This is a genomic window from Mesorhizobium sp. M7D.F.Ca.US.004.03.1.1 (genome assembly GCF_003998635.1).
GTDB lineage: Bacteria > Pseudomonadota > Alphaproteobacteria > Rhizobiales > Rhizobiaceae > Mesorhizobium > Mesorhizobium loti.
Genome location: NZ_RZQG01000001.1, coordinates 1 through 55,706, shown reverse-complemented (window position 1 = coordinate 55,706; position 55,706 = coordinate 1). Strand labels below are relative to the sequence as shown.

The 55,706-nt window shown below is 58.5% G+C and carries 59 protein-coding genes and 4 pseudogenes; 35 read left to right on the top strand and 28 right to left on the bottom strand.

The features are described from left to right. Nucleotides 1-164 precede the first annotated feature (164 nt). Both EN935_RS00370 and EN935_RS42870 read left to right on the top strand, forming a co-directional pair. The gene (locus EN935_RS00370) at nt 165-692 is read left to right on the top strand and encodes a ferritin-like domain-containing protein (RefSeq protein WP_109670938.1); all 528 of its coding nucleotides are present in this window, start codon (nt 165-167) and stop codon (nt 690-692) included. Between the two features lie 809 nt (nt 693-1,501). Beyond that, a complete protein-coding gene (locus EN935_RS42870; protein WP_348629867.1) occupies nt 1,502-1,876 on the top strand; it encodes a KTSC domain-containing protein in 375 nt (124 codons plus the stop codon). 249 nt (nt 1,877-2,125) lie between these two features. On the opposite strand, the gene EN935_RS00355 is transcribed toward EN935_RS42870, so the two are convergent. After that, nucleotides 2,126-2,437 carry a hypothetical protein gene (locus EN935_RS00355; RefSeq protein WP_109670944.1) on the bottom strand — a complete coding sequence of 104 codons (312 nt, stop codon included), beginning with the start codon at nt 2,435-2,437 and terminating at the stop codon, nt 2,126-2,128. A 171-nt stretch (nt 2,438-2,608) separates the two neighbouring features. On the opposite strand from EN935_RS00355, the gene EN935_RS00350 reads away from it, so the two are divergent. Then, nucleotides 2,609-2,851, top strand: coding sequence for a DUF982 domain-containing protein (locus EN935_RS00350; RefSeq protein ID WP_127262184.1), 243 nt, complete (start codon nt 2,609-2,611; stop codon nt 2,849-2,851). 835 nt (nt 2,852-3,686) lie between these two features. Here the strand turns inward: EN935_RS00350 and EN935_RS00345 are convergent. From EN935_RS00345 to EN935_RS00330, 4 genes are all read right to left on the bottom strand, one after another. Next, nucleotides 3,687-4,118, bottom strand: coding sequence for a hypothetical protein (locus tag EN935_RS00345; protein WP_127262185.1), 432 nt, complete (start codon nt 4,116-4,118; stop codon nt 3,687-3,689). A 161-nt stretch (nt 4,119-4,279) separates the two neighbouring features. Then, entirely contained in the window at nt 4,280-4,489 is a 210-nt protein-coding gene (locus EN935_RS00340) for a hypothetical protein (RefSeq protein ID WP_127262186.1), read from the bottom strand. A gap of 629 nt (nt 4,490-5,118) precedes the next feature. Beyond that, nucleotides 5,119-5,631, bottom strand: a complete 513-nt coding sequence (locus EN935_RS00335) for an Hsp20/alpha crystallin family protein (RefSeq protein ID WP_127373121.1) — start codon at nt 5,629-5,631, stop codon at nt 5,119-5,121. A 97-nt stretch (nt 5,632-5,728) separates the two neighbouring features. Next, entirely contained in the window at nt 5,729-6,211 is a 483-nt protein-coding gene (locus EN935_RS00330) for an Hsp20 family protein (RefSeq protein ID WP_127262187.1), read from the bottom strand. 249 nt (nt 6,212-6,460) lie between these two features. Between EN935_RS00330 and EN935_RS00325 the strand changes: the two genes are divergently transcribed. Further along, nucleotides 6,461-6,676 carry a hypothetical protein gene (locus EN935_RS00325; protein ID WP_127262188.1) on the top strand — a complete coding sequence of 72 codons (216 nt, stop codon included), beginning with the start codon at nt 6,461-6,463 and terminating at the stop codon, nt 6,674-6,676. A gap of 423 nt (nt 6,677-7,099) precedes the next feature. Here EN935_RS00325 and EN935_RS00320 read toward each other — a convergent pair whose 3' ends face one another. After that, nucleotides 7,100-7,378, bottom strand: a complete 279-nt coding sequence (locus EN935_RS00320) for an usg protein (RefSeq protein WP_127262200.1) — start codon at nt 7,376-7,378, stop codon at nt 7,100-7,102. A gap of 675 nt (nt 7,379-8,053) precedes the next feature. Between EN935_RS00320 and EN935_RS00310 the strand changes: the two genes are divergently transcribed. The 23 genes and pseudogenes from EN935_RS00310 to EN935_RS00195 all read left to right on the top strand — a co-directional run bounded on the left by EN935_RS00310 (nt 8,054) and on the right by EN935_RS00195 (nt 27,387). After that, nucleotides 8,054-8,368: a co-chaperone GroES gene (locus EN935_RS00310; protein WP_127262189.1), complete on the top strand. Its 315-nt coding sequence runs from the start codon at nt 8,054-8,056 to the stop codon at nt 8,366-8,368. Nucleotides 8,369-8,426: 58 nt separating this feature from the next. Next, a complete protein-coding gene (gene groL, locus EN935_RS00305; protein ID WP_127262190.1) occupies nt 8,427-10,058 on the top strand; it encodes a chaperonin GroEL in 1,632 nt (543 codons plus the stop codon). 86 nt (nt 10,059-10,144) lie between these two features. Next, nucleotides 10,145-10,357, top strand: coding sequence for a hypothetical protein (locus EN935_RS00300; protein WP_348629866.1), 213 nt, complete (start codon nt 10,145-10,147; stop codon nt 10,355-10,357). A gap of 487 nt (nt 10,358-10,844) precedes the next feature. Continuing rightward, a complete protein-coding gene (locus EN935_RS00295; RefSeq protein WP_127265826.1) occupies nt 10,845-11,141 on the top strand; it encodes a DUF982 domain-containing protein in 297 nt (98 codons plus the stop codon). Between the two features lie 150 nt (nt 11,142-11,291). After that, complete coding sequence (gene htpG, locus EN935_RS00290; protein ID WP_127265824.1) at nt 11,292-13,184, top strand: molecular chaperone HtpG; 1,893 nt, start codon at nt 11,292-11,294, stop codon at nt 13,182-13,184. Nucleotides 13,185-13,925: 741 nt separating this feature from the next. After that, nucleotides 13,926-14,225 (top strand): DUF1236 domain-containing protein, encoded by a 300-nt coding sequence (locus tag EN935_RS00285; RefSeq protein WP_109670956.1) that lies wholly within the window; start codon nt 13,926-13,928, stop codon nt 14,223-14,225. Nucleotides 14,226-14,300: 75 nt separating this feature from the next. Next, nucleotides 14,301-14,510: a hypothetical protein gene (locus EN935_RS00280; RefSeq protein WP_164548593.1), complete on the top strand. Its 210-nt coding sequence runs from the start codon at nt 14,301-14,303 to the stop codon at nt 14,508-14,510. 300 nt (nt 14,511-14,810) lie between these two features. Beyond that, entirely contained in the window at nt 14,811-15,167 is a 357-nt protein-coding gene (locus EN935_RS00275; protein WP_245488793.1) for a helix-turn-helix transcriptional regulator, read from the top strand. A 73-nt stretch (nt 15,168-15,240) separates the two neighbouring features. Beyond that, nucleotides 15,241-15,543, top strand: coding sequence for a hypothetical protein (locus tag EN935_RS00270; protein WP_127263709.1), 303 nt, complete (start codon nt 15,241-15,243; stop codon nt 15,541-15,543). Nucleotides 15,544-16,796: 1,253 nt separating this feature from the next. Next, nucleotides 16,797-16,967: pseudogene (locus EN935_RS41740) on the top strand (ATP-dependent DNA ligase); the annotation flags it as partial. A gap of 59 nt (nt 16,968-17,026) precedes the next feature. Then, a complete protein-coding gene (locus tag EN935_RS00255) occupies nt 17,027-17,164 on the top strand; it encodes a hypothetical protein (protein ID WP_245462994.1) in 138 nt (45 codons plus the stop codon). Between the two features lie 65 nt (nt 17,165-17,229). Beyond that, nucleotides 17,230-17,426, top strand: a pseudogene (locus EN935_RS41735) (hypothetical protein). 120 nt (nt 17,427-17,546) lie between these two features. Beyond that, on the top strand, nt 17,547-17,732 hold the full coding sequence (locus EN935_RS00245) for a hypothetical protein (RefSeq protein WP_127263707.1): 186 nt from the start codon (nt 17,547-17,549) through the stop codon (nt 17,730-17,732). 243 nt (nt 17,733-17,975) lie between these two features. After that, nucleotides 17,976-18,173 carry a DUF3606 domain-containing protein gene (locus EN935_RS00240; RefSeq protein WP_109670969.1) on the top strand — a complete coding sequence of 66 codons (198 nt, stop codon included), beginning with the start codon at nt 17,976-17,978 and terminating at the stop codon, nt 18,171-18,173. 324 nt (nt 18,174-18,497) lie between these two features. After that, a complete protein-coding gene (locus tag EN935_RS00235) occupies nt 18,498-18,779 on the top strand; it encodes a hypothetical protein (protein WP_127263706.1) in 282 nt (93 codons plus the stop codon). 526 nt (nt 18,780-19,305) lie between these two features. After that, the gene (locus EN935_RS00230; protein ID WP_127263704.1) at nt 19,306-21,696 is read left to right on the top strand and encodes an FdhF/YdeP family oxidoreductase; all 2,391 of its coding nucleotides are present in this window, start codon (nt 19,306-19,308) and stop codon (nt 21,694-21,696) included. Nucleotides 21,697-21,700: 4 nt separating this feature from the next. After that, nucleotides 21,701-22,321 carry a cytochrome c gene (locus tag EN935_RS00225; RefSeq protein ID WP_127263702.1) on the top strand — a complete coding sequence of 207 codons (621 nt, stop codon included), beginning with the start codon at nt 21,701-21,703 and terminating at the stop codon, nt 22,319-22,321. 92 nt (nt 22,322-22,413) lie between these two features. Beyond that, nucleotides 22,414-23,304, top strand: a complete 891-nt coding sequence (coxB, locus tag EN935_RS00220; RefSeq protein WP_127263713.1) for a cytochrome c oxidase subunit II — start codon at nt 22,414-22,416, stop codon at nt 23,302-23,304. After that, entirely contained in the window at nt 23,301-25,211 is a 1,911-nt protein-coding gene (ctaD, locus tag EN935_RS00215; protein WP_127263700.1) for a cytochrome c oxidase subunit I, read from the top strand. Before coxB ends, ctaD begins: the two co-directional genes overlap by 4 nt. Continuing rightward, nucleotides 25,208-25,810 carry a cytochrome c oxidase subunit 3 gene (locus tag EN935_RS00210; protein WP_127263698.1) on the top strand — a complete coding sequence of 201 codons (603 nt, stop codon included), beginning with the start codon at nt 25,208-25,210 and terminating at the stop codon, nt 25,808-25,810. The genes ctaD and EN935_RS00210 overlap by 4 nt, the downstream gene beginning before the upstream one ends. Further along, a complete protein-coding gene (locus tag EN935_RS00205; RefSeq protein WP_109670984.1) occupies nt 25,807-26,115 on the top strand; it encodes a hypothetical protein in 309 nt (102 codons plus the stop codon). Before EN935_RS00210 ends, EN935_RS00205 begins: the two co-directional genes overlap by 4 nt. Then, entirely contained in the window at nt 26,103-26,981 is an 879-nt protein-coding gene (locus EN935_RS00200; RefSeq protein ID WP_127263696.1) for a cytochrome c oxidase assembly protein, read from the top strand. Before EN935_RS00205 ends, EN935_RS00200 begins: the two co-directional genes overlap by 13 nt. Beyond that, entirely contained in the window at nt 26,974-27,387 is a 414-nt protein-coding gene (locus EN935_RS00195) for a c-type cytochrome (RefSeq protein WP_127263694.1), read from the top strand. The genes EN935_RS00200 and EN935_RS00195 overlap by 8 nt, the downstream gene beginning before the upstream one ends. Before the next feature lie 42 nt (nt 27,388-27,429). Here EN935_RS00195 and EN935_RS00190 read toward each other — a convergent pair whose 3' ends face one another. The 7 genes from EN935_RS00190 to EN935_RS00155 all read right to left on the bottom strand — a co-directional run bounded on the left by EN935_RS00190 (nt 27,430) and on the right by EN935_RS00155 (nt 34,232). Next, complete coding sequence (locus tag EN935_RS00190) at nt 27,430-28,275, bottom strand: cytochrome c (RefSeq protein WP_245468793.1); 846 nt, start codon at nt 28,273-28,275, stop codon at nt 27,430-27,432. Nucleotides 28,276-28,714: 439 nt separating this feature from the next. Then, a complete protein-coding gene (locus EN935_RS00180; protein WP_109670993.1) occupies nt 28,715-29,074 on the bottom strand; it encodes a hypothetical protein in 360 nt (119 codons plus the stop codon). Then, on the bottom strand, nt 29,074-30,294 hold the full coding sequence (locus tag EN935_RS00175; protein ID WP_127263693.1) for an Nramp family divalent metal transporter: 1,221 nt from the start codon (nt 30,292-30,294) through the stop codon (nt 29,074-29,076). The genes EN935_RS00180 and EN935_RS00175 overlap by 1 nt, the downstream gene beginning before the upstream one ends. Next, the gene (locus tag EN935_RS00170; protein WP_126067734.1) at nt 30,291-30,686 is read right to left on the bottom strand and encodes a hypothetical protein; all 396 of its coding nucleotides are present in this window, start codon (nt 30,684-30,686) and stop codon (nt 30,291-30,293) included. The genes EN935_RS00175 and EN935_RS00170 overlap by 4 nt, the downstream gene beginning before the upstream one ends. A gap of 644 nt (nt 30,687-31,330) precedes the next feature. Further along, complete coding sequence (locus EN935_RS00165; protein ID WP_127263691.1) at nt 31,331-31,501, bottom strand: DUF3606 domain-containing protein; 171 nt, start codon at nt 31,499-31,501, stop codon at nt 31,331-31,333. A gap of 64 nt (nt 31,502-31,565) precedes the next feature. After that, complete coding sequence (locus EN935_RS00160) at nt 31,566-33,674, bottom strand: catalase (protein WP_127263689.1); 2,109 nt, start codon at nt 33,672-33,674, stop codon at nt 31,566-31,568. A gap of 249 nt (nt 33,675-33,923) precedes the next feature. Next, on the bottom strand, nt 33,924-34,232 hold the full coding sequence (locus tag EN935_RS00155) for a hypothetical protein (protein ID WP_127263687.1): 309 nt from the start codon (nt 34,230-34,232) through the stop codon (nt 33,924-33,926). Nucleotides 34,233-34,904: 672 nt separating this feature from the next. Between EN935_RS00155 and EN935_RS00150 the strand changes: the two genes are divergently transcribed. Further along, nucleotides 34,905-36,176 (top strand): phospholipase D-like domain-containing protein, encoded by a 1,272-nt coding sequence (locus tag EN935_RS00150; protein ID WP_245488791.1) that lies wholly within the window; start codon nt 34,905-34,907, stop codon nt 36,174-36,176. A 25-nt stretch (nt 36,177-36,201) separates the two neighbouring features. Here the strand turns inward: EN935_RS00150 and EN935_RS00145 are convergent, their stop codons facing one another. The 4 genes from EN935_RS00145 to EN935_RS41730 form a co-directional block, all read right to left on the bottom strand. After that, complete coding sequence (locus tag EN935_RS00145; protein ID WP_109671012.1) at nt 36,202-36,504, bottom strand: hypothetical protein; 303 nt, start codon at nt 36,502-36,504, stop codon at nt 36,202-36,204. Nucleotides 36,505-37,490: 986 nt separating this feature from the next. Beyond that, on the bottom strand, nt 37,491-37,682 hold the full coding sequence (locus EN935_RS00135; RefSeq protein WP_109671016.1) for a hypothetical protein: 192 nt from the start codon (nt 37,680-37,682) through the stop codon (nt 37,491-37,493). Nucleotides 37,683-38,079: 397 nt separating this feature from the next. Further along, complete coding sequence (locus tag EN935_RS00125; protein WP_127263795.1) at nt 38,080-38,268, bottom strand: DUF3606 domain-containing protein; 189 nt, start codon at nt 38,266-38,268, stop codon at nt 38,080-38,082. 115 nt (nt 38,269-38,383) lie between these two features. Then, complete coding sequence (locus EN935_RS41730) at nt 38,384-38,542, bottom strand: hypothetical protein (protein ID WP_245468811.1); 159 nt, start codon at nt 38,540-38,542, stop codon at nt 38,384-38,386. Between the two features lie 168 nt (nt 38,543-38,710). On the opposite strand from EN935_RS41730, the gene EN935_RS00115 reads away from it, so the two are divergent. The 3 genes from EN935_RS00115 to EN935_RS00105 all read left to right on the top strand — a co-directional run bounded on the left by EN935_RS00115 (nt 38,711) and on the right by EN935_RS00105 (nt 39,994). Next, a complete protein-coding gene (locus EN935_RS00115) occupies nt 38,711-38,974 on the top strand; it encodes a hypothetical protein (RefSeq protein WP_245468809.1) in 264 nt (87 codons plus the stop codon). 116 nt (nt 38,975-39,090) lie between these two features. Next, nucleotides 39,091-39,528 (top strand): hypothetical protein, encoded by a 438-nt coding sequence (locus EN935_RS00110; protein ID WP_109671018.1) that lies wholly within the window; start codon nt 39,091-39,093, stop codon nt 39,526-39,528. Between the two features lie 214 nt (nt 39,529-39,742). Continuing rightward, nucleotides 39,743-39,994, top strand: coding sequence for a hypothetical protein (locus EN935_RS00105; RefSeq protein ID WP_127263793.1), 252 nt, complete (start codon nt 39,743-39,745; stop codon nt 39,992-39,994). A gap of 958 nt (nt 39,995-40,952) precedes the next feature. Here the strand turns inward: EN935_RS00105 and EN935_RS00095 are convergent. The 3 genes from EN935_RS00095 to EN935_RS00085 all read right to left on the bottom strand — a co-directional run bounded on the left by EN935_RS00095 (nt 40,953) and on the right by EN935_RS00085 (nt 42,483). Next, a complete protein-coding gene (locus tag EN935_RS00095) occupies nt 40,953-41,243 on the bottom strand; it encodes a hypothetical protein (protein WP_127263791.1) in 291 nt (96 codons plus the stop codon). Between the two features lie 505 nt (nt 41,244-41,748). Continuing rightward, a complete protein-coding gene (locus tag EN935_RS00090; protein ID WP_109671187.1) occupies nt 41,749-42,012 on the bottom strand; it encodes a hypothetical protein in 264 nt (87 codons plus the stop codon). A 153-nt stretch (nt 42,013-42,165) separates the two neighbouring features. Then, on the bottom strand, nt 42,166-42,483 hold the full coding sequence (locus tag EN935_RS00085) for a hypothetical protein (RefSeq protein WP_245468808.1): 318 nt from the start codon (nt 42,481-42,483) through the stop codon (nt 42,166-42,168). A 683-nt stretch (nt 42,484-43,166) separates the two neighbouring features. Between EN935_RS00085 and EN935_RS00080 the strand changes: the two genes are divergently transcribed. Continuing rightward, complete coding sequence (locus EN935_RS00080; RefSeq protein ID WP_127263789.1) at nt 43,167-43,472, top strand: hypothetical protein; 306 nt, start codon at nt 43,167-43,169, stop codon at nt 43,470-43,472. A 1,471-nt stretch (nt 43,473-44,943) separates the two neighbouring features. On the opposite strand, the gene EN935_RS00060 is transcribed toward EN935_RS00080, so the two are convergent. Both EN935_RS00060 and xth read right to left on the bottom strand, forming a co-directional pair. Further along, complete coding sequence (locus EN935_RS00060) at nt 44,944-45,138, bottom strand: hypothetical protein (RefSeq protein ID WP_109671030.1); 195 nt, start codon at nt 45,136-45,138, stop codon at nt 44,944-44,946. 637 nt (nt 45,139-45,775) lie between these two features. After that, on the bottom strand, nt 45,776-46,627 hold the full coding sequence (gene xth, locus EN935_RS00055) for an exodeoxyribonuclease III (RefSeq protein ID WP_127263785.1): 852 nt from the start codon (nt 46,625-46,627) through the stop codon (nt 45,776-45,778). A gap of 248 nt (nt 46,628-46,875) precedes the next feature. Here xth and EN935_RS41355 point away from each other — a divergent pair, with 248 nt between their 5' ends. Beyond that, the gene (locus EN935_RS41355; protein ID WP_127263783.1) at nt 46,876-47,760 is read left to right on the top strand and encodes a hypothetical protein; all 885 of its coding nucleotides are present in this window, start codon (nt 46,876-46,878) and stop codon (nt 47,758-47,760) included. 460 nt (nt 47,761-48,220) lie between these two features. Here EN935_RS41355 and EN935_RS00045 read toward each other — a convergent pair whose 3' ends face one another. The 5 genes and pseudogenes from EN935_RS00045 to EN935_RS00020 form a co-directional block, all read right to left on the bottom strand. Further along, nucleotides 48,221-48,424 carry a CsbD family protein gene (locus tag EN935_RS00045; protein ID WP_127263781.1) on the bottom strand — a complete coding sequence of 68 codons (204 nt, stop codon included), beginning with the start codon at nt 48,422-48,424 and terminating at the stop codon, nt 48,221-48,223. An 826-nt stretch (nt 48,425-49,250) separates the two neighbouring features. Then, nucleotides 49,251-49,606: pseudogene (locus EN935_RS00040) on the bottom strand (ABC transporter permease subunit); the annotation flags it as partial. Between the two features lie 518 nt (nt 49,607-50,124). Beyond that, nucleotides 50,125-50,592, bottom strand: coding sequence for a hypothetical protein (locus tag EN935_RS00030; protein ID WP_127263777.1), 468 nt, complete (start codon nt 50,590-50,592; stop codon nt 50,125-50,127). A 616-nt stretch (nt 50,593-51,208) separates the two neighbouring features. After that, the gene (locus EN935_RS00025; protein ID WP_109671044.1) at nt 51,209-51,397 is read right to left on the bottom strand and encodes a hypothetical protein; all 189 of its coding nucleotides are present in this window, start codon (nt 51,395-51,397) and stop codon (nt 51,209-51,211) included. Between the two features lie 110 nt (nt 51,398-51,507). Further along, nucleotides 51,508-53,721, bottom strand: a complete 2,214-nt coding sequence (locus EN935_RS00020; RefSeq protein ID WP_127263775.1) for an EAL domain-containing protein — start codon at nt 53,719-53,721, stop codon at nt 51,508-51,510. A 484-nt stretch (nt 53,722-54,205) separates the two neighbouring features. Here EN935_RS00020 and EN935_RS00015 point away from each other — a divergent pair, with 484 nt between their 5' ends. Further along, the gene (locus tag EN935_RS00015; protein WP_127263773.1) at nt 54,206-54,490 is read left to right on the top strand and encodes a hypothetical protein; all 285 of its coding nucleotides are present in this window, start codon (nt 54,206-54,208) and stop codon (nt 54,488-54,490) included. 112 nt (nt 54,491-54,602) lie between these two features. Here EN935_RS00015 and EN935_RS41725 read toward each other — a convergent pair whose 3' ends face one another. Then, nucleotides 54,603-54,992, bottom strand: a complete 390-nt coding sequence (locus EN935_RS41725; protein WP_245468807.1) for a hypothetical protein — start codon at nt 54,990-54,992, stop codon at nt 54,603-54,605. Between the two features lie 492 nt (nt 54,993-55,484). On the opposite strand from EN935_RS41725, the pseudogene EN935_RS00005 reads away from it, so the two are divergent. Next, a pseudogene (locus tag EN935_RS00005) lies at nt 55,485-55,706 on the top strand (methyltransferase type 11); the annotation flags it as partial.

The window sequence follows — 55,706 nt, the reverse complement described above, 5'->3', positions numbered from 1 at the left end:
ACACCAATAGCCGGCGGTGCCTAATGCCCAGCTTGTCGTCGTATTCGTCTTCTCGTCTCAGCCCGGGGGACGAGTCTCAAATATTATGCGGATAGGGAACTCCCGGCTTCTCTCCGGGTTAGAAAATGCCCCAACGGGTCATTTCAAACAAGGAGGACACAACGATGGCAACCACCAAGAAGGCAAGTGCCAAGACCAAGGGCCTTGAGGATCTGTTCCTCGATGGGCTCAAGGATATCTACTATGCTGAGAAGAAAATTCTGAAGGCCTTGCCGAAGATGGCCAAGAACGCGGATGACGAGCAGGTCACCGCGGCCTTCGAAAAGCACCTTGCGGAAACCGAAGGCCAGGTAGAACGGCTCGAGGAGGTTTTCGAAATCCTCGGCGCGCCTGCGCGCGGCAAGACCTGCCCCGCCATCGACGGCATTCTGGAGGAAGGATCGGAAATACTCGATGAGTATAAAGGATCGACGTCCCTGGATGCCGGGCTCGTCGGCGCGGCGCAGGCTGTCGAGCATTACGAGATCGCTCGCTACGGCACGTTGATTGCTTGGGCCACCACCCTTGGCAAGGATAACGTGGTTGAATTGCTAAACGCGACCCTCGAGGAAGAGAAAGCTACCGACGAGGCCCTGACGTCACTGGGTGAAGGCGGGGTGAACGACCGGGCGGCCGAACTGCAAGCAGCTTGAATTGCGGCCGGTTTTTCCATGGCTCCGGCGTGGCCGCCGGAGCCATTTTTCTTCTATGGCCGGATCGCTACGCGGAGAGAATCCCTACTATCGAATGACCTTCAACACATTAGTGGCCAGGCTAACAAGCGTTGAACCTCTTGGGCTATGAAGTCCCTGATTGAATCGGTCGCGATATCTGCAGCTTCACACTGATCCGATGGGAAGGATCAGGTACGCGCGGCGCTGCAAACATACGCTGGCTGGAAATCTCTCATCTTTCTAAAATCTGTTCGAACCTGCACTGCCTGGGGGCCTTGTCGGGGCGCCATCGCTTTCGAAGTCATGCGGCGAGCTTTGCTGAATCCATCCCATTGTAGTCGGCCCAGGTCACGGTCTTTTTCATGACTTGAAGGCACCATCAAGCTTGAAGCGAAGATCGTAATGCAGCCGCATGGCCGCATGTTTCTGAATCCGAAGTCGGCTAGATTTGGCGATCGAGCGTTCGCCGCAGGAGGGGTCCATGGCTGGAAAGTCATCAGAGATCCAATAATTACTCGCCTGCGCTAAGCCGTCCAGTTGAGGAGCGAAGTAGCTTCGCCGCAGCAATTAGCTTCGTGCGGCTGCCGCCATACCTGTTGATTAGCTCGTGGACTTGGGTTGTGGTAATGCCGTTCTGCCGTGCAAGTTGCCTAACCACATAAGCTTCACTGCCCGAAATTCGGTCCCGGTCGCGAGGATAAAGGTTTGCCGCATCGGCCGTCATGCGTAGTCTCCCGTGCTCACGCTATATCTTCGCCAACGCAAGAGTTGCTATTTAGTTGCCGCTCATGTGCACGCTGACGGTACGTCTGGTGCGCGCAAGCTGGGAGCATCTGCGGTTGCATTTTTTCCCGCCGATGGAACTTTCGGCCGGCGCAAATCTTCGTTTGCCGAAGGTGTCCTCGACCCTCGAGGTGGCCGGCGAGGGTTATGTAAAGAGGTGTTCCCCGATGCCCTCAACCTCAATACGCAAAACCGAATATGATCCTGACAAGCGAGTCCTGTCTGTGTGGTTTGTGGCCAGCGGCAAACGGTATGAGTTTGAGGGCGTGCCGCCTGAAATCTTTGCCGAGTTCCGTTCCGCTTTTGCCAAGGGCCGCTATTTCAACGAACATATTCGCAATCGCTTCCGATATCGTCTGGCCGATAACAATTCTGGATGATCTGCTCGGAGCACCAGTTCGCCGGTTTGCGGCTTGGTTTTCGGCCATTTAAGGTGAGCGCAACCGACAGGCAGTAAGTTTTTCAGTCGTCATGATTGGCTTTCGCAAGGGCTTCGGCCTCATGGACTAGACTCGGCCAGGAACCATGGCCTCCTCGCTTGGACGACTCCAGCCGGGCGGGTCTGTTCTAAGTCATGCGAACCAATTTGGCCTGGCTCGGGCTTCCATGTTTCTCTTTAATCGGAGTCGCTAGCGCACCTCATCTCGAAGAGCCGTCGTCGTGCGCGCAACGGGCGTCCAGTCAGTAATCGCATCGGCATCGACGGTGATCAAACCGCCAGCCTTCAAGGTGACCTTTTGGGATTCTGCATCGATTCGACTGACCTTCCCTCTGAGCTCAAGTTCGTCGCCCGGTTCGGTCCTCTTTGGTGCTGGCATCGAATGGGGAAAGGCATAGGACGGAATGCTGACACTTGCTCGCGCACCATCTAGCATTCTAAGCACGGTCACGGTTATCGCAACTTCGTCGCCTATGCTGATGTCCGTAACTTTCCAAGCCATAAAGAGACTCTGGGGCGGAAATCCTAGTCGTCAAGGGACTGCTAATATTCCGTCGGTGAACTGCAACAAAAAGCTTATCCGCCCGTTTTCACACGCCAGGTCACACTGGCTACTCCAGACCTACTCCCGCCGGCTGAAGGTCGGCGGGTCTTTTGATAGCGCGGAGAAGCGATGCACGCGTTCCTTTCTCCAGTCCATGTGAGGTCCGATTTGCCAGGCTCGCGCCAACGGATCGAACACGTTGAAGGAGCCGCCGACGAACTCCTCAAATGGGCAAAACGTGGCCCCAGATGGCACAAGGCGATGACCCTTTGCAGTTCTGCTTTGGAGGGCGATCCCATTGATCCGCAGATAATACGAAAGGCCTTCGCGGCTGCAGCTAAGGAAGCACAGATGTTGCTCCCTTCCGATTAGGTCGCTTTGCCTGATATCGGCAGCTGCGTTTTGCACCTGCGGCGCGACGTCCCGCAAACCTGGCGGATCGTGCCTGCTGATCAGCCCGAATGCCGGTCAGCCCGCGTTGCGGGTCTCAACGTTTGGCCGGTTCACTTGCCGCAACGGCGGCGTGCGGTTGCGGAGTGTTTGGAACGTTTGAGCCGGCTGAAGCTTTCTTTCCCGAAGCAGCCTCTCCTCTTAGAGACGGTGGGCAAAAATGTCAGCAGCAGGATTCGTGTTGGTCTATTTTTTGGGCTTTTCGGTCGAGATTTTTTCGCAGGTATTGTCCCGCTGCTCACATGCCTTTTGATTTTCAATGTTGTGTTCAGGCACAACCCAAACCGCTAGCAGCGGATTGCTGCTGGCCGTCGCTTGTGTCGCTGAGTCAAACCGGATGCGCGGGGATCAGGACTGCGCCACCTTCGCTGCAGGACTTCCGGAGCGGCAGTAGGTTCCTCTACCCATGATATCGGATCGTTAATCCGACGATGCGACCATCGCCCCAGTCCTGCTGGTGACGACGCGAAACAGGGCGCCGGGAAATCAAGCCATACCGGCCAAGAGATCGATGAATAAATCGGCAAAGCCCTCGAAGCCTTCATGCACGGCGTCGCATTGTGGGTGTCTCGCCTCCTCTGATGGACAAGGCGATGCGGCTTGCTCCTGCTACCCCCTCGGCTCTACAGCTCACGCATTCACAGGAGCGACCGCATCGCGGGAAGAACGGGACCAAGGAGCGCCATTTGGTCCCGCGAAATCGTGGAACCACCGCGCTTCGAACAAGCTTCAATCGTTGTCGCCGTTCTAGGCAACCTCAGTGCCACATTCTCTCCCTGAGCCATTTGAGAAATCTGTTTTCAGCGATTGTCCGGCGGACTCTAGCGGCAGCCCATTGCCCTCTTATCGTGGTCCCGACATGGCAACTGCAGACGATGTCGTGCAATTCCCAGTCAGACAGTTCGAAGAAGCGCTTTGCTTCGCCATAGGTGTCATCCTTCAGGCCGACCGCACGCAGTACCGGATCCTCGAAGGCCACTGTGATTGGTGAGCCCTCACTGCGTGCTGCGTCGCGGGCTTGCCCCTTCAGATGCTCAGTGCCAGTCAGCGCTCCCAAGCGTCGCTCGGGATGTTCGTCTAGCAACTTTGCCCAGCGCTCGATGCGCTGTTGCCGGGTCATGATCGGGTATGTCGACAAGGGTTCCACTTCTGCGATTATCTGCAGTTGGCTTAGGGTTTGGTGTTTCATGATCGGCTCCTTTTGATCGAAGTCCCTTCTCACAAAAATTATCGCACCACGACGCGCCGACAAGGCCGGGTAGGGCCGCTTCTCGACGGACAATCGCGATTGCCAAATTTTGACGAGTATTGCGCATTGCTCCGCCGCTGCCGACGCTCGAACCGTACAGATCAGGGGTGATCGATCCCGCTAACCAGCCGAAGGCTTCCCTGTTGAACCTGATCGATGGCAAGGAGTAGTGAGGCTAGCGTCGGCGACACCTCGGGTTCGACCGTCAGCCCAAAGAGCTTCTGTACGGGACGACGATTGTCCTCTTTGCGTATCAACTCTCGAAGAGAGTCAGCGACGGTGTTGTGACCGGCCTTGTCGCGCTTTGTCATCACGCTATCCCCTAGTCCTTCCCCGTAATTCACTAGCCGAAAAAGGGTTCCATACTGGGTCAGAATATTTAGTAGAAATTTCTGAGCGAGGACCAGATACGTTCCTCAGTTCGACCAAATAGGCGCGAGCGGGACAATCGCCAGACGTCGAGCGGATGCCCCGGCCGTCCCCTCCCCAAGAGATTGCGGTCTCACGAAAGAGCCTTGAAAAACCTGGTCTTCGGCTCTGTCGTGCACCAGTTCCAAGTACAGCCAGGCGCTTGTGGTCATTGTACTAATGGCCGGGCCAAACTCACCCTGTAGCCGGCGTTTCTGGAACGGCGCCAACGACTGGAGGCGCTGTCCGGCATGCATGGACGCCAACCTGCTGAGAGCTCAGACTCCGCACCTTCACCGACATCGATCGCCTCGCGCAGCATCCGTTCGGCATGGACTGGCTATCGGGGCGTCTCTGTCATCGGGCAGTAGGGGGTTAATGCCCTGCAAACTCGTATGATCTATCTGTGAGTATCGGGACGATACCATTCACTTCGGCCGGTAACGTATCGGGCCGCACATCGTCGACCGAGAAGTTTACGACCGATGATGCGGCGCAGAAGGCAGCTCGACAGCCTTCGGCGCCGCCGACATCAGCTCCCGCCATTGATCGCGATGCGTTTCGCCTGCGACTGCGCTTTCGCCGTCTTTGGCAGCGTGACCGTCAGGACGCCGTTTTTGAAGCGAGCATCGGCCTTGTCTTCCTCGACTTCGTGGCCGAGCGGAACGCGGCGTTCGAAGCGGCCGTAGAAGCGCTCTGAGAACTGCCGATCCTTGTCCTCCGTCTCAGAACGCTTTTCGCCCTTCAGCGTGAGCACGCCGTCGTCGAGCAGGACTTCTATGTCCTTCTCCTCCATGCCGGGCACCTCGGCCGTGACGCGGATTTCCTTCTCGCCATCGGAGATCTCGACGCGGGGCCAGCGACCACCATTGGCGGAGAACCTACTCAGCGCCGGCAATCCTCCGTCGAAGCCACGGAAGACATCGTCGAAGAGGCGGTTCACCTCCCCGTGCAGCGACAGGAACGGATCGCGTTCGTCGTCCCCGAACGGGCTGGGAACCTGGCTGCGTTCCCGGCCAAAAGGAATGAGATCACGTACACTCATTTTGCGTCTCCTTTCGTCGTCTTTGTCATTCACCCTTTCGGGCAAAGCAGCGCCGGACGCTCTCGTCCGGCTGCGATGAGCCTTGATCCGGATCGCTTCAGGCAGCGTGCTTTTCAGCCGTCGCCCTCGCAGCGTTGGGCTCGATCCTGGGCTCAGCGTCGACGCTTCCGATCTCGATCCGGCGCGGCTTCATCTCTTCTGGAATCTCCCGCTGGAGATCGATCGTCAGCAAGCCGTTCGCAAGGCCGGCGCTTGTTACCTTGACATGGTCGGCCAATTCGAAGCGACGCTCGAACGGCCGCCCGGCAATGCCACGATGCAGATAGTCGCCATTATCCTCCCCGGCTTTTTCGCCGGCGACGACGAGCATGTTGGGTTCATGCACGATGCTCAATTCGTCCTGACTGAAGCCGGCCACTGCCATGGTGATGCGGTAAGAGTCCTCGCCGGTCCTGGCGATATCATAGGGCGGCCAATTGTCGATGCTTGGCGTCCGGCTCGCGTTCTCGAGCAGGTCGAAGACGCGGTCGAAGCCGATGCTCGACCGATAGAGCGGGGAAAAGTCGAATGCGGTTCTCATAGCCATATCCTCCATTGGGTGAGCAACATGGGGTACGAGGAGCGCCAAGGATGCAGCTCCCTGACCTTGCCGGCCCTTCGGGCGCCGGCGAAATCGATTTGGGAATTCGATCGCCGAGCGTCAAGAGGGTTTCCACACATGAATCGCGCTACCGGAACATCCTTCTTGTGATGCGCATTATCCTGCCACCGGCAGCGTCAGTGTCCGCTCTTCACCGATGCTTGCAGACCGACGACCAGGAGATCGATCATGCCTTTGACAAGGGAAGAAGTCATATTGGTTCTTGGGCCATCCGATGAAACGCTCGTTGCCGAGATCATAGCGACCGGCGCTTCTCTTGAGGAGCTGCGGGAGGCCTGGGCATGGCTCAATGAAGACGAGGCTCTCATGGGTGAAGGACGGCGTTTGCCCGGGACGCGCGTCGCGAGCCTGATCGATCTGCTGGATACAGAGGACGAAGAATGAAGTTGGACCTTGTCGGTGATCCCGACACTTGCCGGGTGTCTTGACACTCGGGAAAGCGAACCATCTCGATACTAGACCTGCGCCGATGGCGCCGGTTGCTTACTCGCAAAAAGACGACGAAACAAACGGTGGAGGTAATGGATGACGTCCGGTTCCCCGATCCTGTTATCCTCAAATTTCCACCGCATCGCGTACTGTCGCCAGCGAGGCGCTGGAATGCCTGGATCAGCAGTGGCCCCGAATGGGCGCGCGGGCGTAGCTGGCGCGCGGCCGAGCGCGCCTGCCGCTGGCATAACGCGCGCGACGCACGAAAGGCGTTTCCGAACGCTGCGGGGCGGGCCGGTCTGATTGCTGCGGAAGCGCGTGCCCGGCGCAAGTTCCGCTCGATGGGTTTGGTCGAGGGCTTGCGGTCCGAGGTGACAATCAGTGGATGGCGATCACGCCCTCGACGGCGCGCCATTCCGAGGGCTTGATCAGTCGATGGTGGGCGACACGCACGGAATGCAGCGCGCCTTCCAGTTCGCGCTCCCAATAGTCGAGAAAGCCCTTCAGCTCGGGAAACTCTGGCGCGAGATCGTATTCCTGCCAGACATAGAGCTGCAGCAGGCTCGGATGATCCGGTAGATGGTAATGGATTTCCGCCGTCGTCAGGTCATAACCATCCATCTGCAGGCGGAATTCCCTGCTGACCGCAGTGACCATAGGCTTCTCCTTCGGTTGCGATGTCACGCATCCAACCTGTCGAAGCCGTGCCCAAACTCGCCTTGATGCCGACGAGCGTGCACTGCTGTCAAGTCTGCACAACGCGTCCATGATTTGGTCGAAAGAGACTGGCCGTTCCGCCCCCGGTGGGCGGCGCAGCGCTGGAACGGATTTCACGGCGCAGGCATGGGAGGCCCAGGACGACAGAATGGCGCGCTTTTCGTGAAGGTCGAGCGTCTCGTCCTTCAGCACGTCATCCGGATGTTCAAAATGTTTTGCCTGCATCAGCAGGCGGTCAAGCGCGAGAGAGGGAATAATCGGCGAGACCTTCTGTCGGTTCATCGGTGGCCTCCGTCTGCAAAACACTCCGCGATGGGCTCAGATTTGGGCTGTCCGAGGGCAGCACCAGGCTTGGATAATTTTGTTGGATCGCCGCGAAATTTCAAGCAGGAAAATGCCGCGCGTGATCGAAATAGCCACACGATAACAGGCTGTTGGCACTCTCATGCCGTGAGTGCTAAAATTTTCGCGCCGACCTCTTGAAACCGGAGAACCACAAAACTAGGTCGATATGCGCGCTATGCCTGCTGAAGGATCGCCGCACCTTGCATGGGGCCGATATTGCCGGTCCCGTGCAAAGGAGCCTCAAAATCTGTTTGCCATGAGGAGAACGACATGGCGTTCCGTCCATTGCATGACCGTATCCTGGTCCGCCGCATCGAAGCCGAGGAAAAGACGGCCGGCGGCATCATCATACCCGACACTGCCAAGGAAAAGCCGCAGGAAGGCGAGGTCATCGCCGCCGGTCCTGGCGCGCGTGACGACAGCGGCCAGTTGCAGCCGCTCGACGTCAAGGTCGGCGACCGCATTCTGTTCGGCAAATGGTCCGGCAGCGAGATCAAGCTCGACGGCGACGACCTCGTCATCATGAAGGAAAGCGACGTGATGGGCGTGATCGAACAGACCGCCACGCTGAAGAAAGCGGCCTGACCAAATTCAGGTCCAAGCTAAACCAGTCAGTGAAGCTGCCTATTGAAGGAGTGAACCGATGGCTGCCAAGGAAGTGAAGTTCCATTCCGACGCGCGTGAGAAGATGCTGCGCGGCGTCGACATTCTGGCCAATGCGGTGAAGGTGACGCTCGGCCCCAAGGGCCGCAACGTCGTTATCGACAAGTCGTTCGGCGCGCCGCGCATCACCAAGGACGGCGTCACCGTCGCCAAGGAGATCGAGCTGGAGGACAAGTTCGAGAACATGGGCGCGCAAATGGTCCGCCAGGTCGCCTCCAAGACCAGCGACATCGCCGGCGACGGTACCACCACCGCCACGGTTCTCGCACAGGCGATCGTGCGCGAAGGCGCCAAGGCCGTGGCGTCGGGCATGAACCCGATGGATCTGAAGCGCGGTATCGACAAAGCGGTGGATGCGGTGGTCGCCGAGCTGAAAACCAATGCCCGCAAGATCACGAAGAACGACGAGATCGCCCAGGTCGGTACCATTTCGGCCAATGGAGACGCCGAGATAGGCCGCTTCCTCGCGGAGGCCATGCAGAAGGTCGGCAACGAAGGCGTCATCACCGTCGAGGAAGCCAAGACCGCAGAGACCGAACTTGAAGTCGTCGAAGGCATGCAGTTCGACCGCGGCTATCTCTCTCCCTACTTCATCACCAACCAGGACAAGATGCGGGTCGAACTGGAAGAGCCCTATGTGCTGATCCACGAGAAGAAGCTTTCCAACCTCCAGGCCCTGCTGCCGGTGCTGGAAGCGGTCGTGCAATCGTCCAAGCCACTGCTGATTATCGCCGACGACGTCGAAGGCGAGGCGCTCGCCACGCTCGTCGTCAACAGGCTGCGCGGCGGGCTCAAGGTCGCGGCCGTCAAAGCCCCTGGCTTCGGCGATCGACGCAAGGCCATGCTGGAGGACATCGCCATCCTGACCGGTGGTACGGCAATCTCGGAAGATCTGGGCATCAAGCTTGAGAACGTTACGCTAGAGATGCTTGGCCGCGCCAAGAAGGTTGTCGTCGAAAAGGAGAACACAACCATCGTCGACGGCGCCGGCCGCAAGGAGGAGATCCAGGGCCGCGTGGCCCAGATCAAGGCCCAGATCGAGGAGACCACCTCGGATTATGACCGCGAGAAGCTGCAGGAGCGGCTGGCCAAGCTCGCAGGCGGTGTTGCCGTCGTCCGCGTCGGCGGCTCGACCGAAGTTGAGGTCAAGGAGCGCAAGGATCGCGTGGACGATGCCATGCATGCCACCCGCGCAGCGGTCGAGGAAGGTATTCTGCCAGGCGGTGGCGTTGCGCTCTTGAGGGCAGTGCAGGCGCTTGACGGCGTCCAGGTGGACAATTCCGATCAGAGGTTTGGCGTCGACATCGTGCGCAAGGCAATCGAAGCGCCGGTTCGCCAGATCGCCGAGAACGCTGGTGCGGAAGGGTCGATCATCGTCGGCAAGCTGCGTGAGAAGGCGGAGTTCTCCTATGGCTGGAACGCACAGACCGGCGACTATGGCGATCTCTTCACCCAGGGCGTGATCGATCCGGCCAAGGTGGTTCGCACCGCACTACAGGACGCCGCTTCCATCGCCGGCCTGCTTATCACCACGGAGGCAATGGTGGCCGAAAAGCCGAAGAAGGAAGCGCCGGTTCCTGCCATGCCGGGCGGCGGCGGAATGGACTTCTGACAAAGCATGAACCAGGCGTGCCCGCCACTTCCGGCGGGCGCGGCCTATCGTTAGTTCAACCACGATTGGGTGTTGCAATGAATATGATGAGCAGCATCGCGCAGATCGCGTCGCCGACGCATTCGACAACCGACTTTGCCTATGAAACCGAATGCAAGGAGGTCCTGGCTCCTCAACTCCTGGGCCTTCTCGAAGCGGCCGAAGCCGCCGGCTGGAACCGCCGCAAGGCTGCCTACACTCTCATGTTCCTGGCTGCAAAACAGTTGTCCTCGACGTCCGACGCATCCGCGGGAGGATGAAACTGGAGGTGGGACCTCGCTGTCGGGCGAGGGTCCACTTTTGCGGAATGCTACCTCTGACGAGGTGCACGGAGCATCGCCGGTCGAGAGGAGGAAAACGAAATGATTGCGGGACGATTTCGCGAATGTCTAAAAATCCTGAGGTGGAAAGCGACCGACCTCGCCGAAGAGCTTGGCTATCCGGAAAGCGAAGTCGCCACCTGGCTTGACGGACGAGCGCGCGCTCCCCTTGGCGTAGCCGCATGGCTCGAGGCTCTCGTCAAGGCTTACAAAACGCTGCCCCGGCCACGCCAAAACGCACAAGTCCTGCAGCAAGAGGAAAAAGGAAGCAACGTTCCGGAGATCAGGCTGCCGGCGCCGATTGCTGCACGGTCGACGGCGCGGGGGAGCCCGGCATTTCCTTTATTTCGCAGCCGGACTGCCTTCGCTGACAAACCTGATGTTAGACACGTTGCAGTCGCCACGCTATCGAATGGAGGCTCAAGTCATGGATCACATGCGCTTTGAAGAACCTGTCACGATCCTGGTTGGAATGGGGTTCCCGGTGACAATCGAGAACGCGAGCGAGGCGTACGCACTGCTCCAGGATTGGCCAATGACTAGCCGGAACGGCGCTCATACCGTCGCCCTCAACGCGTGCCGGGCGGCGATTGCCGGCGAGGTCGATGCCGAGACCGTGCGCGCGACCCTCATCGCCTTCGCTCGACGCAACGACCTGCTGGTGCCGAACATGATCTCGGCGACCAGGAGCCCTTCGGCCGCTCGTGTCCTTCGGGCGGATTGATCTGGAAGGGTCTTTTGCCTCTGGGCTATACGCTTGCGCTCGGAGCCCGCTCTGAAGAAACATAGCTGTCGAACAGCGAACGCGCGACGTGCGGCACGTCGGGAACGGCGCTGCGATTTGACCACAGGAATGATTGATTTAGGAATGCAGATGATGACGGATACGGCGGCAACCCAAACCAAGGCATTTGAGGCGGACGTCTCGCGGCTTCTCCATATAATGGTTCACTCGGTCTACTCCGACCGGGACGTCTTCCTGCGCGAGTTGATTTCCAATGGCGCGGATGCCTGTGAGAAGCTCCGCTTCGAGGCGATCGCTCGTCCCGAATTGCTGGGCAACGATCCGAAGCCGCGCATCACCATTTCGACCGATCCGGACAAGAAGCAGATCGTCGTGGAAGACAATGGCATCGGCATGAGCCGCAACGACATGGCGGAGGCGCTGGGTACGATCGCGAGGTCTGGCACGCGCGCCTTCATGGAGCGCGTCGAGGCCGGCAAGGCGACAGAGGACACGCAGCTCATCGGCCAGTTCGGTATCGGCTTCTATTCCGCCTTCATGGTTGCCGACAGGGTCGACGTCTTCAGCCGTCAGGCAGGGAACGACGAGGCTTGGCGTTGGTCATCCGACGGCAAGGGCACTTACGAAATCGCACCCGCCCCGCTTGAAGCCGCTCCAAAGCGCGGCACGCGCGTCGTGCTTCATCTGATGGAGGACGCGGCCTCATATACAACGCCGTATCAGCTGGAAGGACTGGCAAAATCGCAGTCCGGTCACGTGCCGGTACCGATCACGTTTGTCGAGAAGCCGGGCGCGGAACCGCGCGCCATTGCCGATGGCACGGCCCTTTGGGTCCGACCGAAGAGCGAAATCAAGCCCGAAGACTACACGGACTTCTATCGCGGCATTGCCGGCCAGTATGACGAGCCGGCCTCGACGATTCATTTTCGTGCCGAAGGAAGGCAGGAATACAGCGTGCTTGCCTTCGTGCCGGGCTCGCGTCCGTTCGACCTCTTCGACCAGGACCGCAAGGATCGCATCAAGCTCTACGTGCGGCGCGTCTTCATCACCGACGACGCCGATCTTGTGCCGCGCTACCTGCGCTTCGTGCGCGGCTTGGTCGATTCCGCTGACTTGCCGCTCAACGTCTCGCGCGAGATGATCCAGGAAAGCCCGCTGCTCGCCTCGATCCGTAAGGGCGTGACAAACCGCGTCCTGGGCGACCTTGAGAAGCTCGCGGAGAACGATGCCGAGGCCTATGCGAAGATCTGGGAGAACTTTGGCGTCGTCCTCAAGGAAGGGCTCTACGAGGACCACGAGCGACGCGAGCAATTGCTGAAACTCGCCCGCTTCCACTCGACCACCTCGAGTGAAGGCTGGCACAGCCTCGTCGACTATGTCACTGCGATGAAGGAGGGGCAGAAGGCTATCTTCTTCATGGCCGGCGACGACCGAGCCCGGCTCGAAGCATCACCACAGCTCGAAGGTTTCAACGCGCGTGGCATCGAGGTGCTGCTCCTGACCGACCCGGTCGACAGCTTCTGGGTAACAATCGCACCGGAGTTCGAGGGCAAGCCGTTCAAGTCGGTGACGCAGGGCGCGGCTGACCTTTCCGATATTGCGTTGCTCGACAATGCCATGAAATCCGACCCCGAAGCGTCATCGGAAATCGCGACGTTCCTGGCCTTCGTCAAGACAGCACTCGGAGACACGGTTTCTGACGTGAAGGCCTCTGATCGATTGACGGAAAGCGCGGTCTGCCTGGTCGCTCCGGAGCATAGCCCCGACCGTCAGTTCGAACGGCTGCTCAACGCCGCCGGTCGCCTCGACAGAACCGCCAAGCCAGTCCTGGAAATCAATCCGCGGCATAAGCGCATCGCAGCCTTGGCGAAACTCGGCAAAGAGGAGCGCGCCTTCCAGGAGGATGTGGCGCATCTGCTCTATGACGAAGCCCGCGTACTTGACGGCGACAAGCCAGCGGACGCCAAGGCTTTTTCGGAAAGACTTGCGCGGATCATTGACCGGAGCTTCTCTCGAAACTGATGCTGGCCGGTTCTCCGGATCGTTTGGCTTCGGGGCGCCGTCGCTGAGGATTGCGCCGGGCGTATCTACTCATTTGGAGCGGCAAGTCCACACTGCCCGCCACCAGACTTTAGAGGAACAACAATGGACGATGCGGCGCACTGGTATTGATTTCCACGGCGTCGCATGTTCGGCAGCCGAAGAGCCTGACCAGATCTTGGTGCATGGAATTATGACCCGGGCCGAGACGGCCAATAAGCGCAACGTCGAGCTTTGTCGACTTGCCGAACGTGGGTGGCTCTGTTGACATGCATGGGTTTCTCGATCGGCAAGAGTTTCGACATAGCGAACTCCGTTGAAGGGGTCGCCGCAACAAGGACCCAACAAGGAGCACAGTCCTTCAGTGGACGGGCTCGCTCTTATGAGTCTTCCTATTTTCATTGGAGGACTTCACGACAGCGCTCGTTAAATAATCCACCAGCCGGCGAGTGCGCAAAAGCCAACCACAGCCGCGAGGATCAATACTCCTTACCGGCTCTGCCATCGTGGCGGAGGGTCCGGCATTAAGCGGTGGGGATTTGCTCGGTTGTTCATTGGGCGAAGAGGGTCAGATCACATCGGGTTCCGCTTATCCGTGACCAGACCTTAGTCCCAAACCGGCTCCGACCGAAGCCCAATCCCGGGAACGTTTGCTGTCCTCCAAAGTTCGATTGGACTGACGGGCGACGAATTCGTCCGGGCAGTTTTGCAAAGGAGTAAATCATGAAAATACGTCTTACGGGCGCCGCTGCCGCGTTATTGCTTTTCGCCGGCGCTGGCGCCGTTGCTGCTCAGGATGTGGTCATCACGCCCGAACAGGATACCGTCATCCATGAGTATGTGAAGAAGCAGCCCCTGGCATCGCTGAAGGTTCCCGGCGTGGAACTCAATGTCGGGACAGCACTCCCCGATACAGTCGAGCTTCATGAAGTTCCCAATGTCAAATACCGCTACGTCGTAATCGACAACCGGACGGTTCTTGTGGATCCGGGCACCCGCAAGATTGTCAAGGTTTACGACTGACCTATGGAATGTCCCCAACCCGCCGCCAGCCAGCGGCGGGTTGCGCATGCCAAGCTCCATCTATCAGGAGGAGATATGATGAACATTGAACTCGAAGCGTCGCATGCCCTCGTGGTCCGCCTGGCTGATCTGCAAACCAGAATGCGGAAAGCGCGGATAACGGCGGCCGAAATGAAAACCTTTCAAAAGGTCGCATCAATAATGGATGATGGTCACGGGCAGATCGATGGCGACGACCTGATCGCGGCATCGTTTCTCGTCGATCCCAATCAGCAGCAGACCTAAGGGAGCACGCCGACAAGCCTGAGCCGGCGTTCGTCGTGGCTGTACTGACCAAAGTCCAATCGAGCAGCGCAAAGGCCTGACGCATTCCACCTGCATTGAGCTAGAACCAGCGAGCAAAGTCCCTTCATCGTCGGTGGATCAGGTGCCCACCACCTCCTTGTGGCGGCACCTGATTGTCCAGGGGGAGCAGCTTCCAGGTCGGCGAGATCACAACGAACCTCCTCAATGCCACCTAAATAGCACACCTACTGGGAATTGCGGCTTCATGGCGCTTCCCAGTCGGTAGTTTCAATCGCGGTCTTGATCACGATCGTTGCAGATAGGTCGAGGGAACATTTTAGCTATATCGAATGTTCAACTCTTATGGATAGCCGAAACCTACTCTCAGCAGATCAATCAAGAGCAGCACGTGCCCTGCTGAACTGGTCGCGAGTGCGCCTTGCCGGAAAGGCCAATCTCAGCGAAATGACGATCAGCGATTTTGAGAACGGCTTTAGGAAACCGCGTCCCCCCAACATCGCGGCCATGCGCCAAGCGTTTGAGGACGCCGGAATTATCTTCACCATCGAAGGCGCTCCATCGCTAGCCCGCCCTGAAGGTGATAGGGGTCTCGCCACCGACAATAGAATGTGGCGCCGCCGGCAGAGAAAAGCATAAAGGCAAAGGCCCCTCGAACGCCGTGCATTAGCAGCCCCTTGACGAACCGAAGGGCAGCGCCAGAATCCTATGCATGGCGCGGGAAATCAATATTGGTGACAAGGTGGCGATCGTTGCCACTGTGGGCAAGCGCATCGAGGAGCGGGTGGCCCTGCATTTCCCCACCGCCACTTTCCCTTGTTCGATCATCGACCCCGAGGCCAAGCCAGGCGACAAGATCCGGTTCGAAGGCGAGGTCGTGCACGTCGATGACGATACAGGCCGTGTGACAGTGCAGGCGCTTGGCCGTATCACGGTCGATGCCAATTCTGTCCGGCTATTGAGGACGTTCCGAAGGCCAAAAGGCAGTAAGCCGCTGCGTGACAAGGTAGACTAACTGCCCGGCGCACCTATGGGTTTGAGCGATCCTTCGCCATAGCATTGAAAAGCAGCGTGCACGCCACAAGCGAAACGACCCCTCCTAACAGGTCGTCCCCGGTCAGGCCGAAAAAAATAGACCGTCTCAAACGCCAACGCTGCCATTGCTGTACCCACCATGTGGATTTGGTATCGCCAACATAGAACCGTTAGAGAACACTAATGTTCCACCTCTAGACTCTCGCCCGCAACGTCAGCATCCTGTCCTTTGGGAGGAGGGGCGCGTGGGCAAACGGCGCAAGTTCCGCAGGCTGTCCTGTGCGACCGCATCTCTTGACTGAACTTCGACAACCGCCCGCGATCTGCAATGGTCCATACGTGCCCAGACGCAACAGCGTTCGCGCGTATTGCCTTGTTTGGCCATGCTTCGCCATGCCTTTTGTGGAGATCGCAATGCCACCCTTTGTCGTCGCATAGCTCCTCGCCCCGGTTGAATGAATTGACGGGGCTGATGATCGCCGCGCCGACTTCATCAACGGGAGCGCGGTTTAGGTGGAGGTGTTCCGAAACGAAGGAAGCCCGTCACCGAAGGGTCACGACGGATGATCGAATGGGTATCTCGATCTGGGCCGTCAACGGCGTCTGGTGGAAGATGTTCCAGAGCGGTCCGCGGCTCAGGAATAACGGAAAGCGGGGCGCCCGAAACCAAAATGCTATCGCCGCGTTATGCAAGCCACCCCGCAAATGACAACCATGATCACGCGCCTAGATTGCTGGACGCCGACCCTTTGACCGACGGGGAAAACATTTGCCGAACTTGTTAGGGGTACTGAGCGCATGGCTATTTTGGTGGTTCTAGCAATGGGGGCGGTTGATGTTGGTGCCCGCTATCTACCTTGCACTGACCCACGGGAGATGAACCAAGCGCTGCCGCTTCGCTTGAGAGCGCATCTTCGCCTAATCCACCAGCAGGCTTATGCTTTGGCCGCTCGTGCCAAATGACTTGGCGCAGGTCGTGCATGTCGACCTGCTGACCGGAAATCGGACCGGTATAGAAGTTGTCATCCTCGTCGGCCGGCTCGCCACCGTGCCGCTTGCCAGGGATGGGTGGTTTAAGGTCATAGCACCGTCATCTCCGCCAAACATTCAATTCGTCTAAAATGTTCCGGAACTATTTTAGCGCAAGCTGATTGAATCGTGGCTTGTGAGTCCGGGGTATGCATGCATTTGAAGTTCGTCCCGCCTCGAATGACTGGGAATTCCAAACGCGCTGTCCGAGATCGGCTTTGGAAGCGCGTACAAGAGCACGCAGGGCCGCCGCCAAAGGGCCTGAAGCGGCCCGCGACGCAATGGGTTAAGCCGGGGCTGATCGGCCGTGTGTGGCACCTCCGCGGCGAGGAAGACCTCCGGCACGCTTCACTGCAGGATTTCAGGGTAGAATGAGCAAACGCGGGAGTGAATTTCTCTACCATTGGATATCGGACCACCTACCGGACGCTCCGATGGTCGACCCGGTTCTGATGGTGATTGAGATGGCTGTTGATGCAAAACGGGCGGCCGAAGCCCAAGGCATCCCAGGCCAGGAGATTGATGAAGAAATTGGCCAAATCTATCAGTTCATCATGCGGGACTTGCGCTGACCTTGCCAGGCGGTAGGCGAGGAATATAATTCTCCCGTTGCGGCGATCCCCCTCATACGGCTGCCATAGCCAGATCGAAACCTTCCAGGCAGGTATGCTGAAATCGAGCGCTTTCTGGCGGCGGCGGAAGCGCTGCACTTGAGCATCATCAAGCCCTTCAGATCGCCGCATTGCGACCACTATCGGCAAGACGCGTTTCTTGCATGGCGTGTTGTTGAAAGCCGTGCGGGGACAATCAACGCTCCCGCAGTGGCCGGTGTGATCCGTTGCCCCCACGGGAGCGTCCACTGCACCCCGCAAAGCCGTTTGTTTTCATTGTGTGACTTTCCGTCCCAACCGCCATACCATTTCCCTTGGTGGCTGCCGCGAAGGGACGACGAATATGGCTTTTACTGTCATCTGGTATGGACGACAGGGCATCGTCAACAAGGAAATATTCCACGCCGAGAAAGCGGCAAAGGATCATGCAATCTCCCTGTTTCAGACCCGGAAGGGCGACGATGGAATCGTGTCCGTTGAAATTCGCAAGGAAAACGGCACTGTCGTTTTTAGCCATGCGGAGAACTAGACGAAATTGCCCGCCGATGGCGCGATGTGGACAGGCGCAATCGCGACTGGAATCCGACGTTCGGTTCCGGGACTTAGAGACTTCAGTCTTAGTTGAGTTATTGCTAATATGCATTTAGCTTTGGCAATGCTGGGAGAGATCCCAAAACACTGACCCGCAATGGCCGGTGCGGCTACTTCACCCAAGCATCCCCTGGACCGACCATTTCCCGACGGGAGCATTAGACTGCGGAGCGGAGCTCAAATGGCCGGCGACAGGGACGATGCTATTCACGATCATCACGTCGAGTATTTCGCCTCGGAGAACGGTTTGTCTCCGGACCTGACTTGGGAGTTGATCCTAAAACACGGCAACAGCCGCAAGGCCGTGATCGAAGCTGCGCAGGGTTTGAAAGATGATGACAGGCAATACGGCCGACCAGCACCGCATGCGGAACGTTAGCTGTTTCGAATAGTTGAGTTCATGCTCGGATGTTGTCACTGGCATCCGGCGAAAGGCTGGTGGTTAAACTCATCAGCCGGCCCGCGTCTTGGTCCCTCCGTGGCGCGGGCTTTTATCGATCAGGCGAAGAGATGACCGACAAGCCGGCCACAAACCTACGTCGTGAGTGTGTCGAGGAGCCGCATTGGGTGCCGAAAATGCCGACGGCCGTCGATAGATGGAAGGAATAAGCGACATGCGGGAACCGAGTTCAGAGGCGGACGTTTTTTCCTCCAGGTCACGCGGTTTTGCGCGTTTTGAATGACCTAGACGGAGGAAACTGAAATGAACATCAAAATGCTCACGATGGGCGCGATGGCGCTCGCAATGATGACGGGCTCAGCGCTGGCTGCTGGTAACACATCCGCACTTGACGATCCGGCAAAGATGTCGCCGTTCTTCACCGATGCCGGCATGAAAACCTTGAGGTCGGAAGCGGATTTCAAGACCGCATGGATGGCCATGAAACCGGATGAAAAAAAGGCGGTGCTGAAAGACTGCGGCGACACCACGCTCAACAAGTCGCACGCGGACTTCTGCGCCATGGCGAAGAAAATGGGCGGCTGAAAATAACCTCCTGTGGCGCCGGAAACGAACCCTCTAAAGGCGTAGTTCCCAAGCCTGATCTGGGGCCCGTTGCTTTGGCACGGGCCTTTTTTCGCGAGGAACACAAACGGACCTCCCTGAGCGGGCCAGCTTGGCGCTCCCGTCCGTACCGCTTTCCTCGTCTCAAAGCCGTGTCAGCGCGAATTGACGAAGTCAGCCCGCCTTCGTGCAGTTCGTTCTTGGCTGCCTGTTTGCTTGCGGGATATGCCTGCTGTGGATTCGCGCATCTCGCTGATCTCGGACACGCGGTGCGACGCTCGCACCTCTAGATCGTCTTGAACGAGCGGCGCGCTATGCCCTTCCCCTGCACATCGGCCACAGGTCGGATTTGGTCGGGCCGACTGCCGAGAAGCGACCTCGAACGAAGCCACGAACCTTCGTGGAACCGCGCGCCAGATTCCAAGTTGCTATGTACCGGCGACAGACTGATCCGTGACCTGGATAGTGCAATACGTCGGCAGGCATCGCGTCGATAGGGTGAGACCAGATGAAAACCAGGCCGGCCACCATCAAACCGTACAGCGGACCGGTCGGCGGCTGGGGCTCAGCGAAATCCGTGGCCGCGATCATCGCAAGAGAGCACGTCCCTCTGAAGGCGCCAAAGCTGCTTTCGGTCCAGAATAAGCCTGAAGGATATATGTGCGTCAGTTGTGCCTGGGCAAAACCGGCGCAACCGCATCCGCTCGAATTCTGCGAAAACGGGGCAAAGGCGACGGCTTGGGAAATCACTTCCCGTCGGGCTGACCCCGCGTTCTTCCAAAAGCACACGCTAAGCGAGCTGGAGCTCTGGCCAGATCACGATCTGGAGGAACAGGGCCGGTTAACCCATCCCGTGCGCTGGGATGCGATTAGCGACAAGTATGTTCCGGTGGGGTGGGCGGAAGCTTTCGATGAGATCGGCAGGGAGCTGGGCGCGCTCGATCCTCGTCAGGTCGACCTTTACACCTCGGGCCGTGCATCCCTTGAGGCGAGCTACATGTACCAGTTGTTTGCCCGCATGTACGGCAGCAACAATTTACCCGACAGTTCCAACATGTGCCACGAAAGCTCGTCAGTGGCACTTCCGGAAAGTATCGGCGCCTCTGTCGGTACAGCTATTTTGTCGGACTTCGAAAACACCGACTGTATTTTCTACATCGCCCAAAACGTAGGAACGTCTTCCCCGCGCCTGCTACACGACCTCCAGGACGCGGTCGACCGCGGCGTGAAGATCGTCACCTTCAACTTGCTTCACGAACGGGGGCTGGAGCGTTTCGTCAATCCGCAGTCGCCGGTTCAGATGCTGACCGGCACAGAGACAAAGATCTCGACGGAATATTATCAGGTCAAAAATGGCGGCGATATCGCCGCCCTGTTCGGTGTCTGCAAGGCGCTCATCGAAGCCGACGACGCCCTCAAGGCATCGGGCACCAGCCGCGTAGCGGGAGAGGACGGCAAGCCGAAAGATCCCGATAATGCGGCAATGGTCGCATTCGCGGCCTCGATTGCCTCGGCCGACAAAAAGCATGTGCTCGACCATGATTTCATCAAGGAGCATACCGCCGGATACGAGGAGTTTGCTTTAGCTGCACGAGCTCACCAGTGGGATGAGCTGGAGCGGGTCTCCGGACTCAGCCGCGATCAGATGATGAAGGCGGCGGCCATCTACGCCAAATCCGATGCCGTGCTGATGGTCTACGGCATGGGTCTGACGCAACACCTCATGGGCGTCCAGAACGTCCATATGGTTTGCAACCTCGCGCTGTTGCGCGGCAATATCGGGAAGCCGGGAGCGAATATCTGCGCCGTCCGCGGCCATTCCAACGTTCAGGGACAGCGCACTGTCGGGATCACGGAAAAGCCGGGGCTGGCGCCGCTGGACAAATTGTCCGAGCTTTATGGATTTGAACCGCCCCGTTGGACCGGCCGCTCGACGGTCGAGACCTGCGATGCAATCATCAACGGCCAATCCCGGGCCTTTATCAGCCTTGGTGGTAACTTCCTGAAGGCGGTGCCAGAGACCACCGCTATGGAAGCGGGATGGCGCAAGCTGCGTCTGAACGTGCAGATCGCGACAAAGCTCAACCGCAGCCATGTCTTGCATGGCGAAATCGCCTATCTGCTGCCCTGCCTCGGCCGTATAGAGATCGACGAGCAGGCGACTGGCCCACAGGCCGTATCGATAGAAAGCTCCATTGCCCACTTCCATGGTTCTCGCGGAAAAACAAAACCCGCAAGTGCAACCCTTCTGTCGGAACCGGCGATCGTCGCCGGCATAGCCAAGGCGACGCTTGGGAAGACCAGGGTTCCATGGGATGCCTGGGTCGGCAACTATGCGGAAATCCGCGACGCCATAGAACGGACGTACCCGGAAACCTTCAAGGATTTCAACAAGCGGCTTTTCAAGCCTGGCGGGTTCGCCAGGCCGTTGCCGGCACGCGAGCGAAAATGGGTGACGCAAAGCGGGAAAGCGAATTTCATTACGCCAGGCAAGCTCTTTCCCGAATTTTCCACCTCGGGCAGAACCGACGTTCTGCACCTTGCGACGCTGCGATCGAACGATCAGTTCAACACCACGATCTACGGCTACAGCGACCGTTTTCGCGGCGTTGAAGGCACGCGCCGGATTGTGTTCATGAACGGGGAAGACATTGTCCGGCTAGGCTTCGCAGATGGCGAAATTGTTGATGTGACTACGGCCATCGACGACAATTTCGTCCGCAAGGTGACTGGCCTGAGGATCGTTTCCTACAACATCGCGAAGGGCTGCTGCGGGGCATATTTTCCCGAAACCAATCCGCTCTTTCCATTGGCGCATCACGACCCGAAGTCGAAGACGCCGTCATACAAGCTTTTGCCAGTCCGCCTTAGCCGATCGCACGCAACTCCAGATGGTTGACCCCATGGGGGCACAGAACCGCTTGACAGAAAGGACCATCGCAAATCCCGCGCCGGCGTTGGTAGCTGGCGCGCTTCTCCTCCTTGTTGGCGTTGGCGCTCTGCTCGGTTGGCTTCGGCAACCCAGAGAGCTTCGCCTCGATCCGCCGGCTGTTGCCGACCTCGACCAGTTCCGTCGCATGCCCAATGGCATCAGCGGAACACCGCCCGAGAGTTATTTTGCACTGGGCAAGCCGTATGAGACAGACGCTTACAATCTGAGCCAGGGCAAGCGTCTCTACACCTGGTTCGGTTGCGTGACATGTCATGGTGATGGTCGCGGCGGGACCGGGCCCAGCTTCCTCGACGGCTGGTGGCTCTATGGCCCGGAGATGGTTTCCATCGTCGCGTCCATCCGCGATGGCCGCCCGCATGGCATGCCTGCATTTCGCAGCCGGATGACAATCGAGCAGATCTGGCAGCTCGCAGGATATGTCCAGACAATCGGTTCCTATACGCCGAAGATCGCCGCGCCCAGTCGCAATGACAACGAACACGCCCGGCCGGCCGAGAATCGCGGCCCGGCGATAATCCTGTTTGACGAGGGACCAGTCGGCGCGCATCCAGACCAAGGACCGTCGCCTTGAGGGTGGCCAGCGCCCTTCTGATCAGTGCCGTCGCGTCGGGCTGCAGCGGCAATCAGTCAGCACTTGATCCGCACGGCGCTCCCGCGATTCATATGGAGCACCTGATCATCGGCATAGTCGCCATTTGCACGGTGATCTGGGTCGTGGTGATGGTCATGCTTGGCGTCGCGCTTCTACGGGGTCCCCGCGCCGCGGCCGATACCGCGAAGTCCGAGGCATGGCTGGCAATGACGGTGGTTGCCGCTGTCGCGGCCACGGTAGTCATCATAGCTGGCCTGACGATCGCAAGTTTCTATACCACCCGGGACATCGGCGTCCCGAAAAGCGACGCAATGACAATCACTGTGCGCGGACAACAATGGTGGTGGCAGGTCTTTTATGCCGGTGCCGACGCAACGCCCGGCTTTCAGACTGCCAATGAAATTCACATTCCCATCGGGACAGATGTTCATCTGCGGCTTGAAAGCGCCGATGTCATTCATTCGTTCTGGGTGCCCAGCCTTGCGGGAAAGCAGGATCTTGTTCCAGGTCGCTCCAACAGTATGCTGCTACGAGCCGAGAAGCCGGGCGTCTACCGGGGACAATGCGCCGAATTCTGCGGCCTGCAGCACAGCCACATGGCGATCATGGTCGTCGCCGAGGCGCCGGCGGACTATGACCGCTGGGCGGCGTCGCAGCGTGGTGATGCGACGATGCCGGCCGATCCGGATGCGGCCGCAGGACGAGCGGCCTTCCTGGCAAAGCCCTGTGCTGCCTGCCACACGATCCGCGGCACTGCCGCCAATGGCACGACCGGACCGGATCTTACCCATATTGGCAGCCGGCTGACGATCGCCGCCGGACTGGCGGAAACCACGCGCGGTTCGCTCGCCGCCTGGATTGCCGATCCTCAGACGCTCAAGCCCGGAAACAACATGCCTATGGTCGCGCTGACCAGCGCCGAGCTCCAGAATATCTCCGCCTATATGGAGAGCCTGAAATGACGGGCAGAGATAGCACCGACCCGCGAGACACCGGGTTCAACGATGGTGAACTCGATCAGCGCCTTGCGTCGGTCTGGTCGACACCGCCGGGCCTCTGGGGCGCGCTGTCGTCGGTCGACCATAAAATCATCGGCCGGCGCTACATCAGCACGGCCTTTGTCTTCCTGGCACTGGGCGGGTTGCTGGCCCTGCTGATGCGGCTGCAACTGGCGCAACCCGAAGCCCGCTTCATCGGGCCCGATCGTTACAACCAGATTTTTACCGTGCACGGCACAAACATGATGTTCCTTTTTGCCGTGCCTGTCATGCAGGCGATGGCCGTCTACCTCGTGCCCTTGATGGTGGGAACGCGAAACATCGCTTTCCCGCGCCTCAATGCGTTCTCCTACTGGATGTATCTCGCCGGCGGTTTGCTGTTGTGGATCGCCTTCGTGGTCGACACCGGACCGGATATCGGTTGGTTCGCCTACGTCCCGCTGTCGGGGCCTCAATATGCGGCGGGAAAGCGAGCCGACGTCTGGGCGCAGATGATCACCTTCACAGAGGTTTCGGCGCTCGCCGTCGCCGTCGAGATCGTCGTGACCGTCTTCAAGCAACGCGCACCGGGGATGTCACTCGATCGGATCCCATTGTTCGTATGGTCGATGCTGGTCACGTCGTTTCTCGTCATCCTGGCAATGCCGGCGATCATGATCGCCAGCACGTCCCTTATACTCGACCGGCTGGTCGAAACGCATCTGTTCAATCCCGCTGAAGGCGGCGATGTGCTGCTGTGGCAGCATTTGTTCTGGTTCTTCGGACACCCCGAGGTTTACATCATCTTTCTACCAGCGGTGGGGATGGTGTCGACGATCGTCGCGACGTTCACGCGGCGCCCCGTGTTTGGCTATCTGGCCATGGTGATGGCCCTGATCGCTACGGGCGTTCTGGCGTTTGGACTTTGGGTCCATCATATGTTCGTCGCAGGCCTTCCCCGGCTTGGAGAGAGCTTCTTCACGGCCTCGAGCATGGCGATCGCGGTTCCGGCAGGACTGCAGATATTCTGCTGGCTGGCGACGATGTGGGCAGGCAAGCCGATCTTCAAGACGCCGTTCCTGTTCGTCATCGGCTTCATGGTCACGTTCGTCATTGGCGGCCTGACCGGCGTTATGGTGGCGTCCGTGCCGTTCGACACACAAGTCCACGACACCTATTTCGTCGTCGCTCACTTCCACTATGTCCTTGTCGGCGGCGCGGTTTTTCCTTTGCTCGGCGCGATCTACTACTGGTTCCCTAAGCTCACGGGACGGATGATGAGCGAGACAGTCGGCCGTTGGGTGTTCGGCCTCATCTTTGCCGGCTTCAACCTGACTTTTTTCCCCATGCATATTCTCGGTCTGCGCGGCATGCCGCGTCGCGTCTACACATACCAGCCCGAGATGCCATGGTCGGCGCTGAACCTGTTCATCAGCCTCAGCGCGAGCATCCTCGCCCTCGGTTTCCTGCTGTTTTTCATCGACGTGATACGCAGTGCCAGGTCAGGCGCCGCCGCGTCGTCCAACCCGTGGGGGGCCTCGACACTTGAATGGGCGACCTCGTCGCCGCCGCCACCGTACAATTTCGCCCGCCTGCCGGTGATCGGCAGCCTTGAAGCCTTGTCAGACCAATCAACTGCCCTTCCCGTTGCGACGGGCCTGCGCGTCGACCGTCGAGAACTGTTGGTCAGCAGTGTGGTCGAAGCGATTCCGGAAGCGCGAGAATCGTCGGCCGGAGATTCGATCTGGCCGCTATGGGCAGCGCTTGCCACCACCGCGACGCTGATCTGGTCGATATTCACGCCGTGGGCAGTTGTCTGGGGTTCGATACCAGTGGCGATCGCACTCATCGGCTGGTTCTGGCCAAAGGGCGTGCCGGAGGATGAGTCATGAAAGATAGCGCCACGCTCGACCTGACAGACCTTCCCTCTCACGGCCTTGGCACCGCGAGCGTGTCCTGGTGGGGAACGCTTGCCTTCATGCTCATTGAAGGTACGGGCTTTGCGCTTTCGATCGTTGTCTACCTCTATCTCATGAGCTTGGCACCACATTGGCCTCTGGATGCCGCACCGCCTGATCTGCTCGCCGGGACGATCCTGACAGCTCTCTTGATAGCAAGCCTTGTTCCCAACATTTTCCTCGCCCGCTGGGCACGTAGCCAAGATTTGCTGAAGGTCCGTATCGGCCTCGTCCTCATGTCCCTGCTCGGCATGGCGCCGCTGATCCTGCGGGTCTTCGAGTTTCCGGCAATGCATATCAAGTGGGACCAAAACGCCTACGGCTCGATCGTGTGGGTCATGCTCGGCCTGCACACGACGCATATTCTGACCGATCTGGTCGAGACGTTGGTGCTGACTTGCCTGATGTTTTCACGGCACGGCGACAACGCGCGGCGGTACGGAGATGTCAGCGACAACACGATGTACTGGAACTTTGTGGTGGCGACGTGGTTGCCGATGTATGCCTGCCTCTATTGGGTTCCAAGGCTATGACGAACATTTGGCTTCGATACACAGCCCTCATCCTGCCGCTCCTCGCCTGGGCGCTCAGCACCCAGTTCGGTCAGATCGCGCCCTACATCGATTGCCAACGGAATGGCCAGTGGACAGCCGTCTCTTGCGGCATCCTGCTCCTCGTTTCGGTTGCTGGCGTCGTAATATCACGACTGCTTTCAACGGGAACGGCCAAGTCCGAACGGTTCATTGCCGATGCGGGCTTTCTGGTCGCGCTGGCGTTTGTTTTTGCGCTGTCATTGCAGGGGGCGGCCACGGTGCTGCTGGACCCATGCCAACGCTGATCTGCACACTGACCTCGTTTTTGATAGCTGCCCCGGCGATGGCACACGGCGAAGATGCACATCCTGCGGGCTATCCCTGGACCTTTGATCCGTGGATCGTAGCACCCTTTGCCATCCTTGTTGCCCTCTATGGCGTAGGCGTCATAAGGCTGGCATCGCGAAGCAGAAGGCCAGGCAGCATGCTCTTCCGCGCCTTGCTGTACTGCTGTGGCATGCTGACATTGGGTTGCGCGCTGCTCTCGCCGCTTCACTGGCTAGGCGAGCACCTTTTTACCTTTCATATGATCGAGCACGAGATCGTCATGGTTGTGTCGGCGCCCCTGATCGTGCTGGCGCGCCCGGCTGGCATCCTGCTCTGGGCGCTACCGGGGAAATCCCGGCGCATCGCGGGGTCGCTGATGCGTTCGCCCATGATAGGCGGGCCATGGAAAAGGTGTACGAGCGCCACCAATGCAACCATCATTCATGGCTTGGCCATCTGGGCCTGGCACGCGCCGGCGTTGTTTGACGCGGCCGTGACCAACACGGCTCTGCATCGCCTCCAGCATCTCAGCTTCTTTGCGACAGCGATATTGTTCTGGTGGGCAATTGTTTGGCGAAGCGGTTATGGCACCTCAGCCTGGCATCTGTTCGCGACCATGATCCACAGCAGCGTTCTGGGTGCTTTGATGGCGCTGGCTCCACGCGTGCTCTACGTGGCTCAGACCCAGACCGCTATGGGCTGGGGGTTGACGCCGCTGGAAGACCAGCAGATGGCCGGGATCATCATGTGGGTGCCTGCCGGCACGATCTATGCGGCGGCGGCGATGACGATGCTGGCGCTCTGGATCCACGGCGCGAGTGAAGGAAGGGCGCAAAATGCCTGAGCCGCTCGCGCCCGCCATTGGCCTTGCCGTAATTGGTATTGTCCTCGCTGCGGCATCAGCCGCCTTCGTCGCGGCCAACGTCGCGGGCGACAACCACACCCAAGCAGCGGTGGCCAAAACGATCACCGGCGGCGATCCCGGTCGGGCTCCAGCAATTTTCCGCCGGTACGGCTGCTCCGGTTGCCACGCCATTCCCGGCATACCGGGAGCTGACGGCCAGACCGGTGCGCCGCTGGCCGGGTTGTCAAAGCGTGTGTACATAGCGGGCGTGCTGGAAAACAATTCCGACAACCTTGTCACATGGATTGTTTCGCCCCGGAGTTTTTCCCCACAGACGGCGATGCCGGCGACCGGCATTTCGCGAGAGGAAGCCAAAGACCTTGCCGCGTATCTGTACGCCCAGTAGATTCCTGATATTGGCTTTCGCAATCCCGGGCGAAACATCGCTTCAAGGGCGCGGGGTGGCTATGGGTGGCAGACCTTTGACGTAGCGCGCAATCGCCTGGCGATCACTGTCAGGCAGCATTGCCGTATTTGTCACCACATCGGACATCGACGATCCGACACGACCGTGGTTGGGCGTCTCTCCCGTTTTGAGCATCCTGGCGATGTCATTCTCGGTCCATCCGCGCAGCCTGTCCTGGGTAATATTCGGCACAAATCCCGTGCCTTGGGGATCGATGCCACCGGCAAAACGAGTGCCGGGTTTGATGGCGCCAAAGGCGTTGCGGGTCGAATGGCACTCGGCGCAGTGTGAAATGGTCTCGACGAGGTAAGCGCCACGATCATGCACAGGATCTCCATCGAAGCGGGCTGCGGTTGATCGTTGCCGAAAAAACAGCAGTTTCCAAATCCCGACAGACCGTCGGATGCTGAACAGCAGTGCAGGATCGGGCGGCGGTACACGGCCAGACACCTTCGGAAGTGTCTTGAGATACGCGTAAAGATCCTTCACGTCGTCGGGCTTTATGCTGGTAAAGCTCGTGTAGGGAAAAGCGGGATAGTAATGATCACGCTTGGGCGACACGCCGCCGATCAAGGCGTTCGCCAGGTCAGTGACAGTCCATCCGCCGATACCATCCACCGCATCGGGGGAAATGTTGGGGGGCCGAAAGGTCCCGAATGGTGAAGCGATCGCCATGCCGCCGCCAAGCCTCAGGCGGTCGGGCTGTCCCGGTGTTGCGTGACAGGAAGCACAATCGCCTGCAGCGAAGACGAGCTTGCCGTGCGCGACATTGCCCGGGCCTTCAAATTGCCGATCCTGTTCCCCAAACGGGGGCCTCGCCGCTGTCATGTACCACAAGACCGCGCAAACGGCGCCCGCACACAGGAAAACCGCAAGAGCAAATCTCAACACGGTGCTCCACCTGGCGATCCCCAGGCCCTTGGACGATTTCGCTCCGCGCTTGCTTTCAAATCCACCCTTCATCTGAGAAAGCTGCTCAAGGGTGCATCGCAACCGCGGTCTGACTGGATCCGAGATATCGATCTTGTCCCAGGGAATGCGGTACAGGCAGTCGCGGTGGCGCAGGTGAAAGAAATCGAGAACCGCGGTGCCGAGCGCCAAGGCGGAGAGGCGCTCGAAAGCAGCGAAAATGCCGACGTGGAATTCGGTGACAACCATATCGTCACCGTCCTGTTCTGCTCGTATCTCTTCAATGTGACCGACGCTTTTGCCGCGTAGCGAGAGCACCCGTCGTCCGGCAAGATGTTCAAGATTGACTGTGTCCATGTCAGGCTCCCGGAATGCGGCCTATGACGCGGTCGCGCAGCCAGTCTTGCCAATCGAAGATCCCTGTCCGGCGCACGTCAACGTCAACCTCGACGTCGACGCCGATATTGCGCACCTTGTTCCACGCTATCCGGTGCGGTTCGGCATGACGTTCGCCTCCAAACCTTGCCGCAAGCCATGCCATCAAGCGTCCCGGCCGCGAACCAAGACGCCGCGCCAGCGTGATCGAGCCGAGCTCGACCGCGACGACCCTTGGCGGCTTGCCTTGCCTCAACTCGGCCACCAATCCGTCCACCTTGCCGATCTTGACCTGCTTGCGGTCAAGCACCTGCTTGTCCAGGAGATCGCGCAGCAAATCCATCACGAACCTCCCAGTATCTGCAAGGGAATGCTCACCACGGCAAGGACGAAGCCAAGCGCGACGATAAGGATCACCGCGGCGTTCGAAATCATGCCATTGCCGTGCTCACCGACATAGCGCTCATCGTTGAGCAGAATGAGGAACGGGACCACCGTCAGAGGCAGGCTGGCGGCCGTCACGGCCATGGAGAAGATTGTAAGCCTCAGCGGGTCGAGGCCGAGTGCGATCGGGATGGCCGTCAGCAGCAATGATAGCGTATAGACACCGCAGAAGGCGGGATCATTGCGGGGTTTCAAATCCTCGCCCCACGTCCATCCAAAGCCCTGTGCGACGAGATATGCCTGCTGAAGGCCGATTTCTAGGGTCGCGCCGAAGCAGGCTATAGCAAGCGAAGCGACAAGCAGAACAAAGCCCCAGAAACCGAATATCGGGATCAGCATCAGGGGCAGTTGGTGATAGTCATTGACCTGATTAATGCCGTGCGCGCCGAGCACAAGTGCGGCGACGATCAACACGCCGAGCGAGATGGTGCCGCCGAAACTCATGCCAAGACCCGCAATGGCGCGATTGGTGCCGAGATAGGTCTTGTCCCAGTGGTCCTCGACAGCGCCCGAGGAATAAAACATGAAAAGGTAGGGCGATATCGATGCCCCCAGAATGCTGACGGCCATAAACCAGTAGCTTGCCGCGTCATGCCCCGGCAGGCTGGGCACCGCGCCTGCAGCCACCTGTCGCCAATCCGGCTCAACCATCACCGCGCCGACCACGAAGCAAAGCGTGACGAGACCGAGGATCGCCACCCCCTTCTCGATAAAACCGAAGGTGCCATTCCATAGAAACAGCCACGCCAGAAACGCCACCGGGAGGGCCCACCATTGAAAGCCTATCCCTGTCGCAAGTTCGGCCGCGATGGAAACGCCGCCGATCTCTGCCGACATCACCATGAAATTGACCAGCAAGGTGGCCAACAACGGCCACAGGAAGGCATTGAAGCCGAACCTCTCGCGGATCCCGTCGGCGATCGTGTGGCCGCTGACGGCAGCGAACCGGCCAGCCATCTCGACCAGGAAGATGATGCAGATTGTGCCAAGGAGGATCGCCCAGATCAGCTGGAAGCCGAAAGTCGCCCCGGCTTGCGCGGCTGTGGCCATCGATCCGACCTCGAGGAAGCCGCCGACGCTGGTAACGATGCCAAGAGAGATTTCAAGCAGCTTCTTCATGATCTCGGCGCGACATATCTGGCATTGAGGGCGGCGAGGTCCTTCGCGGCCGTCCCAAGGTCCTGCCGCGCCTGGCTCACCTGCCGCGGGTTGCCCGCCTCCACCCCGGCCTGGGCCCGCCTTGCCGCCGCCGACAGCCGGCCGATCACGGTCATGATACCGCGCGCTTCGGAGGATTGAGGTGAATTGTCAGACTGCATCTGCCGACCGGCGGCGGCAAGCGTCTCGGCTGTTGATTGCAGTGTGGCCGATGCATAAAATGAAGGGGCATCCCCGGCGGCCCAAGCGTCCAAGACCATGGCTGCCGTCTGCGAAGCCGACGCCGCGATTTTTGATTGCTGGGCGACGCGTTCGGAAGAAGAACAGGCGGCCAAAGCGACCATGGTCGACAAAAGACAGGAGCGCCAAAGCCGATCGGCAACGTCTTTGACTAGGCTTCGCTGCATGGCCGCGCAACCATGATACAGCCGGTCTGTGTGTCAGGTGCCAACATCAGGGATTCCGGAGTGTGGATTTCGGCCTGCTGGGAAAACGGATCACATCACCGGGCGACCCCCGATCTATGATCCGAGGAGGATTGTGATCGCCCTGCGCGCTACGGGGTGGTCCACTTGGGTGCAACTCGACAACGGTTGATGCCGACAGAGCAGCCCGTTGTCTGAAAAGGCGCACAAGTTCGGGGTGCAGTCCGTCACTTCGACGCGAGGCCAAGTCGTGAAGAAACAACAACTCCATTGCGTGTTCCTTTCCACGCTGGCGACGGGCTGGTCTCGCAATCGAGGTCAGCTTGAATCCGGCCTGTTGGCATCCCTTCTTCTGATCTGAGTAAAGCTGCTGCGATCGGAAGGTTCCGCCCGCGCTCACAAATTCGTCTGCGGGACCGTTTGCATGACGCTTGTTGGTAGAGCAGGCAACGTTCCTGAAAGGCTCGGCGCTTCGGCGACAGGTCCTTGCGACCTTCTTGCGCCGGGTGTCATTCGCTTGCGCCATTGCCGCATCCTCCGCCAGTCCCTCGTTGGTCGGAAATCCAGAAGGCTCAATTCTCGCCCTTTCGAAGAAGCCGGGCCTCGCGCATAATCGACGCCCTGTCCACCCCGACCAATGAAACGATCTCACGGATTTGGCTCTCGGTCACGCCGCACTCGCGCGCCAACGCCCGCACGGCTTGCGAGGTTATGACCGGCCGTCTGGCTTGTTCGTCAGTCATTGCTCATTCCTTTCGTTCGAAGGGAACGCTCCAGCTCATCGTGCAGCTGCTGGATGAATCTCTCCTATGGCTTGACGCTGGTCTCCCGCGCCCACAGCCGAAGTTTCCGGCAGGCCTCCATGTACGTTCCGGCAGCGTCCCCATCTGTCAAAGGAATGAGGCCTTCATCGGCTGCCGGATCGACGGCCGCCTTCTCCAGGAGAGGAACCGCCGCCGGCGTAAATCCGATGAACTTGCAGTGGGCAAAGGCATCCGCCACGAAATCCCGGGCTGCCACCTCTCGCGCAAGCAATTCCGCACCTTCTTCGGTGAGCAGCAGAGCCACGGCGTCAAACAGCACGGAAGGGCCGCCGTCGATCATATGCTCCGCAATTATCTTGGTGCCGTCATCAGCCTGCACACCGCCCACCTTCAGGGCAATGACCTCCATTGTCGCCCCTTCAATTTCGATCGCCGCCTGCAGCGCTTTGAACAGAGCCGCGTCGGCCCCGTTGCTGATCAGTACGCCGACCTTGCGGCCCTCGAAGCTATGAGGGCCATTCTCGATGATGCTCAAGGCCGGCGACGGCTCCAGATCCCTTCTCGGTGCCACGGCCGCATCCGCCGCCTTCGGCAAATCGGTGATTCCGAGCTTGTCGGCGACTGTCGAGGCCAAAACTTCGTCGATGTTCAATAGGTGCGCGATCATACGCTCCCGGATAGCCGGGCTTTCGACCTTGCTAAGCTCAAACGTCAGGGCTTGGGCGATGTGGCGCTGCTCAGGAGGCGTCTGACTGTTGAAGAACTGGCCGGCCTGGCTGTAGTGGTCAGCGAAGCTCTCTGGGCGCAGCCTTACCTTTTGTCCCGCCTCGCCGTCAGCGAAGGACCGGAAACCACGCTCGGACGATTCGCGCGGTCCCACTCCAAACGAGTTGGGTTGGTAATTCGCGCGTCCGACTGGATTGCGCATCGCCATATGACCATCCTGCTGAAAATGATGGAACGGGCATTTCGGCGCATTGATCGGCAGATGGGTGAAATTGGGACTGCCAAGGCGTTTCAGCTGGGTGTCGAGATAGGAAAAGTTGCGGCCCTGCAGGAGCGGGTCATTGCTGAAATCGATGCCCGGCGGGACGTTCTGAGTCATGAACGCCACCTGTTCGGTCTCGGCGAAAAAGTTATCCGGCATGCGGTCGAGGACCAGCCGGCCAACGGGTATCGGCGGCAGGACCTCTTCGGGGATGATCTTGGTGGGGTCGAGAATGTCGAAATCGAAGCTGTCGGCGAATTCCTGGTCGAACAGTTGCAGGCAGAGCTCCCATTGCGGGAATTGGCCGGCTTGAATGGCGTTCCAGAGATCTCTGCGGTGAAAGTCCGGATCGGCGCCATTGATCTTGACCGCCTCATTCCAGACGACCGATTGCATGCCGAGCTTGGGCTTCCAGATGAATTTCACGAATGTGGACTCGTCGGCCGCGTTGACCAGCCGGAAGGTATGGACTCCGAAACCCTGCATGAAACGGAACGACCGCGGAATCGCCCGATCAGACATCACCCACATGATCATGTGCATGGATTCAGGCGTCAGGCTGATGAAATCCCAAAAGGTGTCGTGCGCTGACTGGGCCTGTGGAAACTCCCGATCGGGCTCCGGCTTTACCGCATGGATCACGTCGGGAAACTTGATGGCATCCTGGATGAAGAACACCGGAATATTGTTCCCGACAATGTCCCAGTTGCCCTCCTTGGTATACAGCTTCACCGCGAAACCGCGTACGTCGCGAGCCAGGTCGAACGAGCCCTTGCTGCCCGCCACCGTCGAGAAGCGAACGAACGCCGGCGTCTTTTCACCAGCACGTTGGAAAATGTCGGCACGGGTGTACTTGGCGAGGGAGTCGTAAGTCTCGAAAAAGCCGTGGGCGCCGTAGCCCCGGGCGTGCACGACCCGCTCGGGAATGCGCTCGTGGTCGAAATGGAAGATCTTTTCGCGAAAGTGAAAATCCTCGAGGAGTGCCGGTCCGCGCGCCCCGATTTTCAAGGTATTCTGATCGTCGGCGACCGGGCTTCCCTGCGCCGTCGTCAAAACGTCTGTTTTACCTTCCGCCAGTTGGTGCAGCTCTCCGCCTTGCCCTCGGACAAGGGTTTGGTCGTGGATCGTCGCGGCATTTGGATTGGTAGCTGCTTTACGCGCCATGCGGTCCTCCTTGGGTTTGCACTGCGGTGATCTGCTGAGCAACCTGCGGTGGGGCTACAGGTTCCATGGAACCAAGAAGCAATTTCGTCGACTAGGCGCATGGAGGAAGTCGACCAGGTGCGTGCGACGAACGCGAAAACCCGGGGAGCCACCAAGTCACAGATCAAAGCGATGCGGTCCGGCCGGCGGATTTGCACCATCTTCAGATACGCCTGCGTTGGCGGCGGGCAGAGGGAAGGGACGCACGGGTTACACTTTTGGCCCGCTGCCCTTGGTGGCGGACTCTTGGAATGCTTCATCCAGTTGCAAATGATCGGTTTGCCCACTTCCGCGAAGAACGCGGCTTTGCCGGGCTAGTGGGGTCTGTTGGGTGCGTGTTGCCTGATGGTTCGACTTATCACCTCTCATACGCTGCGCAGCTTCAATCACGGCCTTGCGGCCATTGCCGTATTTTAGGATCAAGTCCCACACCAGGTCCGGGGTTAGGCCGTTCTCTCGGGCGAAATTTTCGACCTGATGGTCGTGAATAGCATCATGGCTGCACTTATCGCCGGCCAATTGAACCTCCGTCCGGTCCGGCCTGCGTTGAGCTGCATGGGCCACGTTTGACAGCCTAAAAGGCCGGTGGCTTTCAAAACAATTTGGAGATTGTGGTACCGACGCACACATTCGAATTAGGTCAAGTGCGATCGAGCTAACACTTTCGCCCGGTTCCTGACGGTATCGAGCTTTTCAGTGGGAACGGTTTAACGGCCGTCATGGTACGATTGGAGTAGGATTCGCAAGCATGGTGCCGACATCCAAAGACTCCGCCCTGTGGATGATTGGTGGACTTGAGATTTAGCAACGATCCTCAAGAAACCGGTCGGACCGAAGTTCCCTTGCGCAATTCTTGAGAGCGCCCGTGCCCGCGTGTGCCGAAGCAGGAACGTCTCGAAAAAACCCACCGCTGTGGAGCTGCAAGCAGGTTGCTGCACACGAGGTTTTTGCTCGCTCTGTCCGACGGCATTGTGGGGCGTCACGATCTCTCTGATCCAGGGCGATGCCAGGGAACCTGAATCGCTGTTCCAAGTTCTTGAAGATGGCAATTACTCATCGCAACGATGCTCCCCTCAATTGAAGCAATGATTTCCCGTAGCGCGGCATTTCGCAAGCAAAGAGGTGACTGACGTGCGGTCTTCCGGTCTCCTGGCTCAGCCGGCAAGGGCGAAAACTCGCGAGTCCGGGCGTTTGCGCAGGGGGGTCATCTACGGCGCAATTGCTGTCATCGCCAGCTTGCTCACGTTGCTAGCCATAAATCTCGTCCCCGAGCCGCGCGTTTTACGATCGATCGTACCTCACCGCTTTGACTCCTCGGATCCCCAATTTGCCAAGACCATGGGCAGTTTCTCGCAAGGGCAGATGTTCGGTTCGAACGCGGTGCAAACTTTGGTCAACGGAGACGAGATTTTTCCTTCTATGCTGCAGGCGATTAGAGCGGCTCATACAACCATCGATATGGAAACGTACATCTACTGGTCAGGTGCTGTCGGCTATGAGTTCGCGACTTCCCTGGCGGCCAAAGCGAGAGATGGCGTGGAGGTCCGCGTTCTGGTCGACTGGGTCGGCAGCCTTCCGTTCGATGAGGACCTGATCCAGATCATGACAAGAGCTGGGGTCACGTTCGAGCGATATCGACCCATCCACTGGTATACGCTTGACCGGTTCAACAATCGGACCCACCGCAAGCTGCTGATCGTGGATGGACACGTCGCATTCACCGGGGGTGTCGGCATTGCCGACAACTGGCGCGGAAACGCCCGCAACCCGGATGAATGGCGCGACACGCACTATCGAATTGAAGGAACGGCAGTGTCAGCCTTCCAAGCAGCGTTCGCGCAAAACTGGCTAGAGACCACAGGGGAGACTTTGCAGGGTGAAAAGTTCTATCCTGAACCCGAACCAGCAGGAGAGCTGGATGCGCAGCTGATCCTATCTTCGCAGCCGAATGGCTCGGAGGACATGGAGCTGATGATGTTGACAGCCATGGCTGCTGCCAAAGAGCATTTGCGCATCGGGATGGCATACTTCGTGCCGGACGACGTCGCACTCCAGCAGATCTTGGACTCTAGGAAACGCGGCGTATCTGTTGATGTCATCGTGCCCAATTCGCTGACGGACGTGCCGCTGACTCGAAAGAGCTCGCGCTACTTCTGGGGTTCATTGCTCCAGGCCGGCGTTCGGATATTTGAGTTTCAGCCCACCATGTACCATCCCAAACTCTTGATCGTTGACGATGTCTGGTCGAGCTTTGGCTCAGCCAATTTGGACGAACGCTCCCTACGTCTGAACGACGAAGCCACGCTGAATGTTTACGGCAAGGATTTCGCAAAGACGCAAATCGACTTGTTCAACCAGGATCTGCAGCGATCCAGGCAGATCAGTCTGGAAGAATGGCAGGCCCGTCCGTTGCGCGAGAAGGTCGCGGACTGGTTTGCCAGCCAGCTGAGGTGGCAGCTTTAACCGGGCGCTTGCGCGGGTGCGCACGCTAGGTGATCTCGCAATAGAAATCGCAGATTAGATCGGCGACTTTTACAGCTTCGAAATCAGTCATGTGCGCCGCGTTCTCGGTAGCGACCGTCTCCAAGTCATCCTGATCAACCGCCAGAAGGTCCAGCAATTTTGCAAATTTGATTTTGAGTTCACGGTCACCGTCGAATTCATCGATCGTGACGTTCAGAATGTTCACGTTCGCCTCAATCAGCCTCGCTTGAATGCTATCCTCGGAGGCTGCCAGCGCCCGGATTGCACCGAAGAAGTGTTCACGGGCATTGGTATAATTGTCGTCCATTTTGGTACCTCTATGGGCAAAAGCGCGCCCTGGACGCGGGTGCGAACGGCGACGTACGCCTTTCACAGGGCAGGTGTCAACGACCCGTCTATGCACGCGTGTCATACAGGAAATGAAGCGGGACTTTACGATCCTACACGGGAAGCAGTTGCCGTAGGTGCAGTAAAGCTTGTGGTGCACTGCAATCAGTAACATCTATTCATAAATTTGGCACGTTTGTTGCTTATAACGAATTTAGGGATGGCGGGGGCCGAAGTAATGTATCGAAATGATGAAGAACTGTGCAATTGGGCGAGCACACGGGGCATCGCGATCTACCAGCGCTCAAAGACTGTATGGATCGCGTCAGGTGGGTACAGGGGCCATGATTTTGAAGTTAAGGCACGTTCTCCATCGATTGCGCTCGCATTGTGGCTTGAGGCTGCTCAGTACAGAGGTTCAAGGTCTTATAGCGCTCCATGATCTTGGCACTGATAAGTTCTTTCAGCGAGGAGGATTACGCGGCGCTAGAGGCTTGGCGATTTGGAAGAGGCGGATGCCCAGCCGGGCAGCGGCGGTGCGCGAATTCCTTTCGTCTTGGGTTGGAATCTGTCGACTATTTGGAAGCGTCCCCCAATCTTAGGGGCTCGGATCAGTAGAGCAAGTGGCCTCGTCGGTCACCTCAAGGAAGTAGTCTCCCGTCCGGTGGAGCATCAAAGGTCGGCGTGTTGCCTCTTCCGCTGCACGGAAAGAGGTTGATGCCTCTGCGCGATACTCTCGCGGCATCGGCCCTCGCCACAGAACCCGTGCTCAGAAGCTTGGCGTATTTGTCGAACAATGCCAATTTATTGGAGTAGGTGAGGTGCGTGACGTGATGGCAACCGTCGCAACGATGTTGAGCGGCAGACTTAAACCAGCGCCCAGGCTTTACGAAGCCACATCCGCATTCCGAGCATCGGATTCCATCTCGACTAAGTTTAGGCTTTGAGAGAGAGGCATCGCGTCTCCTACAGCCGCTTGAACTCGGCGAGACCTAGCCGGATCCGCTGGCCTTCCGCGTAGGACAGGGCGAATGATTCCAGATCAAATGAGCGGGTGATTTCTTCGTCGTCGCCAACTATGCGGACGAACCACTCTCCGCAGGCTTCGATCACTTCAACGCAAGGCGGAACCTTGCCGTTCGGGTGCACGCTGTCCATCGTAGCCTCCCCTTAAAGCGGAATTTTAAATCCGCCAGGATCAGGCCGGCAAGCCTTGGTAAGATGCGTACATTGCCTAGGAACCGGCCGACGCCTGATGGTATTTTGTGCATCAGTGGGAACCCAACACCCCGCGAGTCCCGAAATCCCTAGGGCGCCCGCCGCCGCCGTGAATGGGGCGGCGGGATCACGTCCGGGCCGCAGGAAAGGAAGCACTAGCTAATCCAGCAGCAGGAGGCGAGGCTTGTGCTTCGTCTCTTCATGCCAGATGACTTGGCGCAGATCGCGCATGTCGACCATCTGCCCGCAGCTGGGACAATTGTAGAAATGGTCGCGCTCGTCGGATACCGGCCATGCAGCTTGCCAGGGATCGGCGGGCCAAGATCTGATTGTTTCATCATCGGCTGCCCAGTGCCTTTGCCTCACGCTCCAGCGAATCACGGTCGTTGCCGTGCTTTCTCATAAGTTCCCGCACTTTAGGAATCGTAAGTTGGAACTTGCTGGCCAAATAGCCGACCTCGTATTCTTGGTCGCCTGCTACGCGGTCGCGGTCACGAAAATCACGTTTGCTCTTGTCGTCTGCCATTGTCGGTTGCTCCTGGCGAAAACAACATCGAAGATCACACCGGATTCCATTCGTTAGTCCCGAACATTCACTCGCGACGTCGTGGAGAGGTTTGCGATAGCATCGACATCCATAGTCACAAGTCCGCCTCCGTCGATCCGGACCGTACCTTCTCGTCTTCCTCATCGACGCGCGTTGCAAAACCGCTGATATCGACCTTCTGTCCGGCCTTCGCCTTCTTCGCCGTGTCGATGGCAAGGGGAAAATTGTAGGAGGGAATGCTAACGCTCGACACGCCGTCGTCCATCACTTTCAGGATGGTGGCCGTCAGGGTGATCTCGTTGCCAACTCTCGGACCTCACGCCATTTTGTCGCTCGCTGCACCGGTATGGTGTCGAAACGGCGCGACAGCAGATATCGCAGCGGCCCATCGACCAGCTGGCTAAAGGCGAAATGCTACTCTGTGAACGAAGCGGGCAAGCCGGCCTTCGCTTTGATGGCAGAGCGGGGCACAGGACGCTATGTCGGGTCGGCGTTCATCGCCATGAACCGGGAAATGCGCGAACGGTTGTGGAAGCGTGTCCAGGACCATGCAGGGACGGCGCCGAAGGGCATGAAGCGGGCGGCGACGCAGTGGGTCAAGCCGGGCATCATCGGCCGCGTGAAGCACTTGCGCGGCGAGGAGGATTTGCGGCACGCTTCACTGCAGGACTTTCGTGAGGAATGAGGATGACCAGTCTGTCGGTCGGTTCCGCTTCGGAGAGAACGGTTGACAGTTTTCGAACTTGAGCGCCGAGTCCCTTGCGCGAATTATCGCACGACTGCTCAAAGGGAGGACCGTACATGGAACGCCTTAATCGCAGATCAGCCCTTAAATTTGGTCTCGCCGCGACCGCCGCGACCCCCGTATTTTTATTAGCAGCCCCGGCGGAGGCGGCAGCGCCCAGCTATAGCGCCACCGATGGCATGGACATGGGGCACGGGCGACGGATGGTGGAAGTCGGGGAACAGGAGTCACAGATCGGTGCTTATAAGAGCATCAAGATAATCGATGTGATTTACCAACCTGGAGCTTCGGATCCGGACGACCAGCCCATGATGGATATGGACATGATCTGCCACATCATTGCCGGGGAGTTCAAAATCGAGAAGAAAGGAATTCCGGCCTATACCGTCAAAGATGGCGGCATCTACAGCTGCGGCAAGGGAAAGTCAGATAAAGCCACCAACATCAGCAAGGTGGTTGGCATCCATCGAATTGCACTCTTGATCCCAGCTTAAGGTCTGCAACGGGGCATTCGCCACTGTTGGCGACTTTGTTGCCGAGCCGTTCGTGTGGCGGTGGCACGCTGCCACACGGCGGGCGTTATATGCTGCGCAAGATGCAACTGTGCATTATGAAGCCTTGCTTGCCCAAATAGCCCTTGCCACCGAGATCGAGGCGAGGAATATAATCCTTCCGTTGCGGCGATTCCTCAACCAAGGAGTTCGCCAAATGGTCAGATCAAAACCGTCAAAGCAATTATCCCAGGCTGAAATCGAGGGCTTTCTGGTGGCAGCGGAAGCGCTGCACCTAAGCATCCTCAAGCCGTTCATATCGCTGCATTGCGACCACTACCGGCAGACGCGCCTCTTGCATGAGGTGCTGTTGAAAGCCGTGCGGGATGTCACCGGGCAGGAAGTCGAGTTCATCCCGTTGAGCACCACAGGACCGGTTAGGCCGCCTACCCGGCCGGGTAGGCGCTGAGGGACTTCGGTCTTAGTTGAGCGATAGCTAACGAAACCCTATCCTGGTCAGAACGATTCGCTCGGTGCCCACCCATCCGAAGGCAGCCCATGAAGAATTACCGCATTGAGGAAATGGACGGGGAATCCATTGTTTCGACGTTCGACGCAAAGGGTCGCACGCCTTTCGAGGCAGCAGAGGCAGCGTTAGGACAGAAGGTTACGCTGCGAGGCGCTTGCTGCAAGTGGATCCGCGTCACTGACCTTGTTGTGACGCTGCCAACCCGGTTTCGACCTCGCTATTTTGAATTCAGACGTAGAGAAAGCGCTCTGACCGGCTAGCTCCGGAACGTTTCCCCTTCGAGACCGTTCGGTCGGGTGGGGAACAATCTGTGGTTGATGAACCAGGCAAGCCGCCGACCGATGGTAGAGGCACCATGGCCCGCCGTCTTGTCGACGAGACTGGCATTACCGAAGCACAAGCCCGCGAGCTTATCAGCTTCCTCGGGTTCAATTGGGCGTCCCTGGTGCGAGAGGCACGGATGTTGAAGAAGCCTTTGAACCCTTAGGCGTAGCCGAGTTTTCAGCCGGCCTGTCCTGCTAATCGACCCGCCTGATCCGACCCTTTTCGAGACGGAACACCCCAGTGTTTCCACCTTGCTTCTCAAAGTCGGTCAGCAGTTCATCCCACGTCCCGAGGTACTTTCCGCAATCATCGCAAACAATCTGGGTTTCCGGTTTGGCGCCATCCGGAATTCTCAGTCGTATTGTGAGGCAATACGGGCATTCGAGGCGATGGTCCAGGTATTGCTGCTCGGGCATAATGCGCAGAATGCATCTGGATACCTGCAATCGCAAGATGGCCGGCGCCAAGGGTGGGAGCTATGGGATTCGGCGCCGGCCATGCGGACAACCAGGTCCGCCGCGTCTGAAGCTTGGTCGATTCTTCAGTTTGGCGTTATGGCGTGATCGCGGAAGCCCTATCCCCGCCCATCTGTCGTTGTGTCATCGTCAAACACATGGAAAGGCAGGTAGGTGTTTGTCTCAAGCCAATCCCGCAAAATCGTCGCGATGAGGTCGGGGCGGGTCATCTTCATCTCTGCGGCGATTGAATTCAACGCATCCTCGGTCGGTGGTTCCAGAGGCACGCCAGCCACATTGCGGAGCATCAGGGCGGCCCGCCGAAGGATGATCTGCAAATCCGCCCGCGACATATCCGCGATGCGGTCGGCGGCACTCTCAAGCTCTTGGGCGATCGATATGCGGCTCATCTGAAACTCAAATCACCTTTTGTTGCCGTCACTCAAGTCCCGTCAACTTTTCCCGCCCTGTGGAAGTCGGAGAGCGTCGAAAAAAGGTGCTGCTCTCGCTGCTGGCCTGCGTCAGACCTTACCGAAGCGGTGGGCGAATGGAACCGGAGATGACGATGAACGGTAATTTCCCAACTTGAGGCCTGGAGAACCATGTTAACGTTGATCGCATACTGCACAGCCTGCCGAACCCGGATGTCCTTGAGCGGCCGTTGTCCACGTTCATCCCAAGCCAGACATATCCGAGCCCAGGGTATTCCTTGAGCGTCGCCCCTCGAACTTGTAGGGGCCGCTCTCGGCTGCGCCGACAAGACCGGCAGGAGGGTTCTCGACGGAAAATCGCCTGAACCAGTTCCTTACTGAACCCGGTCAGGAATCTCACTCTTTCAGGCCAGGTCATGCCTGCCCTTGCCCGGTGCTCCGCTTCCGCCGAGGAGGCGCCAAGATCGAATGTTGGTCTCCGCAGTCAGAGTCCGAGTGTCTGACCCACTTCGAGGTGAAGGAAAGCTGCCGACGAATTGCTGAAAGCTGCGTCATCGAACGCGTCGATGGCGGTTCCGTGGGCAACATCAACCAGGAAGGCGGCGGCACGCTCAACCTTGTCGGCCGCTTCTTCAACCTTGTCGAAACGCATCAGTACTCGATCATGGAGCATCGACAACCGCGCCGCGTGGTAGAGCGCGCTTCGCCGGCGACCATCCGAGTCGAGTAGTTCGAATAGCATTGTCATGGCACGAATCCGTTTTGCGTCCGCAATCCTTTCCATTAGAAATTGTCACTTAGCTCCTTTGTTCCGCTTGCGGACCCAAGCGCTCCAAACACATGCAGCAGCTGAGGTGGCCGGATGACGGGGACAGCGGCGGACAGGACTGCCCAGCGGCAGTTATTTCTTGCAGCTTGGCATTTTTGTCATTGCTGCGTTCGCCTCCGCCTCTGTTTTGTATCTGGTCTTCGTGAGAGGGATAACCAGGGTTCCATCGGGCTTCTTCGTGACCACCTCACACTGCTTCGAGACCGCATCTTTCGCCACCCAATATTCAGTGGCTGCAAAGGCCGAAACAATAAACTGACTGATCACGCCAGCGGCGATTGCGCATTTTCGCATGTCGTTTGCTCCTTGGCTCAACACAGAACGTTCGGCCCCCATCCGCTGTTCCCACTCGCCTTTCATGCCACCAAACGCGGCGTCTGCCGCACTCAAATCCAGGTATGGTTCGACTGACCTGCCTTGAGGTAGAACTTCGCCTTATCCGGATCGAACACAGGCGCGTCAATGAATATTGGCGCGGGTGAGTTCTCGGAAGACTGAGCACCACAAACGGAAATCGGCTGGTCGACCCGCGAAGTGAGCTTCCATTGCACAGTAGGCCGCTGCGGTCTGCGCCTCCGAGCCATAGAGCTCCATTGCGGCATTTACTGCGTCGGTAGGATCGACAAAAACTGACAGCCTCAGCGCCTCCCCTTTGTCTGTCCGTGGCATCGGGCAACACTTCCTTGTCTTCGGCGCCTTCGTGCCGGCGCGATTCCACAACTTGCGGCCCAACGGCTTAGTTGCGAGGGGGCTCGCAGCGAGGGCCGCTGGACCTAACCGGCGGCATGTTGTTGGGATGTGCTGCCGGCTGGTGAAGAAATATGTATTCCTGGGAATTTTAGTGAAACATGCGAACGAAGGAAGGGCAGAGCCCGCTGGACCGGGCCGCCGGCTTTTACCAATTCGGTCGAGGGTGTGACCGGCATGGCAGCCCCTGCCGTGGCCTCACTGTTCAACGCCTATCGGCACGACATCTGGCGCGTGCTGCGTGGCGGGGTGAGGAACCTTGAATGTCCGAAGTGGTTTGTCTTCAAAAGGAGAACCACGCCACGCACCCCAAATCATAGCTCGATATGCCCGGCCCCGACCCCCGCAAGGACACAGACCGGGGGACTCGCGAAGCAGTTGTCAAAACGCCGGACAAGACCAACGACTGGCATCGTGATCAGGTCCATGGTGAGGGCGAGACTATCGGCATCGAACCCGACCGCGACGACAATCTCGCAACAGCCCAAACGAATACCGGTATCGAAATGGATGGCGTCGAGGAAGACGATGACAACGCTTATCAGAACAGCGACGACGCCTTGCCTGACGATGAAGAGGAGGCCGCCATAGCCCGTCATCCTACCCGGGAAGGTCGGTTTGACGAGACATAGTTTCCGGGCGCCTTTCAAGGCTATGTAGCGGGCTGGACGAGTTGCGCCAACATTTGGCGCCGTCTACGGTACACGGAATGTACCGCTGCCTTGGGCGGCTTTTTGTGCAACGTGTCTGCAGTTGTGGAACATTGTCACGCCGACGAAATTCGTTACGTGCACTGACCCACAGAGTGCTTCCCCATGAGACCTTGCCCGCCGCCGAAAGGTGGCGGGCTTTTAATTTCACGTTAGGGCGACTGGCTACTTGCTGATGATCCAGTCAACCAAGCCTGCTTCGGTCCGATCGCATCCGGTAAATTCGAATACCAGGCTCCTAGCCAGATTGCGCCATTGGGCCTCTGGTACCTTCGTTTCCAGGATCAAATCTCGAAATACAGAGCGGAGGATGTCCGCATCGAAGGCCGAGACAACAACGGGAACCGGGCCTGTATCCTCCCAAGCTCGCGCCATGTCGTCGCGATGACGTTCACGAAGGCGCCTCAGGAGATCTCGTGACGTTTGGATAGACTTCCGGGATCGATCCATGTCCCCAAAGAATCCGGCAGTTCCTGCCATCGTGTGCTGCCTAACGAGAGCGGCCGCTTCGATGACCGCTTTTGCGCTATCTAAATGTGGTTGAACCATCGCGGCCTCCCTTCCGACGAAGGGAATATTTTTACTCTCTTTTGAGGGTTGCCCCAGGGAGATTCTCTGTACGGTTTTAACCAAGCAATTGCCGGCCCATTAGTTCGCTCTAACTCAGCCAGGTGGCAATCCCCTCAAAGTTGCCGCAGTGGCCGGCGCTAGTTTCACTATTGTTCTCACCGGGCAATAACGCGCCGGCCATTTCCGAATCGGATTTGTCAGCACTAGGATGTTTGAGCGGCAACCCGCGAGGGGCTCGGCGCATGTCCCTGTCGGTGCCGTTGTAACTCTTTTGAGACTGTGAATTCCTACGATAGCGCTCGAAGATAGACAGCTTTTTTGCATAGCCGATGCGGACCGAAACCCCGCAGCTATCGCATCTGAACGCGCCGATCGTTCGGAGCCAGGAGCCGAGTCTGACCATTGGATGCGAACAAGCCGGGCACTGAAACTCCATTGGCATGTCGCGTAGATCATCGGATAAAGGCATGTGCAGTTCCCCTGACGCGGTGCCCTGTCGGGCTCCGGTTAAGCTAAGCCGAGAACAACCGGAATGGAGGAATGTTCCGGGCATGGCCTTTTGGCTGACTGGCAATGGACTTCAGTCTTATGCGATGCCATCTGCGCCGGCCGGCGGGGCCTATCTTATTCTTTACGAGGAAACTGGATGATCTCGGCGCTATCTTCGAGTTCCAGCGGCTCGTGCCATGGCTCCCCATGGCGCAAATCGCGCTGATCGACCTTCTGCCCGCAAGAGGGGCATGATAGAAATGCTGATCTTCCGGGATATCCTCACCGCCGTGCAGCGTGCCGGGAATTGGAGGGCCAAGGTCTGATAGCTTCGTCATAGGCTGAAACTGTACTCGAAGACGTGGCCGCGCTTTTCGTCCGTGACCCGGATCCACACTGGCTCGCTGGTGCGCAACGTGACTTCGCGCTCGGTTGCTTCCCTGGCGGCCTTCAAAGGCGTGGTCGCATTGACGATGTGGGCCGCTGTGACGCTGTCGCCGTCCATTTCCTCGACATGATATTTCGGCACCAGCGCGCTCCTAAAGGCTCTCCAACCGACCAACGTGCGGCCCTTGGCTTTGTTGCGGCCACGGGGGCAACATTTCGGATTCTGGAACTATTTTCAGCCTTAGCTAATTCAATCGCGGCTGCCGCGTTCCGTCCTGGCACGGCTGCTGATCTTGGTGTCTTGGGAGGCCCGCGTCCGCTGGGCGCGGGCGATACAAGAGTCCGCGTAATAGAAATGGTCAGTTCGGTCACCAGCCAGAATGGAAAGCGCCGCGGTGCGCAAAGCGCTCGACCGCCATAAGGTCTACATCACCGCGCGGCGCTCCTCAGGTAGTGATTCTAGGATGTCTGACAGTCCGATTTTCGGGCGGATCCGCTTCTTGAACGATCTGTCAGGGCAACCAAGTCACTGCCCGGTTCGGATCTTAAGCAAGGCGGCCCATCACGAAGTTGCTGACCGAAGCCTGGGGGTCGCCGCTGAAGACATCTGGGTGCCACGCGGCAGTCATAGGCGCGACAACGCTGCGGCCTTCTCCCCACGGTTGCACCGCGTTTTCGCAATCGTTCATCCGATGACATGGCGCTAGGTTGAGGTATGTGTCCAGATGCTTTCACCGTTCACCATCGTTCAGGCGGTCGCACAAAAGCAGTTGTGAACTCTAGGGCCCAGGAACGAAATTTGCCAGAATGGAACTTTTGTCGGCGGTGGGTGATGGCGTTTTTCGATTTCCCGGAAGATCGAGCTCTATCCAAGCTGGCGCATGATCGCTCGGCTTTTCCCAAGCTCGCAAGGCAGCATCGACGCCGGCATCACGTAAGCTGGTCGAAAGGGTTGGGCTGAGGAGGAGATGGTCCATGCGCAGGCCTGAGCTTCGGTCATAACCGCCCCCGTAGGAGAAGTTCCAATAGGTGTAGATGCCTTTCTCCGGATGGATGCGACGGACGGCATCGATCCAGCCGTCACCAAGCATTTTGGCATAGGCTTGCCGGCTCTCCGGAAAGTAGACTGCGTCGCCTACCCAACGTCTTGGGACCGCGGCATCGATCGGCGTTGGCACGACATTGTAATCGCCGCAAAGAACGGTTGTGACACCTTCTGTGAGCAGTAACTGGCTGTAGCTGATCAGACGGTCGAACCAGCGCAGCTTATAGTCGAATTTCGGGCCCGGCGCCGGATTGCCGTTTGGGAGGTACAGGCATCCCACGACGACCCCATCCACCTCGGCCTCGATGTACCGGCTGTGAGTGTCACCAGAATCCCCCGGCAGGCCGCGTCGACGTTCCAGCGGCATTTTTCCCCGGGCTAGTATGGCTACACCATTGTAGGATTTTTGTCCGTGCCAGATCGCGCCGTAGCCAGCGTTCCTAATGGCTTCGGCAGGAAATTTCTCATCCGACGTCTTCAATTCCTGAAGGCACACGATGTCATAGTCGTGCTGGCCCAGCCACTTGATGAGCACGGGCAGACGTCCGTTCACGCCGTTCAAGTTGAAGGTTGCGATGCGGATCACCTGGAGTTCTCAACAAACCTTGCCGATATGAACATGAAGTTGTCAGTGGTCTTTCCAGGGCTGAGCGGCCTAGCCAACCTGAGGCATCGTTCATCCATCGGCTCTCCTTAACCGCCCAGCGCGGGGAAAGTTCACAGCGCCGCTCCCGAGCATTGGGCATCATTCAGGCGCCATATTTCTGCGGCGTGTCGTTTAATGAACCTTAGGGCTGGCGCGGCGTTCCATCCAGCCAACTCGGTTGATGCACTATGACGGATTCCAACGCCGGTCCCGCGCCCCAGAAACAGGACGCAATTGGTGCCGAAGCTCGCTTTTCATACGATCGAATGGCGGTCGAGCGGTTTCAGCAAGCATTTCCGCGTGCCAGATGGAGCGACGAGCGCAAGAGCTGGTTCGTACCCGGAAAGACCGCAGCCCAGCGGATCGACCGCTGGCTGGCGCAAGAGGCGGCGTTGCGAGTACCCCATGACGATAGCAAGGGACGAGATGCCTTCGCCTTCGAGCCAATCTCAAGCCGGTATCTGGACATCGCGGACGACCTGCGCGTCCGCACGCCTTATTCGAGGACTGTGCTTGAAGAACTGCGCGCTGTCCCGTGGGCGAGTTGGGACGATGAATTGCGGGCCTGGAGAGTTCCATTCCGCTCATATGAGGCTCTCCGGGCACGATGGCCAAGCATCGAACGGGCTGCCCAGCATGCCGAACCGGAGGAAAGAAAACGGCGACGTGCGGCCGCCAGAAACACCGAAGCCTGTAGAGCCGCACAACAGCGGGCTGGTGAACGCCGGCGCCACCGCTACCCGTTGCCAGCTCAGGATCTACCCACCTTGGGCCGCGCCGTCGCCACCGAGCAGTACGGGATTGTCGTCTTCAGCGAATTTGCCGGTGAACTCGTTGAGCTGTCAGACGCAGCCGCCTTCTATCCCCACGCCTTGCCTGCAAGTGGTGACTTCGTTTGGGGTAACTGGCGTTCGGCAACCCTGGCCGAACTTGTGAGCACATGGCCTGCTCGATCAGCCGCCGGGCCGGCTGAACGCCTAAGAGGCTGGTGGAGGCCAACCCTTGCTGAACTGAGAGTTGCCCGTCGAAAGGCTCGCAGCAGGGAGCACAGGAGGCGAAGTCACGCGCCGTAAATCCGTGCTCACATTCGTTTCGTTATCCGCGCATTGCTCAAGTCGCCGAGCCTTGGGGTAGCTCGGCGCGCATAAGACCGCGCCCGATCGCCGGACAACGGCCGCGCACGAGAAGTTAAGCGCCAAAGCACATGGTTCGAATAACGCCCCCGTTCGACAAGAGCTCATCGTGGATTAGCCCGATTGTGCAGACGCTCCAGCGTCGTCGCCATGGGCGCCACTTCGTCACTCATGCTTATCGCCTGTCCAAGTCTAGGGCACTATCATGGAACGACTCTGCCTTGGGATGCCGGGCCGAGACCGCGTGGTTGCCAGCTATGGCGAACCGACACGCCATGCAGGGCTGCCGCAGCTCCGCATGGCCGGGTAGCTCCTAAAGTTGAGCAGCCAAAGTACCCCAGCAATTGCGACGGCCAAACTATGTGAACCAGCGACCGTGGTAGGCGAAGGTGCCGTGAACCTACCAGCCCTGTCGATCGTACCAGTCATCGACGTCACGGCGGACGCGATCCTTCTCAATGCCGTAGCGTTCCTGGATTATGCCTTCGAGCTGATCGCGCTTACCCGCGACGCGGTCGAGATCATCATCAGTGAGCTTGCCCCACTGCTCCTTCACCTTCCCCTTGACCTGCTTCCAATTTCCTTCGACCCGGTTCCAATCCATGGTAGCGACCTCCGTTTCACGGTGAAAGACTGCGTTTCACGATGAAACGGTCTTGTGGCCGTGGGGTTCCACGGGACCACGAACCTGCCGGCGCGCGTTTCGCGGGCGATAGGACTTAAGCTAATTGTAAAACGCACGGAACAGCTTGACGGTGGTTGCGGCCATTGTGAGGCAGCGCGAGCGCTCCGGGGCACTCCACACGCCGCGCAGTGATCGCGAGCGAGGATTGGGTGACCGGTTCGAAGTCGATCTCAAGTTACCACCTGCGAGCGAAGTGCCGTTTCGGCCCATTGGCAATCGGTGAAATGTTGTCGGAACTTTCGTCCATTCTGCAGGAGGCTCCGTGAAGTGGCGCTTGCGTTGGCGCCTATTTCGCTGGGTGCCGGTGGTGATGCTTCTCATCTCCGTCGACAGATCGGGAACCACCACAATGTCACAGGCAAACGTGCTGCCGGAGATGAAAGTTAAAGCCCCCGGCGCATCACTAGCGCCGAGGGCTTCGAGGCATGTACTATCTACCTGTCATGTCCGCATATGATCGTGGCCTAATATGATGAATGAACCGTGAATGACCGCCTTCCAGCCCTAGGTCATGACTGGTGCGGCGAGAGCCATTGGAAGGACCATGATGACCCGGAAACTCGCAAGCTCATGAAACCTCAGTGTTCACGCAATTGCGCCAAAAGGGTTACCAAGGATGTCCTGCCGGATGACTTTTGCGTCGGTCGTGACGGCCGTGGGGATAGATTTTCACTATGGGCAGACCGGCTGCTGTGAGGCGTGAAAGTGCTTCAATTTGCAATTTGAGGTGGCCGACTATCAAGGCGAAGCCGAAGCCCATGGAGCGCGACGCCTCCCACTGGTGCGGTCGATGCTTTGTATGGAGCGAAAGATCTCGGTCATGTACGCGCCGTAGCAGAGCGAAAGCGCCAGGATGCCGGCAGGCACCGCGTTGATGACGAAGCCGAGTTGCGGCAGGCCGAGATAAATCGGGTAAACCTGCATGAGCAGCGGAAGGCCGCAGAAGAAGGACGTGTAGAAGCTGGCGATGGCGCAGGCGAAACCATTGCTGGAAAGCTTGGCGACCGCGCCGGCGACCGCGATGACCGAAGCGATGACGATGGAAATCGCCGAGACGTAGAGCGTGGTGACAACGCCCTGGCTGATCAGGAACGGCAGCTTCTAGGGTGCATGTTCGGACCGGAACGCCGTCGCGCATGGTGTTGACTGACCCCAAGTTCAGCGGAATCCCGCCGCCCCATTCACGGCAGCGGCGGGTCGCCCCTGGGGTGGAGCTCACGGGCCGTTGGGATCCCGCTGCCGCATAAATTATTAGAGCGAGCTAAAGTTCCGACAAGCTTCTGACCATCAACGCATCGGGTGGGTTCTACGCAATGTACGTATTTTACAAAGCCTTGCAGGCCTGATCCTGACGGATTTAATCTTCCTTTTTAGGGGAGGCTGCGATGGATAGCGTGCACCCGAAAGGCAAGGTCTCACCTTGCGTTGAAATGATCGAGGCATGCGGAGAGTGGTTCGTCCGCATAGTGTCGGATGACGGAGAACTTACCCATTCATTTGAGCATGAATCGCTCGCGATGGCATATGCGGAAGGCCAGCGAATAAGACTTCGCCTTGACAAGGTGGTGCGGCTCTAACGCCATGTTGCAGTACCAACACAAAGTCGCTGCGCCTGTCGGCTAGCAGCCTTCGGCTTTCAGAGACCGCACCATACGCACAACAATTGGATCGTACGGTGTCTTTTCAAATCTGCTGTAATTGATTGTGAAAAGAGCGGCGCGGTCGTTGCAGACTTTAATGGCACGGACGTAACGGATTTCGCCATTCTTGACTCCCGAATAGCTAGCCCATTTCGGGGTGACGCGCCGGTAGCTGAGCTGCCAGCCCGCCTTTTCGTCCTCCATCATCCGATGTTCGATCTCTGCGCGAAAGCTGGCCTTGCCGAGCCTTGCACCCCATACGGCAAGAAACGCGTTTCTTGGGCCCTGAAAAGCTGCACCCTGATCCTCATGCTGTGTCAGCACGAAACCAGGAGGAACATCGAACGTGAAGCCAAGCTGCCGGACGCCGAAGGGCTGCCACGCTTGAGCCTGAAGAAGCGTGGAGCAAAAAAGATAGGCGAATAGGCTCAGCACAAGACGTGGCATTGGCTTGGTCTATCATTGGTTCGAGGCCAGACGCTTCGGTCTCGCAGGCGCTTTAGTCGCGTCAAAAGTGGCCGGTAGCAGCAGTTGAGTCTCGGTCGAGGTCGTAGTTATTCGGTCAATCGGCTGGATAATCACCATCCGTCCATGTCGGTCGGGCCATGGTATCCGACCCGAGAGGAAGAACAAAATTCCGACAATGCCACTGACGAGCAGCGCAGTGAACGTGTTTTGCTATGACCTCGCCAAGCCGCACCCGAATCCTCCGCAAATGAGTACCCGCCCCCGTCTGGCGGGTACGACCGACGATGAAGGGACTAATAATCGGCGGTCGTTTCGAAACGGTCGGTGGCGCCAAATGTTGCCGAGTGCGGACCTTTGCCGGCCACCGCTAGGACTTCAGTCGTAGTTGGGTAACAAACAGCGGGCGCCGCTTTGTGCCCCGCAGCTATGTGCTGACGAAGCTGTTCCACCAAAGCCAATCCGGAGCGCTTGTCTGCTTTGGCAGTGGACACAAGATGGCAACCTGATCAGCGAAAATACCAGGCGCTTGAATACGTCGGCTCCACGGGAGAACTGCGCTCGCTGCACCACTTCAACAGCGTAGTTACATCTCCGCTTATCGGAACGCCGGCATTCGTGACGTCCAGATCGCTAAGCCGATGATGACGATCAATATCCAGAAGAGCGAATTGACGAGCATGCGAACGAGGTCGCGGTTTTGGTCTTTGGTAACGCCAAGCCGATCGGAGAGAATGTCGCCTGGCGCGATAAACAGCCAGAGTATGAACCGGCCGAGCCTTGCCATGCCATTCCTTGCCTCTCCAGCAAGACAGGAAAGCACCATCGCGGGCGCAAGTCGAGGGGGCCATATCGAAACTGCCCGTTCACCAGCCGGGCGGAGCCAATTCGGCGGCCTCAGGCGGAAGCGCGCCTTGCTGCGCCCGCAATGAGATCTTCAACCTCTTGCTTGGGCACGGGCCTGGACAGCAAGAATCCTTGTAGCTGCTCGCAGCCGAGTTTGCGCAGAACATCGCACTGGCTCTGCGTCTCCACACCTTCCGCCGTGGTGCTGAGACCAGTGGCGCGGGCCAGGTCGACTATGGCCTGAACAATAGCCTCGTCACCATTTGAGTGACCGAAGCCCTGCACAAAACTCCGATCGATCTTAATCCGATCGACGTCCAGGCTTTGCAGGCGTCCAAGCGAGGAAAATCCCGTCCCGAAATCATCAAGAGCAAAGCGCACGCCGATGCTGCGCAACGCTTCGATGTTTTGCCGGCACTCAGTCCGGTTTTGAGATAGCGTGCTTTCGGTAACCTCGAGTTCGAGCCGTCGAGGATCCATCTGAGTCTCCAGTAAGATGCTCGTCACCCTCATGGCGAAACTCGGATTGCTCAGCTGCAAAGCCGACACGTTCACTGACAATGTCTCTATTGGCCAGTGCACAGCATCGAGACATGCCTGCCGGAGAACCAGCTCGCCCAGTTGTTCAACGAGCCCCGTTTCTTCGGCCAACGGTATGAACAAGTCGGGGGCAACCCAACCACGCTCCACATGCGACCAGCGAGCAAGGGCTTCGACGCCCGTCATCCTGTTTGTATCTGCAGTGTATAGCGGTTGGTAGTGAACCTGGATCTGGCAGGGCGCTTGCAAAGCAGTGCGCAGGTCCTGTTCGAGACCCTTGCGCATTACCAGCGTCTGGTCCATCTCGGTTCCAAAGAATGCATAACCGCTGCGGCCGCCGGCTTTGGCGTGATACAGTGCAACGTCTGCTCTGCGCACCAACTCCACCCACTCCAATCCGTCCCTTGGAGCGAACGCTACGCCGACACTCACCCCCACAAAGAGCTGAGCTCCCGCGACTTGGAATGGCCGGCGAGCGGTCTCGAGCAAATGTTCGCACAATGTCTTGACCTCATCTTCGCCTGCGACCGAACGCTGGATGATGATGAATTCGTCGCCTCCCAAGCGCGCGACCGTATCTGCATCAGTGGTTAGCCGCCTCAGCCGGTCTGCGAACTCCCTAAGCAACTCATCGCCGGCGGGGTGACCAAAGGTATCATTAACCTGCTTGAACCTGTCGAGGTCGAGGTAAAGAATTGCCAGTTGCTCTCCCGTCGAGGGCAGTCGCGATAGCGCGTCAGCCAAACGGTCGTTGAATTGGACACGATTGGGCAGCGCCGTGAGGAAGTCGTGGTGGGCGAGGTGAAAGATTCGACCTTCCGATTCAATCAGCTTCAAAGTTCGCCTGCGAAAGGCCCTCAGGGCTACACCGACACCGCCCAGCACCAGCGCGAATAAGGCGACGACAATTGGAAGCAGTTGAAAAAGGGCGAAGGTCCCGGGCCGATATGGCTGCCAGACGAAGAAGCCGATCGTCGAGCCAGATCGGTCGATGAGGGGATAAGATGTCTCTGCCGAGGCGAGCCTATTCGCCCAGGAGAAACGCGCGCCGTCGAGCAGATAATCCTGGCGCAGCAAGCTAAGGAAACCGCCATCGAGATATCGAATCGCGACGTGCAGAAACTCCTGACCCGGTATTTGCGCGATGTGGCCACTGTCGGAAACGACCGGCTTTATACTCACAATGGCAGGATGGCCCGAGACAACGGCCATATCGGAGGCACCTATCGTGAGCACCCGCTCCGTTACTCCCTCGGTGTCCCCACGTTTCAGTCTTGCCCTAAGATGAACGACAAGAGGCGCTGTCGTCTGGCTAACGGAACGGTAGCTGGAGGACGCAGCAGTCGAGCCGTCGACGAATGCGTAGACCGGGGTGTCATTGGCGTCGAGAATGTAGACCTCGTCATGGCCAAAGTAGGTGTGCATCCAACTTCCGAGATTGGTATCGATCCATTTTGCGTCGCGGGTCCGCAGCGCATTGACCGCATCGTCCCAAACCGTGACGCTCTCCTGGTCATGTGCCACTCCGTTCTCCAGATTGGATACGATAAGGGCAACTAGGCTTTTCTGTCGCGACACGGCAACACTGTCAGTCTGGATAGCCGACCACAGCAAAAGTCCTGTGGTGACGGTAGCCACTACCAGCGTGAAAATGATGATGGGCAAAGCCGTTCTCAACAGGAAGAGACGGCGGGTTGGTTCGCCAAAATGCCGTAGCGGTTTCATGAACCTCCTTTACAATAGGAAAGCTTCTGGACGGTTAAAAGGCACCGGTCGCTCGACAAGCTGCTCGGTGATATGTTGTGTCGCGGTCGCGCCTTGAAAGGGGCAAGGAGGGCCCGAATTTAGCGTTGCCGCGATTCGATCCGGGCCAGGCAGTGATTTGGCTGGACGAATCAAGCGTTGTGGCCGGGCTCACGATGTTGCTCGGGTTCGACCCAAAAACGAGTACAACAAGGTCGCGAAGGCTGACCTTTACTCTGTTGCGCCGACCGCACTGAGAGCAAGTGCAGTCCATCGAAGCACCAATGTGATCGCTCGGTTGCGTTGAGGCCGCCCTGGCGCCGGCCAGACGAGGGGATGCCGGACCGTCCGTTGCCCGTCCGCTGTGGTCGAAGCCGACGATATTTACCCGTTGTTCCATGACGACGCATGGCCAAGTTGGAACACAACGGCTCAAGGGACATTTGCTTGATGACAGGAGATGTCCATGCCAAAATTCCGCTTTGAGACCATCGATTCCGACCGCACGACGATATCCGAGGAAGAGTTGGCCAGCGTAGACCTCGCAAGTCCGCGCGCCATCGAAAAAGCTCACGCAGTGCTGCTTGCGCATCGAAGCGTCGATCAAACCGCGTCGATCACGAAGGTATATGATGAGGCCGGCTATCTGGTCGCCACCGTCAACTTCTCGGACGTGATGCGCGACGAATCCCGGCGGCAGCCGATCAGTGATCCGTCCCCCGAAGAGCCGGGCGTCATACGATCGGGCTGACTGTTCTGCGGGCTTTTCTTTGTCAGGGAGTGCAGTCGTCCGGCAGGTTCGATCGCCAGAGAACGCGCAATGCCACTTATCACCGGAATCGCCTTCGCCCTCCTCATTTTGTTCATCGTCCTGTTTTTGACCCATGCCACGCGAGACCTGCAAAGCTCGCCGCTGTTTTGCCGCTTGAAACGCCGCTGTCATCATTGGGATTGCGACCACAGGCCTCGCACCACGAAACTTCACGACACTCGTATGCGCCGATCGCGCTGGTACCTATGATGGGAACGAGGGGAGGCTCAGAGTGCTTCGCCGAACCAAGAGATTTCAATTCCTTGATTTCCTCGTCGCGCCGCGCGATGCGGCTCTCGAGGTTGGCGAGGCGTTCGGTCAAAAAGTATCGTCCAACCACAAAACCGCCACTCGCAAAAAGGACAGCGCAGGTTGCAAACACCGTTGGATTGGCCACTACCAGCACCGAGTTGGTCTGGAAGAAATCGATGAGGTCATGCATCGCTTCGGCTGCTCCTGAGGTGCGTTGTGACGCGTAAATTCCCAACGGCTCTGCTGCGGCCGCTCGCTCAGCAGGCGTTCATCGGCTTGCTCGACACGACGCCATTGGCAGAAGGCATCCCGGACTATCCGCCCGCACATTTCCGTGACTGGTCCCGATCTGATCGGAACGATGTTCTGTCCGACCGGTCACGCCGCGCTGTCGCGATCTCACCGACCGCCTACTGCTAATCTACATCTCATCAAATAAGGAATATATTCCTCTATCGTCAAGAGCTTCCTGACTTCGATGTTCTTATTCTGTCCACCATCAGCTGAGCTGGAGGCGAACCAGGGAACTTCGTTTACACCGATTGGGCGACGCCCACCGAGCGCCTTGCGGAGGATATCCGGACCGACAATTGGGTTCATCGGCGCGGACATTGGAACTCCACGGGCGCCAAACATTGCCGAACTCACGCAATAGTGGGAAGCTGCGCACTAGGGAGTACCCATGAGCAGCGTCACCACGCATTACGGCAGCGACGGCATCGTCGACCGCATATTGGCCGCGATCCCCGACGCCAAATTCGACAGTCTCAGTGCCGCGCAACTCTATCCGTTCGACCAGCTGCATGGCCGCGAGCTCATCGCCACGCAGGACCATGCTGCCCGTCTGGCCCCCTCGCCCACCGACCGGATCCTCGATATCGGCAGTGGCATTGGCGGTCCGGCG

Bases quoted from the DNA above. Each gene is read 5' to 3' on its own strand.
- EN935_RS00370 (WP_109670938.1), top strand. From the start codon at position 165: ATGGCAACCACCAAGAAGGCAAGTGCCAAGACCAAGGGCCTTGAGGAT.
- EN935_RS42870 (WP_348629867.1), top strand. From the start codon at position 1,502: ATGTGCACGCTGACGGTACGTCTGGTGCGCGCAAGCTGGGAGCATCTG.
- EN935_RS00355 (WP_109670944.1), bottom strand. From the start codon at position 2,437: ATGGCTTGGAAAGTTACGGACATCAGCATAGGCGACGAAGTTGCGATA.
- EN935_RS00350 (WP_127262184.1), top strand. From the start codon at position 2,609: ATGCACGCGTTCCTTTCTCCAGTCCATGTGAGGTCCGATTTGCCAGGC.
- EN935_RS00345 (WP_127262185.1), bottom strand. From the start codon at position 4,118: ATGAAACACCAAACCCTAAGCCAACTGCAGATAATCGCAGAAGTGGAA.
- EN935_RS00340 (WP_127262186.1), bottom strand. From the start codon at position 4,489: ATGACAAAGCGCGACAAGGCCGGTCACAACACCGTCGCTGACTCTCTT.
- EN935_RS00335 (WP_127373121.1), bottom strand. From the start codon at position 5,631: ATGAGTGTACGTGATCTCATTCCTTTTGGCCGGGAACGCAGCCAGGTT.
- EN935_RS00330 (WP_127262187.1), bottom strand. From the start codon at position 6,211: ATGAGAACCGCATTCGACTTTTCCCCGCTCTATCGGTCGAGCATCGGC.
- EN935_RS00325 (WP_127262188.1), top strand. From the start codon at position 6,461: ATGCCTTTGACAAGGGAAGAAGTCATATTGGTTCTTGGGCCATCCGAT.
- EN935_RS00320 (WP_127262200.1), bottom strand. From the start codon at position 7,378: ATGGTCACTGCGGTCAGCAGGGAATTCCGCCTGCAGATGGATGGTTAT.
- EN935_RS00310 (WP_127262189.1), top strand. From the start codon at position 8,054: ATGGCGTTCCGTCCATTGCATGACCGTATCCTGGTCCGCCGCATCGAA.
- groL (WP_127262190.1), top strand. From the start codon at position 8,427: ATGGCTGCCAAGGAAGTGAAGTTCCATTCCGACGCGCGTGAGAAGATG.
- EN935_RS00300 (WP_348629866.1), top strand. From the start codon at position 10,145: ATGAGCAGCATCGCGCAGATCGCGTCGCCGACGCATTCGACAACCGAC.
- EN935_RS00295 (WP_127265826.1), top strand. From the start codon at position 10,845: ATGGATCACATGCGCTTTGAAGAACCTGTCACGATCCTGGTTGGAATG.
- htpG (WP_127265824.1), top strand. From the start codon at position 11,292: ATGATGACGGATACGGCGGCAACCCAAACCAAGGCATTTGAGGCGGAC.
- EN935_RS00285 (WP_109670956.1), top strand. From the start codon at position 13,926: ATGAAAATACGTCTTACGGGCGCCGCTGCCGCGTTATTGCTTTTCGCC.
- EN935_RS00280 (WP_164548593.1), top strand. From the start codon at position 14,301: ATGATGAACATTGAACTCGAAGCGTCGCATGCCCTCGTGGTCCGCCTG.
- EN935_RS00270 (WP_127263709.1), top strand. From the start codon at position 15,241: ATGGCGCGGGAAATCAATATTGGTGACAAGGTGGCGATCGTTGCCACT.
- EN935_RS00255 (WP_245462994.1), top strand. From the start codon at position 17,027: ATGGTCGACCCGGTTCTGATGGTGATTGAGATGGCTGTTGATGCAAAA.
- EN935_RS00245 (WP_127263707.1), top strand. From the start codon at position 17,547: ATGGCTTTTACTGTCATCTGGTATGGACGACAGGGCATCGTCAACAAG.
- EN935_RS00240 (WP_109670969.1), top strand. From the start codon at position 17,976: ATGGCCGGCGACAGGGACGATGCTATTCACGATCATCACGTCGAGTAT.
- EN935_RS00235 (WP_127263706.1), top strand. From the start codon at position 18,498: ATGAACATCAAAATGCTCACGATGGGCGCGATGGCGCTCGCAATGATG.
- EN935_RS00230 (WP_127263704.1), top strand. From the start codon at position 19,306: ATGAAAACCAGGCCGGCCACCATCAAACCGTACAGCGGACCGGTCGGC.
- EN935_RS00225 (WP_127263702.1), top strand. From the start codon at position 21,701: ATGGGGGCACAGAACCGCTTGACAGAAAGGACCATCGCAAATCCCGCG.
- coxB (WP_127263713.1), top strand. From the start codon at position 22,414: ATGGAGCACCTGATCATCGGCATAGTCGCCATTTGCACGGTGATCTGG.
- ctaD (WP_127263700.1), top strand. From the start codon at position 23,301: ATGACGGGCAGAGATAGCACCGACCCGCGAGACACCGGGTTCAACGAT.
- EN935_RS00210 (WP_127263698.1), top strand. From the start codon at position 25,208: ATGAAAGATAGCGCCACGCTCGACCTGACAGACCTTCCCTCTCACGGC.
- EN935_RS00205 (WP_109670984.1), top strand. From the start codon at position 25,807: ATGACGAACATTTGGCTTCGATACACAGCCCTCATCCTGCCGCTCCTC.
- EN935_RS00200 (WP_127263696.1), top strand. From the start codon at position 26,103: ATGCCAACGCTGATCTGCACACTGACCTCGTTTTTGATAGCTGCCCCG.
- EN935_RS00195 (WP_127263694.1), top strand. From the start codon at position 26,974: ATGCCTGAGCCGCTCGCGCCCGCCATTGGCCTTGCCGTAATTGGTATT.
- EN935_RS00190 (WP_245468793.1), bottom strand. From the start codon at position 28,275: ATGACAGCGGCGAGGCCCCCGTTTGGGGAACAGGATCGGCAATTTGAA.
- EN935_RS00180 (WP_109670993.1), bottom strand. From the start codon at position 29,074: ATGGATTTGCTGCGCGATCTCCTGGACAAGCAGGTGCTTGACCGCAAG.
- EN935_RS00175 (WP_127263693.1), bottom strand. From the start codon at position 30,294: ATGAAGAAGCTGCTTGAAATCTCTCTTGGCATCGTTACCAGCGTCGGC.
- EN935_RS00165 (WP_127263691.1), bottom strand. From the start codon at position 31,501: ATGACTGACGAACAAGCCAGACGGCCGGTCATAACCTCGCAAGCCGTG.
- EN935_RS00160 (WP_127263689.1), bottom strand. From the start codon at position 33,674: ATGGCGCGTAAAGCAGCTACCAATCCAAATGCCGCGACGATCCACGAC.
- EN935_RS00145 (WP_109671012.1), bottom strand. From the start codon at position 36,504: ATGGACGACAATTATACCAATGCCCGTGAACACTTCTTCGGTGCAATC.
- EN935_RS00135 (WP_109671016.1), bottom strand. From the start codon at position 37,682: ATGGACAGCGTGCACCCGAACGGCAAGGTTCCGCCTTGCGTTGAAGTG.
- EN935_RS00125 (WP_127263795.1), bottom strand. From the start codon at position 38,268: ATGGCAGACGACAAGAGCAAACGTGATTTTCGTGACCGCGACCGCGTA.
- EN935_RS00110 (WP_109671018.1), top strand. From the start codon at position 39,091: ATGGAACGCCTTAATCGCAGATCAGCCCTTAAATTTGGTCTCGCCGCG.
- EN935_RS00105 (WP_127263793.1), top strand. From the start codon at position 39,743: ATGGTCAGATCAAAACCGTCAAAGCAATTATCCCAGGCTGAAATCGAG.
- EN935_RS00095 (WP_127263791.1), bottom strand. From the start codon at position 41,243: ATGAGCCGCATATCGATCGCCCAAGAGCTTGAGAGTGCCGCCGACCGC.
- EN935_RS00090 (WP_109671187.1), bottom strand. From the start codon at position 42,012: ATGACAATGCTATTCGAACTACTCGACTCGGATGGTCGCCGGCGAAGC.
- EN935_RS00080 (WP_127263789.1), top strand. From the start codon at position 43,167: ATGCCCGGCCCCGACCCCCGCAAGGACACAGACCGGGGGACTCGCGAA.
- EN935_RS41355 (WP_127263783.1), top strand. From the start codon at position 46,876: ATGACGGATTCCAACGCCGGTCCCGCGCCCCAGAAACAGGACGCAATT.
- EN935_RS00045 (WP_127263781.1), bottom strand. From the start codon at position 48,424: ATGGATTGGAACCGGGTCGAAGGAAATTGGAAGCAGGTCAAGGGGAAG.
- EN935_RS00030 (WP_127263777.1), bottom strand. From the start codon at position 50,592: ATGCCACGTCTTGTGCTGAGCCTATTCGCCTATCTTTTTTGCTCCACG.
- EN935_RS00025 (WP_109671044.1), bottom strand. From the start codon at position 51,397: ATGGCAAGGCTCGGCCGGTTCATACTCTGGCTGTTTATCGCGCCAGGC.
- EN935_RS00020 (WP_127263775.1), bottom strand. From the start codon at position 53,721: ATGAAACCGCTACGGCATTTTGGCGAACCAACCCGCCGTCTCTTCCTG.
- EN935_RS00015 (WP_127263773.1), top strand. From the start codon at position 54,206: ATGCCAAAATTCCGCTTTGAGACCATCGATTCCGACCGCACGACGATA.
- EN935_RS41725 (WP_245468807.1), bottom strand. From the start codon at position 54,992: ATGCATGACCTCATCGATTTCTTCCAGACCAACTCGGTGCTGGTAGTG.